Annotated in this window: 52 protein-coding genes (2 of these 52 running past the window's edge); 24 read left to right on the top strand and 28 right to left on the bottom strand. The window is 69.3% G+C overall.

Annotation, left to right across the window (positions count from 1 at the left end; all coding sequences use genetic code 11):
- The 5 genes from AC2YHJ_RS02555 to AC2YHJ_RS02535 all read right to left on the bottom strand — a co-directional run.
- On the bottom strand, window positions 1-186 hold the start of the coding sequence (locus tag AC2YHJ_RS02555) for an EF-hand domain-containing protein (protein ID WP_487393762.1). The gene continues 432 nt to the left of window position 1, outside the view; 186 of the gene's 618 nt are visible here — the first part of the coding sequence; it begins with the start codon at window positions 184-186; its stop codon lies beyond the left edge, outside the window.
- A 115-nt stretch (window positions 187-301) separates the two neighbouring features.
- The gene (locus tag AC2YHJ_RS02550) at window positions 302-1,690 is read right to left on the bottom strand and encodes a M20 family metallopeptidase (protein ID WP_487393761.1); all 1,389 of its coding nucleotides are present in this window, start codon (window positions 1,688-1,690) and stop codon (window positions 302-304) included.
- Between the two features lie 16 nt (window positions 1,691-1,706).
- Window positions 1,707-2,675, bottom strand: a complete 969-nt coding sequence (locus AC2YHJ_RS02545) for a D-2-hydroxyacid dehydrogenase (protein ID WP_487393760.1) — start codon at window positions 2,673-2,675, stop codon at window positions 1,707-1,709.
- Window positions 2,676-2,751: 76 nt separating this feature from the next.
- Entirely contained in the window at window positions 2,752-3,090 is a 339-nt protein-coding gene (locus AC2YHJ_RS02540) for a hypothetical protein (protein WP_487393759.1), read from the bottom strand.
- 50 nt (window positions 3,091-3,140) lie between these two features.
- The gene (locus AC2YHJ_RS02535) at window positions 3,141-4,118 is read right to left on the bottom strand and encodes a LysR family transcriptional regulator (RefSeq protein WP_487393758.1); all 978 of its coding nucleotides are present in this window, start codon (window positions 4,116-4,118) and stop codon (window positions 3,141-3,143) included.
- Between the two features lie 198 nt (window positions 4,119-4,316).
- Between AC2YHJ_RS02535 and AC2YHJ_RS02530 the strand changes: the two genes are divergently transcribed.
- From AC2YHJ_RS02530 to AC2YHJ_RS02520, 3 genes are read left to right on the top strand one after another with little or no spacing between them, the layout of a single operon-like run.
- The gene (locus tag AC2YHJ_RS02530; protein WP_487393756.1) at window positions 4,317-5,483 is read left to right on the top strand and encodes an acyl-CoA dehydrogenase family protein; all 1,167 of its coding nucleotides are present in this window, start codon (window positions 4,317-4,319) and stop codon (window positions 5,481-5,483) included.
- A 2-nt stretch (window positions 5,484-5,485) separates the two neighbouring features.
- The gene (locus tag AC2YHJ_RS02525) at window positions 5,486-6,334 is read left to right on the top strand and encodes an HAD family hydrolase (RefSeq protein ID WP_487393755.1); all 849 of its coding nucleotides are present in this window, start codon (window positions 5,486-5,488) and stop codon (window positions 6,332-6,334) included.
- Entirely contained in the window at window positions 6,331-7,461 is a 1,131-nt protein-coding gene (locus AC2YHJ_RS02520) for a CaiB/BaiF CoA transferase family protein (RefSeq protein WP_487393754.1), read from the top strand. Before AC2YHJ_RS02525 ends, AC2YHJ_RS02520 begins: the two co-directional genes overlap by 4 nt.
- Before the next feature lie 52 nt (window positions 7,462-7,513).
- On the opposite strand, the gene AC2YHJ_RS02515 is transcribed toward AC2YHJ_RS02520, so the two are convergent.
- Both AC2YHJ_RS02515 and AC2YHJ_RS02510 read right to left on the bottom strand, forming a co-directional pair.
- Window positions 7,514-8,320, bottom strand: coding sequence for a lytic transglycosylase domain-containing protein (locus tag AC2YHJ_RS02515; RefSeq protein WP_487393753.1), 807 nt, complete (start codon window positions 8,318-8,320; stop codon window positions 7,514-7,516).
- 276 nt (window positions 8,321-8,596) lie between these two features.
- Complete coding sequence (locus AC2YHJ_RS02510) at window positions 8,597-9,475, bottom strand: N-formylglutamate amidohydrolase (protein ID WP_487393752.1); 879 nt, start codon at window positions 9,473-9,475, stop codon at window positions 8,597-8,599.
- A 101-nt stretch (window positions 9,476-9,576) separates the two neighbouring features.
- On the opposite strand from AC2YHJ_RS02510, the gene AC2YHJ_RS02505 reads away from it, so the two are divergent.
- The 3 genes from AC2YHJ_RS02505 to AC2YHJ_RS02495 all read left to right on the top strand — a co-directional run bounded on the left by AC2YHJ_RS02505 (window position 9,577) and on the right by AC2YHJ_RS02495 (window position 12,927).
- Window positions 9,577-10,629, top strand: a complete 1,053-nt coding sequence (locus AC2YHJ_RS02505; RefSeq protein ID WP_487393751.1) for a flagellar motor protein MotB — start codon at window positions 9,577-9,579, stop codon at window positions 10,627-10,629.
- On the top strand, window positions 10,626-11,492 hold the full coding sequence (motA, locus tag AC2YHJ_RS02500; RefSeq protein ID WP_487393750.1) for a flagellar motor stator protein MotA: 867 nt from the start codon (window positions 10,626-10,628) through the stop codon (window positions 11,490-11,492). Before AC2YHJ_RS02505 ends, motA begins: the two co-directional genes overlap by 4 nt.
- Before the next feature lie 109 nt (window positions 11,493-11,601).
- Complete coding sequence (locus tag AC2YHJ_RS02495) at window positions 11,602-12,927, top strand: serine hydrolase domain-containing protein (protein WP_487393749.1); 1,326 nt, start codon at window positions 11,602-11,604, stop codon at window positions 12,925-12,927.
- A 38-nt stretch (window positions 12,928-12,965) separates the two neighbouring features.
- Here the strand turns inward: AC2YHJ_RS02495 and AC2YHJ_RS02490 are convergent, their stop codons facing one another.
- From AC2YHJ_RS02490 to AC2YHJ_RS02460, 7 genes are all read right to left on the bottom strand, one after another.
- A complete protein-coding gene (locus AC2YHJ_RS02490; protein WP_487393748.1) occupies window positions 12,966-13,718 on the bottom strand; it encodes a bestrophin-like domain in 753 nt (250 codons plus the stop codon).
- 247 nt (window positions 13,719-13,965) lie between these two features.
- Window positions 13,966-15,645 (bottom strand): hydantoinase B/oxoprolinase family protein, encoded by a 1,680-nt coding sequence (locus AC2YHJ_RS02485; RefSeq protein WP_487393747.1) that lies wholly within the window; start codon window positions 15,643-15,645, stop codon window positions 13,966-13,968.
- On the bottom strand, window positions 15,642-17,720 hold the full coding sequence (locus tag AC2YHJ_RS02480; RefSeq protein ID WP_487393746.1) for a hydantoinase/oxoprolinase family protein: 2,079 nt from the start codon (window positions 17,718-17,720) through the stop codon (window positions 15,642-15,644). Before AC2YHJ_RS02480 ends, AC2YHJ_RS02485 begins: the two co-directional genes overlap by 4 nt.
- Window positions 17,721-17,815: 95 nt before the next feature.
- Entirely contained in the window at window positions 17,816-18,613 is a 798-nt protein-coding gene (locus AC2YHJ_RS02475) for a putative hydro-lyase (RefSeq protein ID WP_487393745.1), read from the bottom strand.
- Window positions 18,614-18,699: 86 nt separating this feature from the next.
- Window positions 18,700-19,590 carry a LysR family transcriptional regulator gene (locus tag AC2YHJ_RS02470; protein ID WP_487393743.1) on the bottom strand — a complete coding sequence of 297 codons (891 nt, stop codon included), beginning with the start codon at window positions 19,588-19,590 and terminating at the stop codon, window positions 18,700-18,702.
- Between the two features lie 7 nt (window positions 19,591-19,597).
- Window positions 19,598-20,863 (bottom strand): hydantoinase/carbamoylase family amidase, encoded by a 1,266-nt coding sequence (locus AC2YHJ_RS02465; protein ID WP_487393742.1) that lies wholly within the window; start codon window positions 20,861-20,863, stop codon window positions 19,598-19,600.
- A gap of 58 nt (window positions 20,864-20,921) precedes the next feature.
- The gene (locus tag AC2YHJ_RS02460; RefSeq protein ID WP_487393741.1) at window positions 20,922-21,713 is read right to left on the bottom strand and encodes an SDR family oxidoreductase; all 792 of its coding nucleotides are present in this window, start codon (window positions 21,711-21,713) and stop codon (window positions 20,922-20,924) included.
- Between the two features lie 127 nt (window positions 21,714-21,840).
- Between AC2YHJ_RS02460 and AC2YHJ_RS02455 the strand changes: the two genes are divergently transcribed.
- From AC2YHJ_RS02455 to AC2YHJ_RS02430, 6 genes are all read left to right on the top strand, one after another.
- Window positions 21,841-22,818, top strand: coding sequence for a 2-hydroxyacid dehydrogenase (locus AC2YHJ_RS02455; RefSeq protein WP_487393740.1), 978 nt, complete (start codon window positions 21,841-21,843; stop codon window positions 22,816-22,818).
- 18 nt (window positions 22,819-22,836) lie between these two features.
- Complete coding sequence (locus tag AC2YHJ_RS02450; RefSeq protein ID WP_487393739.1) at window positions 22,837-23,472, top strand: flavin reductase family protein; 636 nt, start codon at window positions 22,837-22,839, stop codon at window positions 23,470-23,472.
- A 300-nt stretch (window positions 23,473-23,772) separates the two neighbouring features.
- Window positions 23,773-24,756, top strand: coding sequence for a Bug family tripartite tricarboxylate transporter substrate binding protein (locus tag AC2YHJ_RS02445; RefSeq protein ID WP_487393738.1), 984 nt, complete (start codon window positions 23,773-23,775; stop codon window positions 24,754-24,756).
- Window positions 24,757-24,818: 62 nt separating this feature from the next.
- On the top strand, window positions 24,819-25,784 hold the full coding sequence (locus AC2YHJ_RS02440) for a Bug family tripartite tricarboxylate transporter substrate binding protein (RefSeq protein ID WP_487393736.1): 966 nt from the start codon (window positions 24,819-24,821) through the stop codon (window positions 25,782-25,784).
- Window positions 25,785-25,795: 11 nt separating this feature from the next.
- Window positions 25,796-27,472, top strand: coding sequence for a thiamine pyrophosphate-dependent enzyme (locus AC2YHJ_RS02435; RefSeq protein WP_487393735.1), 1,677 nt, complete (start codon window positions 25,796-25,798; stop codon window positions 27,470-27,472).
- A 343-nt stretch (window positions 27,473-27,815) separates the two neighbouring features.
- Window positions 27,816-28,553: a TorF family putative porin gene (locus AC2YHJ_RS02430; protein WP_487393733.1), complete on the top strand. Its 738-nt coding sequence runs from the start codon at window positions 27,816-27,818 to the stop codon at window positions 28,551-28,553.
- 172 nt (window positions 28,554-28,725) lie between these two features.
- Here the strand turns inward: AC2YHJ_RS02430 and AC2YHJ_RS02425 are convergent, their stop codons facing one another.
- The 6 genes from AC2YHJ_RS02425 to AC2YHJ_RS02400 all read right to left on the bottom strand — a co-directional run bounded on the left by AC2YHJ_RS02425 (window position 28,726) and on the right by AC2YHJ_RS02400 (window position 34,540).
- Window positions 28,726-30,156, bottom strand: coding sequence for an FAD/NAD(P)-binding protein (locus AC2YHJ_RS02425; protein WP_487393732.1), 1,431 nt, complete (start codon window positions 30,154-30,156; stop codon window positions 28,726-28,728).
- A gap of 53 nt (window positions 30,157-30,209) precedes the next feature.
- Window positions 30,210-30,596 carry an oxalurate catabolism protein HpxZ gene (gene hpxZ, locus AC2YHJ_RS02420; RefSeq protein WP_487393731.1) on the bottom strand — a complete coding sequence of 129 codons (387 nt, stop codon included), beginning with the start codon at window positions 30,594-30,596 and terminating at the stop codon, window positions 30,210-30,212.
- A gap of 5 nt (window positions 30,597-30,601) precedes the next feature.
- Window positions 30,602-32,011, bottom strand: a complete 1,410-nt coding sequence (locus tag AC2YHJ_RS02415; protein WP_487393729.1) for an AtzE family amidohydrolase — start codon at window positions 32,009-32,011, stop codon at window positions 30,602-30,604.
- The gene (locus AC2YHJ_RS02410) at window positions 32,008-32,199 is read right to left on the bottom strand and encodes a DUF4089 domain-containing protein (protein ID WP_487393728.1); all 192 of its coding nucleotides are present in this window, start codon (window positions 32,197-32,199) and stop codon (window positions 32,008-32,010) included. The genes AC2YHJ_RS02415 and AC2YHJ_RS02410 overlap by 4 nt, the downstream gene beginning before the upstream one ends.
- Before the next feature lie 93 nt (window positions 32,200-32,292).
- On the bottom strand, window positions 32,293-33,636 hold the full coding sequence (locus tag AC2YHJ_RS02405) for an NTP/NDP exchange transporter (protein WP_487393727.1): 1,344 nt from the start codon (window positions 33,634-33,636) through the stop codon (window positions 32,293-32,295).
- Window positions 33,626-34,540: an aldo/keto reductase gene (locus AC2YHJ_RS02400; protein ID WP_487393726.1), complete on the bottom strand. Its 915-nt coding sequence runs from the start codon at window positions 34,538-34,540 to the stop codon at window positions 33,626-33,628. The genes AC2YHJ_RS02405 and AC2YHJ_RS02400 overlap by 11 nt, the downstream gene beginning before the upstream one ends.
- Window positions 34,541-34,762: 222 nt before the next feature.
- On the opposite strand from AC2YHJ_RS02400, the gene AC2YHJ_RS02395 reads away from it, so the two are divergent.
- Entirely contained in the window at window positions 34,763-35,728 is a 966-nt protein-coding gene (locus tag AC2YHJ_RS02395) for a Bug family tripartite tricarboxylate transporter substrate binding protein (protein WP_487393724.1), read from the top strand.
- 299 nt (window positions 35,729-36,027) lie between these two features.
- Here the strand turns inward: AC2YHJ_RS02395 and AC2YHJ_RS02390 are convergent, their stop codons facing one another.
- The 3 genes from AC2YHJ_RS02390 to AC2YHJ_RS02380 are packed head-to-tail and all read right to left on the bottom strand — an operon-like array spanning window position 36,028 to window position 38,396.
- Window positions 36,028-37,011 (bottom strand): Bug family tripartite tricarboxylate transporter substrate binding protein, encoded by a 984-nt coding sequence (locus tag AC2YHJ_RS02390; RefSeq protein ID WP_487393723.1) that lies wholly within the window; start codon window positions 37,009-37,011, stop codon window positions 36,028-36,030.
- 24 nt (window positions 37,012-37,035) lie between these two features.
- Window positions 37,036-37,590: a carboxymuconolactone decarboxylase family protein gene (locus AC2YHJ_RS02385; protein WP_487393721.1), complete on the bottom strand. Its 555-nt coding sequence runs from the start codon at window positions 37,588-37,590 to the stop codon at window positions 37,036-37,038.
- A complete protein-coding gene (locus AC2YHJ_RS02380) occupies window positions 37,587-38,396 on the bottom strand; it encodes an SDR family NAD(P)-dependent oxidoreductase (RefSeq protein WP_487393719.1) in 810 nt (269 codons plus the stop codon). The genes AC2YHJ_RS02385 and AC2YHJ_RS02380 overlap by 4 nt, the downstream gene beginning before the upstream one ends.
- A 193-nt stretch (window positions 38,397-38,589) precedes the next feature.
- Here AC2YHJ_RS02380 and AC2YHJ_RS02375 point away from each other — a divergent pair, with 193 nt between their 5' ends.
- Window positions 38,590-39,594, top strand: a complete 1,005-nt coding sequence (locus tag AC2YHJ_RS02375) for a glycosyltransferase family 2 protein (RefSeq protein ID WP_487393718.1) — start codon at window positions 38,590-38,592, stop codon at window positions 39,592-39,594.
- On the opposite strand, the gene AC2YHJ_RS02370 is transcribed toward AC2YHJ_RS02375, so the two are convergent.
- The gene (locus AC2YHJ_RS02370) at window positions 39,513-41,129 is read right to left on the bottom strand and encodes a DUF6311 domain-containing protein (RefSeq protein ID WP_487393717.1); all 1,617 of its coding nucleotides are present in this window, start codon (window positions 41,127-41,129) and stop codon (window positions 39,513-39,515) included. The genes AC2YHJ_RS02375 and AC2YHJ_RS02370 overlap by 82 nt on opposite strands.
- Window positions 41,130-41,504: 375 nt before the next feature.
- Here AC2YHJ_RS02370 and AC2YHJ_RS02365 point away from each other — a divergent pair, with 375 nt between their 5' ends.
- From AC2YHJ_RS02365 to AC2YHJ_RS02325, 9 genes are all read left to right on the top strand, one after another.
- Window positions 41,505-42,194, top strand: coding sequence for a sugar transferase (locus AC2YHJ_RS02365; protein WP_487393715.1), 690 nt, complete (start codon window positions 41,505-41,507; stop codon window positions 42,192-42,194).
- A gap of 28 nt (window positions 42,195-42,222) precedes the next feature.
- A complete protein-coding gene (locus AC2YHJ_RS02360; RefSeq protein WP_487393714.1) occupies window positions 42,223-43,734 on the top strand; it encodes a flippase in 1,512 nt (503 codons plus the stop codon).
- Window positions 43,731-44,807 (top strand): glycosyltransferase family 4 protein, encoded by a 1,077-nt coding sequence (locus AC2YHJ_RS02355; RefSeq protein WP_487393713.1) that lies wholly within the window; start codon window positions 43,731-43,733, stop codon window positions 44,805-44,807. The genes AC2YHJ_RS02360 and AC2YHJ_RS02355 overlap by 4 nt, the downstream gene beginning before the upstream one ends.
- The gene (locus AC2YHJ_RS02350) at window positions 44,804-45,904 is read left to right on the top strand and encodes a glycosyltransferase (RefSeq protein WP_487393712.1); all 1,101 of its coding nucleotides are present in this window, start codon (window positions 44,804-44,806) and stop codon (window positions 45,902-45,904) included. The genes AC2YHJ_RS02355 and AC2YHJ_RS02350 overlap by 4 nt, the downstream gene beginning before the upstream one ends.
- Entirely contained in the window at window positions 45,901-46,776 is an 876-nt protein-coding gene (locus AC2YHJ_RS02345; RefSeq protein ID WP_487393711.1) for a glycosyltransferase family 2 protein, read from the top strand. The genes AC2YHJ_RS02350 and AC2YHJ_RS02345 overlap by 4 nt, the downstream gene beginning before the upstream one ends.
- Window positions 46,776-47,636, top strand: coding sequence for a glycosyltransferase family 2 protein (locus tag AC2YHJ_RS02340; RefSeq protein WP_487393710.1), 861 nt, complete (start codon window positions 46,776-46,778; stop codon window positions 47,634-47,636). The genes AC2YHJ_RS02345 and AC2YHJ_RS02340 overlap by 1 nt, the downstream gene beginning before the upstream one ends.
- An 89-nt stretch (window positions 47,637-47,725) precedes the next feature.
- Entirely contained in the window at window positions 47,726-48,142 is a 417-nt protein-coding gene (locus tag AC2YHJ_RS02335; protein WP_487393709.1) for a Zn-ribbon domain-containing OB-fold protein, read from the top strand.
- A gap of 4 nt (window positions 48,143-48,146) precedes the next feature.
- Window positions 48,147-49,298 carry a thiolase C-terminal domain-containing protein gene (locus AC2YHJ_RS02330; protein ID WP_487393708.1) on the top strand — a complete coding sequence of 384 codons (1,152 nt, stop codon included), beginning with the start codon at window positions 48,147-48,149 and terminating at the stop codon, window positions 49,296-49,298.
- A gap of 72 nt (window positions 49,299-49,370) precedes the next feature.
- Window positions 49,371-50,342 (top strand): tripartite tricarboxylate transporter substrate binding protein, encoded by a 972-nt coding sequence (locus AC2YHJ_RS02325; RefSeq protein ID WP_487393707.1) that lies wholly within the window; start codon window positions 49,371-49,373, stop codon window positions 50,340-50,342.
- Here the strand turns inward: AC2YHJ_RS02325 and AC2YHJ_RS02320 are convergent.
- The gene (locus AC2YHJ_RS02320; RefSeq protein ID WP_487393705.1) at window positions 50,335-51,546 is read right to left on the bottom strand and encodes an LLM class flavin-dependent oxidoreductase; all 1,212 of its coding nucleotides are present in this window, start codon (window positions 51,544-51,546) and stop codon (window positions 50,335-50,337) included. The two genes, AC2YHJ_RS02325 and AC2YHJ_RS02320, sit on opposite strands and share 8 nt — an antisense overlap.
- A gap of 44 nt (window positions 51,547-51,590) precedes the next feature.
- Complete coding sequence (locus AC2YHJ_RS02315; protein ID WP_487393704.1) at window positions 51,591-52,298, bottom strand: NUDIX hydrolase; 708 nt, start codon at window positions 52,296-52,298, stop codon at window positions 51,591-51,593.
- A 96-nt stretch (window positions 52,299-52,394) separates the two neighbouring features.
- Here AC2YHJ_RS02315 and AC2YHJ_RS02310 point away from each other — a divergent pair, with 96 nt between their 5' ends.
- Window positions 52,395-53,936 carry an AMP-binding protein gene (locus AC2YHJ_RS02310; protein WP_487393703.1) on the top strand — a complete coding sequence of 514 codons (1,542 nt, stop codon included), beginning with the start codon at window positions 52,395-52,397 and terminating at the stop codon, window positions 53,934-53,936.
- Here the strand turns inward: AC2YHJ_RS02310 and AC2YHJ_RS02305 are convergent.
- On the bottom strand, window positions 53,923-54,891 hold the full coding sequence (locus tag AC2YHJ_RS02305) for a tripartite tricarboxylate transporter substrate binding protein (RefSeq protein WP_487393702.1): 969 nt from the start codon (window positions 54,889-54,891) through the stop codon (window positions 53,923-53,925). The two genes, AC2YHJ_RS02310 and AC2YHJ_RS02305, sit on opposite strands and share 14 nt — an antisense overlap.
- Window positions 54,892-54,928: 37 nt before the next feature.
- A protein-coding gene (locus tag AC2YHJ_RS02300) for an acyl-CoA dehydrogenase family protein (protein ID WP_487393701.1) crosses the window boundary here: on the bottom strand, window positions 54,929-55,250 show its 3' end. The gene runs 839 nt beyond the window's last position; 322 of the gene's 1,161 nt are visible here — the last part of the coding sequence; its start codon lies off the right edge, out of view; it ends in the stop codon at window positions 54,929-54,931.

Below are 55,250 nucleotides of genomic sequence, written 5' to 3'. Positions count from 1 at the left end.
GGCCTCGCCCATCGCGAAACCGCCATCACCACGACGGCCGTGATGCGGGCCATGGCCAGCCGGGCCACCGTGCCAGCCCGGCCCGCCAGCCGGCGGCGGGCCGCCCGGGGCCGGCTGCGCCACCGCGAGGCCCACGCTGCCCGCCAGAAGCACCGCACCCAGCGCCGCGATCGTCGTCTTCCTCATGGTCTCAGTCCTTTCTTCTGCGGCCTTACGCCGCTGAGAGGAAACTGGCCCCTCCGTGTAACGCTCGCATTGCGGCAGGCGCTTGACAGGGTGAGGAAGCGTAACCCGAACGTGTTCAGGGTGTGCCCGGCTCGCCCAGGTCCCACCACATTCCGGCGAATGCGAGGATGCCTTCGCGTGCCGGGGCGATCAGGAAATGCTCGTCCGGCCCGTGCTGCTTGCAGCCATTGTAGGAATGCGGGACCCAGACCAGCGGGACGTGCAGGTGATCGACGAAGACATCGCCCGGCAATCCGCCCGAGGAATTCGGGATGATCTGCACCTTCTTCCCGAGTGACTTCGCCATCGATGCCTGCGCCCAGCGCACCCAGGGGTGGTCGGGATCGGTGCGGGATGCCGGCATGCGCAGCCCGGCGTTCTCCACCGCGATGTCCTGGAAGCCGTGCGCGTCGAGATGGTCACGCACCGCCTTGCCAAAGGTCGCGGGATCGCTGTCCACGGTGTAGCGGACCTGCATATGCGCGCGCGCCTCCGGGGCGACGGCATTCACCGGGTTCTCCGGCCGGCCAGAGACCATCGCCAGCACGATCAGGCTGTTCCAGCCATAGATCTTCTCGGCGGAGGTCAGTCCAGGTTCGCCCCACCCCTCGTCGATCGTGGCCGCGCCATCGCCGCCGCCGACCGGGCAGCCATCGAGCACCGCGCGCACCGAATTCGACACGGAAGGCGGCAGGATGCCGCGCACCAGTACGCGGCCGTTGCGGTCCATCATGGTGGCGAGCGCATGCGACAGCAGGATCGCCGGGTCGCGCGTCAGCCCGCCCCAATGGCCGGAATGCACGCCGCCCGGACGCAGCTTCAGCGCCAGGTCGAAGTGGAAGGTGCCGCGCGTGCCGGTCGCGATCGTCGGGATGCCGGGTTCGACGCGCGGGCCGTCCGAGGCGATCAGCACGTCGGCCTTCAGTTCCTCGGCATTGGCGGCGATGAAGTCGCGCAGGCCGGTGGAGCCGCGCTCCTCGGCCATCTCCAGCACGACCTTCACGTTGAAGCCGAGCTTGCCGCCGCGCTCCGCGATCACCGCTTCAAGGGCGGCGATGTTCAGTGCGTGCTGGCCCTTGTTGTCGGCGGTGCCGCGGCCGTACCAGCGGTCGCCTTCCTCGATGAGCTTCCAGGGTTCGAGGCCCTTGCGCCACTGGTCTTCCAGCCCGCGCACCGTATCGCCGTGGCCATACAACAGCACCGTCGGGCGCTTCGCGTCCTCGATGCGCACAGCGGTCAGGATCGGACCAAAGCCCGCGCGCGGATTGAGCCGCACCTGCACGGTGAAGCCGAGCCGTTCCAGCCACGGCCGGATGGCGCCGTTCAGGTAGCGGTCGAGATCGGCCTCGCGCCCTTCCTCCTGCGCGGTGGAGGGGATGGCGACGAGGTCCGACAGCAGCGACTTGAAGCCGCCATCGTCGAAGAAGGATGTGGCGCGGGACAGGGCGCCTTCGCGGGTTGCCATGATGCGGTGTCCCTCCTCAGACGATCTGGTTGACCAGCGCGCTCTCGCCGCGCTGCAGGCGGGCGATGTTCTCGACCATGAAGTCGAGGACGTTGTCCTCGTACATATGCGTCTCGCCGCCGGTATGCGGCGTGACCAGCACGTTCGGCATGGCCCAGAGTGGGCTGTCGGCCGGCAGCGGTTCATCCGCCGTCACGTCGAGCGCCGCACCGACGATCTTCCCCGCCTGAAGGGCCGCGATCAGCGCCGGTTCGTCGATGACGCGCCCGCGCGCGACGTTGATGATCTGCGCGGTCGGCTTCAGCGCCGAGAGGGCCGCCGCATCCACCAGCCCGCGCGTCTCATCCGTCAGCGGGCAGGACAGGATCAGGAAATCGGCGCGCGGCAGCAGCGACTTCAGGTCGCGGAAGGAATGCACCTCATCCGCGCCCTCGGGCCCGCCGGCGACGTTCTGCCGCACGCCCACGACCTTCATCCCGAAGGCCTTGCACAGCCGCGCGATGCGCCCGCCGATGCGCCCCAGGCCCACCACGACAGCGGTCTTGCCGAAGGCCTCGTCCTCGCGCTTCGCGAAATCGCCCTGCATGCCGCGCCAGATGCGCTTGGCCTGGTTGTCGCGCGCTTCGGGGATGCGGCGCAGCAAAGCGAGCATCAGCGCGATGGCGTGGTCGGACACCGCATTGGCGTTGATGCCCTGCCCGCTCGCCAGCCGGATGCCAGCCTTCTTCAGCACCTCGCGGTCATACTGGTCGGTGCCGGCGGAGCAGGATTGGATGAAGCGCAGCTTCGGCGCGATCGCCGGGATGTCGTTGCGCCACATGCCGGAGCAGACCAGCACATCGGCCTGCGCCAGGTTGGCGTCGAGTTCCTCGCGCGAGCGCGCCTCGATGAAGCGGATGCCGGTGTTGCGCGGGGTGAAGCGGTCGCCGAAGCGGTAGGCGACATGGGCGAAAAGGACGGTCAGTTGGTCGCGCGGCGGCAGCATCGATCGGGACTCCCGGTTCAGGTCGGGCGCGACCCTGGCCTCGGCCCCGCTGCCGCGCAAGGGGCCGGGGAACGGCTCAGCGGCGGACGGTGCCGGTTGTGCTGCTGGTCGCGGATCCGCCGCCGCCATTGCCGCCGCCACCCGCGCCGCCGGCGAACAGAACCGCCGCGACGGCCGCCGCCGCCATCCCCGCCGCGGCCAGGGCGGACGGGCCGGACAGGGTCTCGCCGCTTGGGGCAACCATGACCATGCGCTGCTGCTGCGGCAGTGGCGCGGGGGCAAGGCGCGGACGCGGTGGCGCCTCCCCGCGCGGGGCGATCACCACCGCGCTGCCCGGCGGCACGACCACGCTGCGCGTCTGCTGCGCCATGGCGACGCTCGGCAGCAGCGCGATCAGAGCAAGAATTCTACTCATGGTAGAATTCTCTAAGACGAATTTCCCCACAGAACAAGATCAGCCAGCACTCAGCCCTGCCGGGAGCCGAGCCGCTGAGGCAGGGCTGCGCCGGATGGGCTGCTCATGCGCCAATCCCCCGCCTTCGCACGCGCCTCCACCTCCTCGGCCAGCAGTGCCAGGACCGCCTCGGTCGCGCGGCCGGGCGGGCGGTCGGGCGGCAGCGCCAGCACGACATGCCGCCGGATCGCCGGCCGCACCAACGGGGCCACCAGCATCCGCCCTTCCTGCTCCTCCCGCCGGATCGCCGAGCGAGGCAGGATCGCGAAGCCAAGCCCGCATTCCACCAGGTCCTTCAGCACCAGGAAGGAATCGGCCTCATGCTTCAGGTTGAGCGTGACACGGGCCCGCCCGGCCGCCGCATCCACGATGGCGCGCAACCCATGCGGGCGGCTTGGCAGCACCAGCGGGTGGTGGGCGGCCGCGGCCAGCGTCACCGGCACCTCCGGCGACAGGCCGCTGCCTGGCGGTCCCGCGAGGACCAGGCCTTCGACGAACAGATCGCGCACCGGCAGGTGGAAGTCGGTCGCCTGCCCATAGAGCAGCGTCGCATCCGTCCCGCCACGCTGCACCCATTCGATCAGGTGGCCGGTATAGCCTTCGACCACGCGCAGCGAGACCTCGGGGTGTCGCTGCGCGACGCGCCGGGACAGCGGCCCGGCCAGCACGGCGGCGACCGTCGGCATCATGCCGAGCGCGACCTGCCCGGCCACGGCGCCGGCCAGCGCGCGGACCTCGGCGATCGCGCCCTCCAGTTGCCGCATGGGGCCACGGACGCGGGCCAGCAGGGCCTCGCCCGCCTCGGTCAACGCCATGCCCCGGCCGTGGCGCGTGAACAGCGCGAGGCCAGCCTCGGTTTCCAGCAGCCGGACCTGGCGCGACAGCGCGGGCTGCGCGATCCGCAGCCGATCGGCGGCCCGGCTGAGGGAACCGGCCTCGGCGATCTCCCGGAAGGTCCGCAATTGCCGCAGATCCATCGCACTACCCATAGCATTCCTTGATGGATGCTATCCGTCATTTCGAATTCAACGAAGGGCGAAGAGGCCCCATAAGGGCGCGATCCGATCCGGGCGAGATGCCGAGGGAGGGACGGCCGTGGCCGGGATGGTGCTGCCACGGCGCGTCGACCCGATGCCTTGCCAGCCCGCCCACCGGGCCGTAATCCCAATGCCAGCGGGAGAGAACCCATGGACACGCAGATGCCAACCGACGCCCATGCCGAGATCCGGGAAGAGGTGCGCAAGCTCTGCACGCGCTTCCCCGGGGAATACTGGCGCGAGCTCGACACCCGCCGTGGCTACCCCACCGAATTCGTCCAGGCGCTGACCGAGGCCGGCTGGCTCTCGGCGCTGATCCCTGAGGAATATGGCGGGTCGGGCCTGCCGCTCTCCGCCGCCGCGGCGATCCTCGAGGAGATCCACGCCTCCGGCTGCAACGCCGCCGCCTGCCATGCGCAGATGTACACGATGGGCACCGTGCTGAAGCACGGCAACGCCGAGCAGAAGCAGAAGTACCTGCCGAAGATCGCGACGGGCGAGCTGCGCCTGCAAGCCTTCGGTGTGACCGAGCCAACCAGCGGCACCGACACCACCGCGCTGCGCACCTTCGCCAAGAAGGAAGGCGACAAGTACATCGTCAACGGCCAGAAGATCTGGACGTCGCGCGCCGAACACTCCGACCTGATGCTGCTACTGGCGCGCACCACGCCGAAGGATCAGGTGAAGAAGAAGACCGACGGGCTGTCGACCTTCCTCGTCGACATGAAGGCAGCCCTTGGCAAGGGCCTGACCATCCGCCCGATCCGCACGATGATGAACCACAATTCGTGCGAGGTCTTCTTCGACAACATGGAAGTGCCGGCAGAGAACCTGGTCGGCCAGGAAGGCAAGGGCTTCCGCTACATCCTCGACGGCATGAACGCGGAGCGCATGCTGATCTCGGCCGAGTGCATCGGCGACGCCAAGTGGTTCATCAACAAGGCGGTGGAATATTCCAAGCAGCGCGTGCTGTTCGGCCATCCGATCGGCAGGAACCAGGGCGTGCAGTTCCCGATCGCCAAGGCCTATGCCGCCATGCGCGCGGCTGAGGCCCTGTTGCAGAAGGGCCTGTCGAAGTTCGAGGCCGGACTGCCCTGCGGCGAGGAAGCCAACATGGGCAAGATGATCTGCGCCGAGGCGTCCTGGATGGCCGCCGAGGCCTGCATCCAAACCCATGGCGGCTTCGGCTTCGCCGAGGAATACGACGTCGAGCGCAAGTATCGCGAGGCGCGGCTGTACCAGGTGGCACCCATCAGCACGAACCTGGTGCTGTCCTACATCGGCGAGCATGTGCTGGGGATGCCGCGGAGCTACTGATCATGCCGCGCGATCCGGTGCCGGTGGCCATCGCCTATGACTTCGATGGCACGCTGGCGCCGGGCAACATGCAGGAGCACGTCTTCCTGCCGAAGCTCGGCGTCGAACCCGCGCAGTTCTGGGCGGAAGCCAATGCGCTCGCCGTGGAGCAGCAGGGCGACCGCATTCTGACCTACATGCACCGCATGCTGGAATGGGCGCGCTTCAAGCACCTGCCGGTGCGCAAGGCGGACTGGATAGCGCAGGGCGCGGGCATCACGCTGTTCCCGGGCGTCGAAAGCTGGTTCGACCGGGTGAACGACGCCGCTGCAAAGCGCGGCATCGCTGTCGAGCACTACGTCATCTCCTCGGGGCTGCGCGAGCTGATCGAGGGGACGTCGATCCGCCGGCACTTCCGCGCCGTCTTCGCCTCGGGCTTCCTGTATGACGGATCGGATGTCGCCATCGCACCAGCGGTCGCGGTGAACTACACGACGAAGACGCAGTATCTCTTCCGCATCAACAAGGATGCGCTCGACCTTGCCGACGACACGGCGGTGAACGCGTACAGCCCGCCCGCGGCGCGGCGCGTGCCCTTCACCAACATGATCTTCATCGGCGACGGCGACACCGACATTCCCTGCTTCCGCACGGTGAAGGAACAGGGCGGCCATTCCATCGCGGTGTATCCGGCGGGTGACGCGCAACGCGCCGAGCGCACGCGCAAGCTGATCACCGAAGGCCGCGTGCATTGCGCCGTCCCCGCTGACTACAGCGCGGGCGGCGAGATCGAGCACCGCGTGCTGTCCATTCTCGACCTTCTCGCCGCGCGCGCCGCGGTCACCGCCCCGATGCCGGAGAATAACGCATGAGCGGATCCCGCCCCCTCGAAGGGCTTCTCGTCGTCGCGATGGACCAGGCGGTGGCCGCGCCCTATTGCGCGTCCCGCCTCGCTGATGCGGGCGCGCGGGTGATCAAGGTCGAACGCCCCGAGGGCGATTTCGCGCGCGGCTACGACAAGGTCGCCAACGGCCAGTCCTCCTATTTCGTCTGGCTGAACCGCGGCAAGGAGAGCATCTGCCTCGACATCAAGACGCCCGATGACAAGGCGCTGCTGGAACGGTTGATCGCCAAGGCCGATGTGTTCATCCAGAACCTCGCCCCCGGGGCGATGAAGCGCGCGGGCTTCGGGTCGGAGGATCTGCGAAAGCGGCACCCCCGCCTGATCACCGTCGATATCTCGGGCTACGGCGAGGAAGGCGAATACGCGTCGATGAAGGCGTATGACCTGCTGGTGCAGGCGGAATCGGGCCTTGCCTACATCACCGGCAGGGCGGAAGGGCCGGGGCGCGTCGGTGTGTCGGCCTGCGACATCGCCTGCGGCATGCACGCCTATACCGCGGTGCTGGAGGCGCTGCTGTCGCGTGCCATCACCGGCCAGGGCAAGGGCATCGCCGTCTCGCTCTTCGACGGCATGGCGGATTGGATGACGGTGCCGCTGCTGCAATACGAAGGCACGGGAAAGAACCCGCCGCGCATCGGCCTCGCGCATCCTTCGATCTGCCCCTACGGCGCTTTCCAGACCAAGGACGGGCAGGACGTGCTGATCGCCATCCAGAACGAGCGCGAATGGGCGTCCTTCTGCGCGCATTTCATGGATGAGCCCGACCTGCCGCAGAAGCCCGGCTTCACCGTGAACAACGACCGCGTGGCGCATCGCCCGATGGTGGATGCGCATATCGCAGCGATGTTCGCGACGCTGACGCGGGAGGAATGCGCGGCGAAGCTGCGGCGCGCCAACACCGCCTATGGCTTCGTCAATGATTGCGGTGGACTGCAGAAACACCCGGCACTGCAGCGCGTGCCGGTGCAGACGGAAAAGGGCCCGGTGATGATCGCGCTGCCGCCGGCCAAGCTGTCGGATGGCGTGCGGCCCTTCGGGGCCGTGCCCGCGCTCGGCCAGCACAGCGCGGCGATCCGGGCGGAGTTCGCGGCGTAGGGGCGGGTGATCGGAGACGGTCGCGCGCCCTCTCCGCTCTCGTGTCCCCTGCTCACGTCGGCCGCCTGAAGAACATCATCGGCGAGGCGCGGGTCGGCGCCGCCTGCGCGGGCCGTCCGACCATCATGATCGGCGCCGCGCGATAGGCGTCGAGCCCCCGCCCCGCCACGCCGGCCGCGAGCGGGATGACCTGCGCCCGGTCCGCCCGGTTGGCGAGACCTGGCGGTCCGGCCGCACCGGGGGCGAAGCGCGCCAGCAACGCCGCCTCGGCAGCCGGGTCGCCGGGCGGCCGTCCCTGTTCGCGGGCCCAGGCGGAGAGCACGCGCGCCCGGTAGGGCTCGGCCCGTTCCGGGGTCTGGGAGTGGTAGTGGCCGGCGGCACGCGCCCAATCGCCGCCGGCGGCGCGTAGCTCGGACAGGAACTGCGCCGCATAGCGGGCATTCGCCAGCGGGTCGAAGGCCTGTTCCAGCCCGGCAAAGGCGCTGGGGTGGTGGTGCAGGTTCACCTGCATGCAGCCGATGTCGATGAGGCGGACGCCGCGGGCCTGGAGTTGCCGCACCTCGGCAATCGCTGCCTCCCGCGTCGGGAAGAACATGCCGCGCCCCTCGGCATTGATGGTCCAGGGCCAGGGCGCAGACAGGCCGGTGGTGGGGTCGCGCCGGCCGGACTCCACGCGGCCGATCGCCTGCAGCAGGCCGGGCGGGATGCTCCTTTCGCGTTCCGCGGTCGAGATCGCCGCCCGGCAGGCGGCGCCGGGGTCGGGTGGCGGGGCGGTCTGGGCGTGGGCGGCGGCGGCGAAACCCGCCAGGGCGACCAGTGCACCGTACAGATTCGGCGGGAAGGCCGTGCGTCTCGACATAACGACGCATGCGCAAGGCCCATGCCACGCAACTATTATGCGCGGTCATGCTGCGCCGCGTCATTTTTGCTGCACTGCAAAAATCCCCTTGCGGAGGGCAGCGAAGGCCCCTAAGTTCCGTCCTGCAGCGAGTTGGCATCGCCACTCGCTGTCTTTCTTGGACGTTTCCTCCCTAAACTTGGCGGTGCCTTCGGGCACCGCCTTTCTTTTTTTGGGACGTTTGGAAGAAATAATTCTCCTAATGGAGAAATTCCTTCCCAGAAATGCTGCAGCGCATCACGCGCGCAGGAAGGTCCAATCCGTCTCCGCGAGATGCCCGATCAGGCCGCTGAGGTTCCGCGCCAGCGGCACCAGGCCAGGGCCACGCTCGATCCGCGCCTCATCCATGTAGAGCGCACGGGCGATCTCGATCTGCAGGGCGTGCGTCGCCTCCCGCGGACGGCCGTAATGGCGGGTGACATAGCCGCCCGCATACGGATCGTTCCGGCGCACGCGATAGCCCAGGCCGACCAGGATTTCCTCGACCAGCCGGGTGGCACGCGGGGCGCAGGCGGTGCCGTGGGCGTCGCCGAGCACCATGTCCGGCGGATTGCCGGCCTGCGCCGGATGCGCCGGCATGGAATGGCAATCGACCAGCAGGCAGAAGCCGAAGCGGGCGCGGGTCTCGGCGATCAGCTTCGCCAGGGCGGCGTGATAGGGTTCCCAGCAGCTGCGGATGCGTGCCTCGGCCTCGGAAAAGGCCAAGCGGCGGCGATAGACGGTCTCCCCGGTCGCGACGATGCGCGCGATGGTGCCGAGCCCGGCCCCGACCCGCGGGCTCGATGTATTCACCCAGGGCGGCAGCGGGCCGTCGAACATCCCCGGATCGAGCTCCCAGGGCTCGCGGTTCACGTCGCACCACACGCGCGGGAAGGTCGCGGCCAGCAGCGGCGCGCCGTGGGGCGGGGCGGCGGCGAACAATTCGTCCACGAAGGAATCCTCGCTCCGCCGCAGGGCGAGCGGGGCGAGCCGCGCCTCCGCCACGAGCTCCGCCGGATAGGCCTGGCCGGAATGCGGGGAGGCGAAGACGACCGGCATGGTCTGCCGCGCCGGGCGGTAGATGACGTAGGGCGCGGTCTCGGCGGGCCCTGGAAGGTTCTGGGCGGGAAGGTCCATGTGCAACCGACCAAACCATAGCCCCCGGCGCATGTCACGCGAGAGCCGCATTTTCCCTGGATTAGCGAATTCGTCAGCATCCCTCGCGCAGTGTGGCGCCGATGTCCGGCAAGGCAAAAGGTCCGCGGGGCGGCGGCACCATCGTCATCAGGCGCGAGGAAGGCGGCGAGGCCGGCCACCATGGCGGCGCCTGGAAGGTCGCCTATGCCGATTTCGTCACGGCGATGATGGCCTTCTTCCTGCTGATGTGGCTGCTCAATGCCACCACCGAGGAACAACGCCGGGGCCTCGCCGACTATTTCGCGCCAACCAATCTGTTGGCGCGCTCCGTGTCCGGCTCCGGCCAACCCTTCGGCGGGCGCACGCCGAATGATGAGGGCAATGTCACATCGACCAGCGGCGTGACCACCATCCAGCCCGGCCGCCTGCCCGCGGTGATGGACATTGAGGAAGACGACACCGACACGCCGGCGCGGCCGATGCCCCGGCGCGACGGCCCGCCGGGGCCGGAGGACGCCGAGGCACCACGCCTGGCCGTCGCCAGCCCGCCCGGCGCCCATGCCGGGCCGGAAGCCCCACGCGGCGGCCCGGCCGAGGCCCCCGCCACCGAGGCGCGGCCCGAGGCGATCGGCGAGGCGGAGCTGCGCCGCGAGCTCGCCCGACGCGAGCGCGCATCCTTCGAGCAGGCCGCCGCGCAGATCCGCGAGACGGTGGCGGCCGACCCGGCGCTGGCCGATCTCGCGCGGCAGATGCTGGTGGAGCAGACGTCGGAGGGGCTGCGCATCCAGCTGATCGATGCGGAACGCCAGCCGATGTTCGCCCTCGGCGGCAGCGCGCCGAACGACCGCGCGCGGGCGCTGCTGGCGCGCGTCGCGCAGGCCGCGTCCCGGCTGCCCAACCCGATCGCCATCGCCGGGCATACCGATGCGACGCCGTTCCGCGGCGGCGGCGACCGCAGCAACTGGGACCTGTCGGCCGAGCGGGCCAATGTCACCCGCCGGCTGCTGACGGAGGCTGGCCTGCCGGAGGGCCGCATCCGCAGCGTCAGCGGGCATGCCGATCGCGACCTGCTGCAACCCGATGCACCTGCCGCCGCGGCCAATCGCCGCGTCTCCATCACCGTGCTGCGCCAGGTTCCGGACGCCGCGCCATGATCTCGCTCGCCGGTCTCGGCTTCCTGCTTGCCTGCGTGTTCGGCGGCTACATCGCCGCCGGCGGCAAGATGGACATCATCCTCAAGGCGCTGCCCTTCGAATTCGCCATCATCGGTGGTGCCGCGGTGGGCACGCTGGTCATGGCGAACAGCGTGTCCGGCCTCAAGCATGTCGGCGGTGGCTTCGGGAAGCTGCTGAAGGGCGCGAAATATTCGCGGCGGGACTACATGGACCTGCTGTCCCTGCTCTACTACCTGGTGCGCCTCGCCCAGACCAAGGGGCCGATGGCGCTGGAGCCGCATATCGAGAAGCCCGAGGAAAGTGCCGCCTTCGCGAAGTTCCCGCGCATCGCGGCGGACCACCATGTGGTCCACCTGATCTGCGACTACCTGCGCATGGTCGGCATGAATGCCGACGACCCGCACCAGATCGAGGATGTGATGGCGAGGGAGCTCAAGAAGATCAAGGAGGAGGAGATGCACCCCTCCCACGCCATGCAGGCGATGGCGGATGCACTGCCCGCGCTTGGCATCGTCGCGGCGGTGATGGGCGTGATCAAGACCATGGGGTCGATCAGCGAGCCGCCGGCGGTGCTCGGCAAGATGATCGGCGGCGCGTTGGTCGGCACCTTCCTCGGCGTGCTGCTGGCCTATGGGCTGATGGGGCCCTTCGCCGCGCGGCTGAAGGGCGTGGTCGATGAGGAAAGCAAGTTCCTCGAGGTGATCCGCGCCGTACTGGTGGCGCATCTGCACGGCAATGCGCCGCAGGTGGCGGTGGAGACGGGGCGCAAGATGGTGCCATCCGGGCACATGCCGTCTTTCCAGGAACTGGAGCAGGCGCTGCAGGAGTTGCAGATCGCCTGAGCCGCGGCGCGTGTGGTTCTCGGCATCAGACAACCCGGGGTTGCGCATTGCCGGGCGATCGGTAGCCTTCGTGCCGCAGGCGGAATACCGCCGCATACCGGAGGAAACGATGTCAGGTTCGATCCCATCCCGCCGTGCGGCGCTCGCCGCCGGGCTTTCCCTGGCTGCCCTCGCAACACCTGCCGCCGCGCAGCCGGCCGGGCGCGTCCCCGCGCCGGCGTCGCGGCCGCCCGCCGGCCCGGATCTGGTGCGCGGCTTCTCCCGCGCGCGGCTCGCCGGCTTCCGGGAGGCGCTGCTCGCCGAGGGCGAACGCGGCTCCTATCCCGGCTGCGTCGCCGCCATCAGCCGCAACGGCGAGATCGTGCATTTCGAGGCCTATGGCCATCTCGACGCCGCACGCAGCAAGCCGATGACGCGGGATGCGATCTTCCTGCAGGCGTCGATGACCAAGCCGATCACCTCGGTCGGCGCGATGATGCTGGTCGAGCAGGGACGGATGAAGCTGTCCGACCCCGTCGCGATGTTCCTGCCGGAACTGGCCAATGTGAAGGTGGAGATGCGCCGCGACGGCCAGCCGGTCGAGGACGTGGCCCCCGCCCGTCCGATGCGGGTGCAGGACCTGCTCCGGCACTCGGCGGGCTTCGTCTATCCGGACAGCGCGACATCGCCGCGCATGAAGGAGATGTATGAGAGCCAGAACATCACCGCCTCCACCGGCGCGATCACCGGGGATGAGATGCTGCGCCGGCTCGGCACCATTCCCCTCGCCCACCAGCCGGGCACGATGTTCCACTACTCGATCGCGACCGACGTGCTGGGGCTGGTGGTGGAGCGCGTCTCGGGCCAGCGGCTCGATCGCTTCTTCGTGGAGCGCATCACCGGTCCGCTCGGCATGCGCGACACCGCCTGGTTCGTGGAACCCGGCAAGCGCGTGCGGCTGGCCGAGGCGCTCGACAGCGACCCGCTGAAGGCCAACATGTGGCGGAACTACCGCATCCTCGAGGACGAGGCCGGGCGGTCATACTTCAAGGGCGGCGCGGGGCTGGTCTCGACGGCGGGGGACTACATCCGCTTCGCGACGATGCTCGCCAATGGTGGTGTGTTCGAGGGGCGGCGCTACCTCGCCGCGCCCATCGTCAGCTTCATGATGTCGAACCACATCCAGGGCATGGGCGGCTCGCCGGAGGCCTCGACCGGGCCGGGCTACGGCTTCGGCCTCGGCTTCGGCGTGCGGTTGCAGGACGGGCTCGCGGTCGCGCCCGGCAGCACGGGCGATGCGATGTGGGCGGGCGCCTGGGGCACGTCCTTCACCGTCGACCGGGCGGAAGGGCTCGCGGCGGTGCTGATGGCGCAGGGCCCGTCGCGCCGCGGCCAGACGCGGATGCTGTTCAAGAACCTGGTCTATGGCGCGATGGTGGAGAGCCAGCGGCGGTAGCCACATCAGCCCTGCTGGCGGCCCCGCCGGCAGGATTCTCAGATGCGCCCGAGGTGCCGCAGGGCGAATTGCAGTGGCGTATCGGAGATGCGCAACAGCCCGGTGCGCGGGTGCTCAAGTTCGATGATCAGGAAGATCGCACCCCCCACCGCAAGCGCGCCAGCGAACAGGGCGAGGACGATCATCGTGTTGGCGCGCACGAACAGACCCATGGCGAGGAACAGCAGCGCGAGCCAGGAGACCAGGACGCCGAGGAAGGGCCACTGCACTTCATCCGTCACGTCGCGCACCATCAGCAGGGCGCGCGACTGCACCAGGCGCTGCGCCATGTCGAGCGCACGGGCCTGGGCGGCCGACTGCGCTGCATTGGCTGGCTGCAATCCGGCGATGGCGGCGAAGAATGCGTCGAAGCGCGTCGCATCGATCACCGGGCCGCCGCGATCGGACTCGATGACATGGGCTGCGATCGCCTCCTCGACCATCTCCTTGAGGCGCGCGCGCGCATCCTCGGCACCTGGCCCCGCGCGAGCGAGCGAGATGTCGAGCACGATAAGGTCTGCCGCAAGTTCGGACACGCTGTTGGTCTGCGCCTGGAAATGGCTGCTCGCCTGGGCGATCAGCAGACCGAGCACGAGCGTCGCCATGGAGGCGATGAGCGCCTGGACGAGGCGCACCATGTCCTTCGTCTCAGTGCTGCGATGGGGTTCGGGCAGCAGGCGGTGCATCCCCAGCCCGGCGATCCCGGCGAGGAAGGTCAGCAGGAAGACGCCGAAGCCGATCATCGCGGTCATGCAGCAAGGGCCCTCCCACCCACGCGATGCGCGTGCCGGCGCAGCGCCGAATCACCCGGGCGGCGATTCTATCAGGTGCAGGATACGCGGACTGGACGCCGCGTCAGCTACGGCAGCGCGCGATCGCGTGGAATCGCTGCGCGGTTCCGCCGGCCGGGCATGAGTTGCCCGGGTCAGGGACCGATATCCGATCAGGCGCTTCCACCTGATCGGATCTTGGCTTGGCGGCCGAGATGCGGGAACCGCATCACTCCGCGGCGGGCTTCACCCCGTAGACCGACCGCGCCGCCTCGGGGCTGACCAGCCCGTCCTCCACATCCCGTGCCACCAGCACGGGGTCACGCTCCTTGGGATCCCCCATGCCACCACCACCGGGCAGCCTCAGCAGCAGCCGCCGACCCTTGGGGATGATCTGGAAGCCCTTGGTGCGCAGCACGGTGCCATTGGCGTCGTTCATGCCAACCCAGCCGGTCGCCCCCTCCCCGCCGCCGTCGCGGCCCTTCGGCGCATTGGCGACGCGGTCGAAGATGGCGTTCACCGCGAATTCGGCATCGCCCTTCGCGCCGATCTCCATCACCTGGCCGAAGCCGCCGCGGGTGCGCCCGGCGCCGGCCGAATCCGGGCGGAGCTGCTTCTGCCAGAAGATCACCGGCGCGACATTCTCGGTCGCCTCCACCGGCATGGTGCGCACGCCGGACGGGAAGGCCGTGCCGTCGAGACCGTCCTTGCCCGGACGCGCGCCGGTGCCGCCGGAGTTGAAGGTGATGATCTCGAAGTCTTCGGTCTCCGCCGCCTGGCCCGAGACCTGCGAGCCACCGCGCAGCGGCGGGTTCCACAGCGCCGAGGACCCTTCGGCATTCACCCGCCCCGGCACCGCCTGGTGCAGGCAGCCCATCATCAGGTCCGGCAGCAGCTGCCCCACGATGTGGCGCACCGACACGGGATAGGGGTGCGGCGCGTTCAGGATGCAGCCTTCCGGGATGATCATGTGGAAGGGCGACAGCGAGGCCCAGTTGTTCGGGATCTCGGGCGCAACCACGCATTTGATGCCGAAGCAGGAATAGGCGCGGCAATAGGCCGGCGGCACGTTGATGCCGCGGTTCGACAGGCCGGAGGTGCCGGCGAAGTCCACCTCGATCCTGTCGGCATGCACCGTCATCGCGGCCTGCAGCGTGACCGGCGCCTCGTACCCGTCGGACTTGATCGAGCCGCTGTAGGTACCGCGCGGCAGCTTCGCGATCTCGGCCAGCGTCGCGCGCAGGCTGGCGTCGAAGATGTACTGCCCGAGGTCGTCGAGCGAGGACATGTCGTATTCGTCCATCATCTCGACCAGCCGCTTCGCACCCGCATCGTTGCAGGCGCAGAGGCTGTAGATGTCGCCTTCCAGCTCCACCGGCGTGCGCGATCCGGCGCGGATGAAGTCGAAGAAGGTCTCGTTCGGGACGTTGCGGTCGAAGCACTTCACGATGGGGATGTAGAGGCCTTCCTCGAAGACGCTCCGTCCCTCCGGCCCCATGCCGAGACCGCCGATGTCGATGATATGCGCGGTGTTCGCGAACAGCCCGACGATCTTCCCCTTGCGGAAGGCCGGCGTGACGACCGTGAGGTCGTGCAGGTGGCCGGTGCCGAGCCAGGGGTCGTTGGTGATGTAGTGGTCACCGGGTTGCATGCCGTGCGCGGGGAACTTGTTCAGGAAGTGCGCGACGCTCTCCATCATGGAGTTCACATGCCCCGGCGTGCCGGTCACCGCCTGGGCGAGCATGCGCCCCTGCAGGTCGAAGACGCCGGCCGAAAGGTCGCCCGCCTCGCGCACCGTGGTGCTGAAGGCGGTGCGGATCATGGTCTGGGCCTGTTCCTCGACCACGGCGACCAGGCGGTTCCACTGGATCTGCCGCTGGATCTGCGCCAGCGCACCGGTTTCCTTCATCGTGCGATCTCCTGCGACAGTTCCAGGTATCCAAGGCCGTCCATGCGGCAATTCCAGCCAGGGCCGATCAGCGTGCTGGTCTCGGCCTCGGCGACGATCGCCGGGCCGTGGATGGCGGCACCCGGGACGAAGCCGTCCCGATCATAGACCGGCCATTCCGCGACTTCACCGGTCGCGGTGTCGCGCACCGTGTGGTGGCGGACCGCTTTCGGGGCCGGCGCGGCATGCACGGGCGCGGCCGGCTCCACCGCGGCCTCGACCGTGCGGACGGTGACGGCGAAGGACAGGATCTCCACATCTGAGCCCGGCACCGGGCGGTCGTAGAAGCGGGTGTACTCCGCGTCGTAATGGGCGCGGATCTCGGCGACATCGGCCTGCGTCAATGCACGCGGCGGCAAGGCAACGGCGATCTCATGCCCCTGGCCGACATAGCGCATATAGGCGATGCGGGTTTCCTCGGTCGGCGCCGCGAAGGCACCGTTCGCGACCACGCCCGTCGCTTCCGCCGACATGGACGACAGCAACCCGTTCACCGCCGCGACGTCGAAGGTCGCGAAGCGCTGATACAGCGACTTCACCACCTCATAGGCCACCGGCGCGCGCAGGAAGCCGATGGCGGAACCGACGCCGGCACCGGAAGGCACCAGCATCCGCTTCACGCCGATCTTCTCGGCGACGCGGTATCCATGCACCGGCCCACCGCCACCGAAGGCGATGATGACGCGGCCCTCATAGCCCTTGCCGCTTTCGATGGCATGGACACGGGCGGCGTTCGCCATGTTCTCGTCCACCATCTCGACCACGCCGAGTGCCGCCATGTCGGCGGACACGCCGAGCTTGCCGCCGACATGTTCGGCGAGTGCCTGGCGCGACTGCACCGGATGCAGCCGCAGGGACCCGCCGGCGAACAGGTCCGGTTCGTACCGGCCGAGCGCAAGGTTCGCATCGGTCACCGCCGGATGCGTGCCGCCGCGGCCGTAGCAGGCCGGGCCGGGGTCGGCGCCGGCAGATTCTGGCCCGACCTGAATGCGGCCCATGGAATCCACCTGGGCGATCGAACCGCCGCCGGCGCCGATCTCCACCATCTCGATGACGGGGATGCGCAGCGGCAGGCCGGAGCCCTTCTTGAAGCGGCCGACGCGCGCGACCTCGAAGGTGCGCGACGCCTGCGGCTGGAATTCGTCGATCAGGCAGACCTTCGCGGTGGTGCCGCCCATGTCGAAGGACAGCACCTTGTCGAAGCCACGCTGCTTGGCGACGAAGGCGGAGAAGATCGCCCCGCCCGCCGGGCCGGATTCCACCAGGCGGATCGGGAAGCGCGCCGCCGTCTCGATGGTGGTCAGCCCGCCGCCGGACAGCATCAGGAACAGCGGGCACGCAACACCCGCCGCGCGAAGCCCGACTTCCAGCCGGCCGAGATAGGAGGCCATCAGCGGCTGCACATAGGCATTCGCGGCGGTGGTGCTGAACCGCTCCCACTCCCGCATCTCGGGCGAGACTTCCGACGACAGCGAGACGGACATTCCCGGCCACATCTCGCGCACGATCTCGGCGGCGCGCCGTTCATGCACGGGGTTCACGAAGGCATGGAGGAAGCCGATGGCGAGGCTCTCGATCCCCTCGCCCTTCAGGAATTCGACCTGCTGGCGCAGCGCCGCCTCATCCAGCGGCACCAGCACCTTGCCGGTATTGTCCAGCCGCTCCGGCACCGTCACGCGCCAGCGGCGGCGCACCAGCGGCTGCGGCAGGTCGATGTTGAGGTCGTACTGATCGTAGCGGGCCTCGTTGGCGAGCGCGAGGACGTCGCGGAAGCCCTCGGTCGTCAGCAGCGCGGTCTTGGCACCCTTGCGCTCGATCAGCGCATTGGTCGCGAGCGTCGTGCCGTGGATGACGAGGTCGAGATCGGCAGCCGCCAGGTTCGCCTTGGCGAGCACCTGGGTGACGCCTTCCAGCACGCCCTTCTCGGGCGCGGCGGGGGTGGTCAGGACCTTTGCGGTCCAGCGCTCGTCACCCTTCTCGATGGCGAGGTCGGTGAAGGTGCCGCCGATGTCGACGGCTAGGCGTGCTTTGGCCATGTCGGGTGTCATGCTGTCCTGGGAAGGAGAAATCGCTCGGCGCGGATAGGCATACTGCGCGCCATGCGCGTATGCATACCGCGCGCCAGAAGGGTTCAGAAGACCGCGAGGCGGGAATTCAGCAGGTCGGTCACCAGCATGCAGCCAGGCGCATGGGTGATGCAGAAGGGTGGCTTCGTCGCTGCGACAACGGCCTGTGGCGTGACCCCACAGGCCCAGAACAGCGGTAACTCATCCTCGGCTACGGACACCACTCCGCCGGCATCGACGCGGCCGAGATCGCTGATGCCGATCATCTCCGGCCTGCCGATATGCACCGGTGCGCCATGCACCGACGGGAAGCGCGAGGTGATCTGGATGGCGCGGATTGCGTCAGCTGGCTTGAACGGCCGCATGGACACGACCAGCGGGCCATGGAACGGCCCGGACGGAACCGTGGGGACGTTGGTGTAGTAGACGGGCACCGCCTTGCCCTCGTCGAAATGGCGCAGCGGCAGGCCGTCCGCCAGCAGCGCCTCCTCGAAGGAATGCGAGCAGCCGAGCAGGAAGGCCACCAGGTCGTCGCGCCAGAGATGCGTGATGTCGTGCACTTCCTCGACCATCACGCCGTCGCGCCAGACGCGGTAGGTGCCGATGTCGGTGCGGATGTCGATATCCTTCCCGAGCGTCGGCAGCGACGGATCGCCGGGCTCTGACGTCGCGAGCAACGGGCAGGGCTTGGGGTTCAGGGCGCAGAAGCGCTGGAAGTCGGCCGCGAGGTCGCGTGGCAGGATGGCGAGGTTGGCCTGGACGTAGCCCGGGGCCATGCCCTGGGTCGGACGCGTCCATTCGCCACGGCGGATGCGCTGGCGGACGGACCAGCCGGTTTCGTGCGGCGCGGCGTTGTGGTCCATGCGGGGCCTCCTCGGTCGTGGTGGCATTCCAGCCCCTCACGCCCCGGCTGTCGAACGCCGAATTTGGATCGGGGTGATCGAAAAAATCATTCGGTCGCGTCGGCCAGCCCCCGTGCCAGCGCCGCGATGGTGGCCGCGACATGGCTGTCCGGCTTGCGTAAGTAGCTGACATGGAAGCCGATTTCCGGCAGGGCGACATCCGCGACCTCAACCCGTCGCAGCGCACCCGATGCCAATTCGCGATCGGCCGCGATCACCTGCATGACGCTGATGCAGACCCCCGCGCGCGCCAGTTCGGCCATGGTCGCGATCGAGGTGCTGCCCCACAGCCGCACCCCCTGCGCGCCCGCTTCCTCGAACAGCCGCCGCAGCGTCGCCGAGATCTCCGTGTCGTGGGAGAAGGAGAGGATCGGCCAGCGCGACAGTTCCGCAAGGCGCAGCGGCCGGTCCGGCAGGCCAAGGCCCGGGCTGGCCAGCCAGCCGAGCGGGTAGGAGCACAGCGGCTCATTCACCGCCCGCGGGTCGTCCACGGTGCCGGCCAGCATCGCGATGTCGATATGCCCCGCGGCGAGGCTGGTCCGCAGCGTCGGCGTGATGTCCACGACCATGTCGAGCACGATGCCCGGATGCGCCGCGCCGATGCGCTGCACCAGCCGCGGCAGCAGCGTATGCGCCAGCGTCTCCGAGATACCGATGCGCAGCAGCCCGCGCATCGCGGCCGGGTCGGCGATGGCGCGCAGCATGTCCTCGCGCAGATCGACCATCTGCTCGGCATAGCGCAGCAGGGCGGTGCCCTCGGCGGTCAGCGTCACGCGCCGTTCGCCGCGCTGGAAGATGCGGATGCCGAGTTCCTGCTCAAGCTGCGCGATGCGGGCGGAGATCGCCGATTGCGTCGTGTTCAGCCTCGCCGCGGCGGCGCGGAAGCCACCCAGGCGGACCACCCAGATGACGGTCTCGAGCGATCGGAGGTCGCGCATGCGCCCCCTACTGCGCGGCCTCCGCCGCCCAGCGCTGCACCACGGCGCAGGCGGCGGCGAAATCCTCCATGCGCATCGCTTCCTTCGGGTTGTGGCTGCCGTTCTGGTTGCGCACGAACAGCATGGCGGCGGGGATCTTCGCCTCGGCGAACGCAGCCGCGTCATGGCCACCGCCCGACGCCATCTCCCGATGCGGAATGCCGAGTCCGACGGCGGCGCGCGTCAGCCCCGCACGGATGCCTTCATCCATCGGGCTGGCGCGGCTGCCGGTCTCGGGGCCGCAATCGAAGCGCACGCCGCGGCGCGCCTCGATCTCCTCCATGAAGCGGTGCAGCGCCTCGAACATCAGGTCGCAGGCATGCGGGGAGACGCTGCGCACATCCAGCTGGAAGGTCGCCTCGCCGGCGATCTTGGTGAAGCCGGCCTCGGCCGTGGTCGCCATGGTGCAGAAGGTGCAGACCAGCACATGGCCCATGGATTCGAGCCGGCACCATTCCTCATCCATGCGGTGGGCGAGTTCGGCCAGTGCGGCCGCCGCATCGCGCCGATATTTCCGCGGCGTGCCGCCGGAGTGGTTGTATTCGCCGAGCACCCGCGCCTGGCGCAGCCGCCGGCTGCCGGGAATGCCGGTGACGACGCCGACCGGGATCTCCTCCGCATCCAGGACCGGCCCCTGCTCGATATGCAGTTCGAGATAGCCTGCGACATTGTGCGGGCCGATCGCGTGTTCCCCGCGTGCCACCGCGTCCGGGTCGAAACCTTCGTCCTTCATGTGATCGGCAAGGCTGCGCCCGGTATCCTGCCGCGCGATCGCGAGGCCATCGGGCTTGAGCAAGCCCAGCGCCATGCGGCTGCCGGGATAGGAGACGGGGAACCAGGCGCCGGCTTCCTCCGCGCGGATCGCCATGACCGTGATGTCGCGACCCGGCACGAAGCCGGCGTGTTTCATGCCGGCGACCGCCGCCATGCCGGCCAGTACGCCCGCCGCGCCATCGTAGTTCCCGCCCTGTCGGACGGAATCGAGATGACTGCCGATGATGATGCGCTTCGCCGCGCGATCAGCACCCGGCAGCGTCATGTAGAGATTGCCCGCGACATCGGCGCTGGCCTCCAGCCCGATGCGTTCCGCCGCCGCACGCACCAGCGCATGCGCCATGCGTTCGCCGGGGCCATAGGCTTCGCGCGTCACCCCTTCCCCATCCGCGCTGCCCGCGCGCAGCCCGGCGAAGAGTTCCGCCGCGAGGTCGATATCGGGGGTGAGGTTCGGCAGCATCGCATTCAACCTTCGCAGGATGGCCGGGCGCCGCGAGTGCGCCCGGCCGATCAGTGATTCAGAGCATGCTGCGGACGCGGCCGCCATCGACGCGGACCATCGATCCGGTGATGTAGGCACCGGTCTTGCCCGCGAGGAAGGCGCCCATCGGGCCGTATTCATGCGGCTCGCCGACGCGCCCGGCGGGCACTTCCTTGCCGGCGCGCGCGACCTCCTCCTCGACGGTGATGCCCGCCTTCGCGGCGCGCGCCGTCGCACCCTGCAGGATGCGGTCGGTGCGGATCGAGCCCGGCGCCAGGATGTTCATCGTCACGCCGTCCGCCGCCACCTCGGCCGCGAGCGTCTTCAGCCAGGCCCAGATCGAGGCGCGCAGCGTGTTGGACAGCGCGAGCGTCGGGATCGGGTGCTGCATGCCCGAGGATCCCACCACGATCACCCGCCCGAACTTCTGCGCGCGCATCGCGGGCATCAGCCGCATGGTGATGCGGATGGGGGAGACGACGATGTTCTGGAACCACTTCACCAGGTCCGCCTCCTTCATGTCGGAGGCGGTGCAGAAGGGCGGGCCGCCATGGTTCAGCACCAGGATGTCCACCCCGCCCATCGCGGCCACGGCGGCGTCGGCGAGTTTGTCCATCTCCTCGCCGCTCGACACATCCGCCTGCACCACGGTCACGGATGGCGCGCCAAGCGCCTTGAGGTCGGCGGCCGCCTTGTCCATCGCAGCGACGTCGCGGCCGCTGATGGTCAGCACCGTGCCTTCGGCCGCCAGCGCATCGGCGATCGAACGCCCGAGGCCCTTCGCACCACCCATGACCAGGGCGCGCTTGCCCTTCAGACCGAGATCCATCGTCGAAATCCTTCGTTTCCTGCCAACAAACCGGGGCGGACCCTGCATCCTCCCCCGCCCCCTGGCAAGACGGGCCGCCCCGCGTCATGGTGCGCGCCCACCGATCAATTCGTGCAGGAAGCGTTCCATGGCCAAGCCCGTCATCCTCGTCACCCGCAAGCTGCCGGACGGCATCGAGGCGCGGCTCACCTCCCTGTTCGATGCGCGGCTGAACACGGCGGATGCGCCCTGGTTCCGCGACGGCGCGGAGATCGCCAGGCGCGCAACCGAGGCCGGCGCGGCCGGCGTGCTCTGCGCCGCCGGCGATCCCATGAATGCGCAGACGATCGGCGCCCTGCCCGACAGCGTGAAGATCGTCACCACCTTCAGCGTCGGCGTGGACCACATCGCGCTCGATGCCGCGAAGGCGCGCGGCATCGCCGTGACGCACACGCCCGAGGTGCTGTCCTTCGCCACCGCCGAGACCGCCTTCACCCTGATGCTGATGGCCGCCCGCCGCGCCGGCGAAGGCGAGCGCCTGGTGCGCGCCGGCCAATGGGAAGGCTGGGCGCCGACCCAGCTCATGGGCGTCACGCTGCAGGGCAAGACGCTCGGCGTGCTCGGCTTCGGGCGCATCGGGCGGGAGCTCGCCGACATGGCGCGCGGCATGCAGATGAAGATCCACTACCACGACGTTCAGCGCCTGCCCGAGGCGCTGGAGAAGGGCGCGAGTTTCCATCCGGATGAGGACAGCTTCCTCGGCGCCATCGACGTCATCTCGATGCATGTCCCCGGCGGCGAGGGCACGCGCAAATGGCTGAACGCCACGCGCCTGGCGAAGATGAAGAAGGGTGCCATCGTCATCAACACCGGCCGCGGTCCCTCGGTGGATGATGAGGCGCTGGTCGCGGCACTGTCCTCCGGCCACATCCGCGCCGCCGGCCTCGATGTCTACACCGCAGAGCCGAAGGTGCATCCGGGCTACATGACGCTCGAGAACGTCGCCCTGCTGCCCCATCTGGGGTCCGCCACGATCGAGACGCGCGACGCCATGGGCAATCGCTGCATCGAGAACCTTGAGGCTTTGCTCCTCAAGGGCCAGAACCCGCCGCACCGCGCCGCCTGAACCAAGGATTCCCGGTCAATGCTGTTCGATTTCTCCAAGATCCCCCACGACCAGGCCTACAAGCTCTGCGTCGCCTCCATCGTGCCGCGGCCGGTCGCCTGGGTGGTCAGCCAGGATCGCGCCGGGCAGGTGAATGCCGCCCCCTATTCCTTCTTCAACGTCTTCTCGGACAACCCTGTGGTCGTCGCCATCGGCTGCTCGCCGCGCGCGCCGGGCACGCCCAAGGACACGCTCGCCAATATCGAGGCGACCGGGCAGTTCGTGGTGAACCTCGTCTCCTCCGCGAACGCGGACCAGATGAACATCACGGCGGTCGACTTCCCGAGCGGCGTGAACGAGATCGCCGAAGCCGGGCTGACCACCACGGCGTCGTCCATGGTGCGCGTGCCGCGCATCACCGAAAGCCCGGTCGCGCTGGAATGCGAGATCCTGCAATTCGTGCCGACCAACGGCCACACCATCGTGCTCGGCCGCGTGGTGGCGATGCACATCCAGGATGATTGCGTGCTGGATGCGGCGAAGTACTACGTCGATACGCCGAAGCTCGATCTCGTCGGCCGCATGCATGGCCGCGGCTGGTATGCGCGCACGACTGATCGCGTCGAGATCCCGCGCATCCCGCTCGCCGATTGGGAAGCGCGCAAGAAGGCGTAATCCCAATGGCCCATTCCATGGGCCATTGGAGTCTTCGTTTTGCCTCAGGCGCCGGCACACGCATCCGCGTGCTCGGCTTGCGCGCCCTGCACTGGCGCATTGGCGACCGCTGGTGGTCTGGGCGCGGTCGCGCTGTGCGCTCGCGGCCCGATGCCGGGGCATCGGGCCGATCATCACCCACAGCGGTTGGAAGACGATCGCCGCCCACTGGACACTGCTTCGGCTGGCCGTCAGTTTGACGGCCAAGCGCGACGGGCCCGCCCGCCGGGGGCGAGGGCCGCGCAACCGAGGACGTGTCCAATGATGATCCCACGCCCGACGCGGCGGGCCGTGCTGGCCCTGGCCGCCACCGCCTTCCTGCCGATGCCCGCCTTGGCGCAGGCCTTCCCCGACCGTCCCCTGCGCCTCGTCATCCCCTGGCCGCCGGGTGGCACCAACGACATCGTCGGGCGGCTCGTCGCCGATGGCATGGCGCATCGCCTCGGCCAGCCTGTGGTGATCGAGAATCGCGGTGGCGCCGGCGGCGCGCTGGGCGCGGAGGTCGTCGCGAAATCGACGCCCGATGGCTACACGCTGCTGCTCGGCGGGTCGGGCAGCCTCACGATCAACCAGCTTGTGCGCAAGCGCCTGCCCTATGATCCCGCCACCGCCTTCGCGCCGATCGGCATGATTGGCAGCGGGGCGAATGTCATCATCGTGCATCCGTCCGTCCGCGCGACCAACCTGCGCGAGTTGCAGGCCGTCGCGCGCGGGGCGAACCCGCCGCTCAACTACGCCTCCCCCGGCGTGGGCAGCACGGGCCACGCGGCCGGCGCGCTCATCACCCAGGTGCTGGGCGTGGAGATGGAACACGTCCCCTATCGTGGCACCGGCCCGGCGATGAACGACGTGGTCGCCGGGCGGATCCAGGTCTTCACCAACGCGCTCGCGCCGATGCAGCCGCAGATCCAGGCGGGCACGGTGCGTGCGCTCGCCATCGCGGGCACGCGGCGCAACGCCGCGCTGCCGGACCTGCCGACCACCGGGGAGGCCGGCTTCCCCGACATCCAGGCGGCGACGTGGTACGCGCTGCTGACCACCGGCGGCACACCGCCCGACCGCGTGCAGCGCCTGTTCGCCGCGCTGAACGAGACGGTCAACAATGCCGAGACCCGCCGCAAGCTCGAGGATGGCGGTCTCGACGTCGAACCGAGCGACAGTCCCGCCGCCTTTGCCCGCTTCGTGTCGGAGGATGCGGCGCGCTGGGAACCCGTCGTGCGCCGCGCGGGTGTCAGCGTGGAGTGACCCGCCCTTGCGGCGCCGGCCCGATGCGGCAGGATGCGCGGCAGGGAACAAGGAACGGGTCCATGATCGCACGACGCCAATTGGGGCTGGCCGTCTTGCCACTGCTCGTGCGGCCGGCCCTCGCGCAGGGCCAGGCTTGGCCGGTGCGGCCGATCCGTCTCATTGTGCCCTTCGCGCCCGGTGGTACGACCGATGTGGTCGGGCGCATCGTCGCCGAGAAGCTCGGTGCGCGGCTTGGCCAGCCTGTCGTCGTGGAAAACCGTGCGGGCGCGGGCGCGACGATCGGCGCGCAGCAGGTCGCGCGGGCGGAGCCGGACGGGCTGACGCTACTTGTCTCCTCCTCCACCTCGCACGGCGTCTCGCCGGCGCTCTATCCCAACATCCCCTACGACGCGCTGCGCGACTTCACCCATGTCGGGATGATCGCGCGCTCGCCTTCGGTCCTGCTGGTGAATCCGAATAGCCCGATGCGAACGCTGGCCGATTTCGCCACCGCCGCGCGCGCGGCTGGTGAGGTGCGCTTCGCCGTCGCGGGCATCGGCACTTCCTCCCATCTCGCGGGCGTCAGGCTCGCCATGGCGCTCGGCGTGCGGACCGAAAGCATCCCCTATCGCGGCGCCGGCCCGGCGCTGACCGACCTAATCGGCGGCGTGGTGCCGGCGATGCTCGACAGCCTGCCCTCGGCGGGGCCGCATGTGCGCGCGGGCGCGCTGCGGGCCCTTGCCGTCAGCGGCGCCGAACGCGCCGAGGGCTTCGCCGATTTGCCGACGCTGCGCGAGGGTGGGCTCGACGTCGTCTCCTATGCCTGGTTCGGCATCTCCGGTCCGGCCGGGCTGCCGGCGCCGATCGTCCAGCGTCTTTCCCCCGAACTGCGCGCCGTGCTGACCGATCCACCAACGCGCGCGCGACTGGAAGAACTCGGCGGCGCGCCACCCGACACCACGCCCGAGACCTACACCGCCTTCATCCGCGACGAACTCGCGGCCTTCGCGCCGCTGGTTCGCGCCGCCGGCCTTCAACCGCAGTAAGGAAGCACCCCATGACCCGTACCGTCGGCCGCATCCTGGCCGAAAGCCTCGCCGCGCATGATGTGGACATCATCTATTGCGTGCCGGGCGAATCCTATCTCGGCCTGACCGATGCGCTGACGGAAGTGCCATCCATCCGCCTGGTGGTCTGCCGCCACGAAGGTGGCGCCGGCTTCATGGCCGCGGCGGATGGACGCATGCGCGACGGCCGCGCGGGTGTCGCGCTCGTCTCGCGCGGGCCCGGCGTGACGAATGCGATGATCTCGCTGCACACCGCCTATCACGACGCGACACCGCTGGTGATGCTGATCGGCCATGTGGAACGCAAGGATATCGGCCGCCTCGCGCTGCAGGAACAGAACTACTCGCGCCTGCTGTCGGACGTGACCAAGGGTGTCTTCGAGGTGATCCAGCCGATCCAGGCGAGCGAGGTGATCGCGCGCGCCTTCCACCTCGCGCAATCCGGCACGCCCGGCCCGGTCGCGGTGATCCTGCCCGAGGACATCTTCGACCTGCCCGCCGAAGGCCCGGTGGTGCAGCCGTCGCCCGTCGCCAAACCCGGGCCGCGCAGCGAGGACCTCGACCAGCTCGCCGAGCTGCTGGCCAATGCCGAACGCCCGCTGGTGCTGGTGGGCGGCGCCATGGCATCGGGCGGCGAGCAGGCGCTGGCGGATCTCAACCGGCTTGCGGAAGCCTGGACGCTGCCGATCAGCCCGACGCATCGCCGCCCGCATCTGTTCGATGCGCATCATCCGAACTATGGCGGCTACATGGGCATCCGCGTGCCCAAGCCGCTGCTGGACGAGATGAAGAAGTCCGACCTGATGATCTGCCTGGGCGAGCGCCTGTCGGATTCGATCAGCCAGTCCTACACCTTCCCCGCCGCGCCACAGCCGCAGTTGCCGCTGGTCCAGGTGTGGCCTGACGCGAATGAGATCGGCCGCGTCTGGCGCGTGGACCTGCCCATCGCGGCCGACCCGCATGCGGTGATCCGCGGCCTTCTCGCGCGCAACGCGCCCGAGGCCAGCGAGGGCCGCAAGGCCTGGGTGAAGGGCCTCAACACGATCCATCGCGGGCTGCTCGCGCCCGAATGGGACAAGATGGAGGACGGGGTGAATTTCGGCGCCGTCTGCGCCGCGATGTCGCGCCATATCCCGGCCGATGCGGCGGTGACGTCGGATGCCGGGAATTTCTCCTCCTTCCTGCATCGCTACTTCCCGTTCCGGCAGTCCCACATGTTCCTTGCCTCAAATGTGGGCGCCATGGGCTCGGCGGTGCCAATGGCCGTGGCGGCGGCGCTGCGCCGGCCGGGCAAGCGCGCCGTGGCCTTCGTCGGTGACGGCGGGATCCTCATGACAGGGAATGAACTTGCCACCGCCATGCGCGAAGGCGTGGCGCCGGTCATCATCCTGTCGAACAATGCCGGCTACGGCACGATCGGCATGCATCATGAAGGCCGCTATCCCGGCCGTCCGTATGACCAGGCCATCCGGCTCGTGAACCCGGATTTCATCGCCTGGGCAAAGTCCTTCGGCGCCGCCGCCTTCGACGTGCAGACCGAGGAGGAGATCGAACCCACCCTGGCCCAGGCCTTCGCCGTGACGGACCGGCCGGTCGTGGTGCATGTGAAATCGTCGGCGGTGCAGGCCTCGGCCTGGCGGAAGCGGACCATGCCCCTGCCGGCCTGAGCGCGACGCGCTGACCATCCTTTCGAGGGCGGCCCGGAGCACCGGGCCGCCCTTCGCATTTTTACGCTGTCCTTGCGGCCACCGCGCCCTTCGCCGATGGAGCCCTTACGGCCCGCCGCACCATGCTGCGGCCATGGCCGAGACGGATCCGATCCCTACCGCATGCCGTCCGGCCAACAGGCGTGGCCCTGCCCCATGTGGCAGCGCTGCAACTCCACCCGCATCGAATGATCGACACCGCCCGGCGCGGCACGAGGCTTGCTGATCCCTCACCCGCACGGGTGCCTCGCGGCGCCGGTCAATGGCCGCCGCGGCGGCAAGAGAGACAAGGAACGGAAGGTTCATGTTCAGGAAGATCGCCACCTTGGCCCTGGGGCTTGGCCTGCTGGCCAGCCCGGCCGTCGCGCAGGTGGACCTCGGCAGCGGCTTCTCCATCACCGGCACCGCGACCGGTACCAGCGACTACGTGTTCCGCAACATCAGCCAGACGCGCGGCCGCCCGGCCGTCCAGGGCAGCCTTGAACTGTCGCATGAGAGCGGCTTCTACGTCGGCGCCTTCGCGAGCAACGTCGCCTTCCCCAACACCAATGCGCGGCAGGAAGTCGATGCGATCGCGGGCTTCCGCTACACGGTGGATGGCTTCACGGCCGATATCGGCGGCGTCTACTACAGTTACCCGGGCTATTCCGCGCAGCCGGGCCAGTACGACCTGGCCTTCGGCGAGGCGATCCTGAAGCTGAAGTATGAGCTGGAGCCGGTCACCTTCGTCGGCACCGCCGCCTGGTCGCCGGACTTCTTCGGGTCGTCCGGCAATGGCTATTGGCTCGAGACCGGGATCGACTGGAAGACGCCCGTGCTCGACATCGTGCTGTCGGGGCGCATCGGCTACCAGTGGATCGAGAACAACGCCCGCTTCGGCGCGCCGGACTACCTCGCCTACAGCATCTACGCGACGATCCCGATCCATTGGGGCTTCTCGGCCGCGGTGGGCTTCTACGGCACCAACATCAGCCAGTCGGAATGCGGCGGGCTGAAGGTCTGCGATAACCGCTTCATCGCTTCGGTGAGCTGGACCTTCTGATCGCGGCTTGGCCGCGATCAGAAGGGATTGCTTGACCCTCAGACGGCGGGCGCCGGCCATCCGGCCGGCTTGCCTTCGCGCCTTGCGCTGGTGCTCTGAGCATCACTGACGGCCTGGGCGCGGTCGCGCTTTGCGCTCGCGGCCCGAGGCGGAAGCCTCGGGCCGATTGCCGTTATCCAAGGACGAGCCGGCCCTCCTCCAGGATCACCTGCGGCACGTCATAGGCTTCGAGTGCCGCACGCAGCCGCGGCAGGTCGGCCTCGAACAGCCCCCGTGTGATGCCGGCCGCGAGGCGCGGCGCGGCGATCGACATGGCATTGATCGAACTACCGGACGGGCCGAAGGACATGCTGGCGCCGATGCCGAACAGGTGGATGTCGCGGATCCAGGGCGTCTCGCCCGGCCGCTTCTCCAGCAGCGCGAAATCCGGCCCCAGATAGGGAAAGGCGCCGAGACGCGCATTCGCCTCCTCGGCCGGCGGCGTGTAGCGGTCGGACCAGACGGCGACATTCCCTGCGCAACCCGCGAGCATCGGCACCGCAGCCGCATCCATCTGCACACCCGTCCCGCAGATGGCGAAATCCGCGCTGAAATCCCCGCGCCCCGTCGCCAGCACGACACGCCCTCCCTCGGCCCGCGCACCGGTCCAGGGCCGGCCGATATGCATGGTGAAGCCCGGATGCGCATTGGCGCGGTCGTAGGTGTCCTGCGCGAAGCCCTCCCGCATGCCGAGGATCTTCGCCATGAAGCGCCAGCGCCATTCATCCGGCATGTCGCCGAGGTGGCGCAGGAATCCGGCGAAGGTCAGCCAGCGATAAGGTTGCACGATCATCGGCTCGGCCCTGCGGCAGAACAGGTGGACTTCGGCCGCGCCGGCCTCCAGCGCCACCGCCGCATTGTCGAAGGCGGAGGCCCCGGCGCCGAGCACCGCCACGACCTTGCCGCGCAGCACGGGGAAGTCGATCTCCTCCCAAGCATGGGCACGCAGGTGCTTCGGCAGCGCCGCGACGAAATCCGGCATCCAGGGGCCGCCCAGCCCTTCCTGCCCGGTCGCCAGCACCACCTTGCGCGCCAGCATAGGCCCGTCGCTCGTCTGAACCGACAGGCAGGGCACCCCGTCATCGGTGCGCGCCGGGTCGATCCGCCCGGCGACCACACGATTGCGCACCGGCACGCCCGTGACGCGGCGGAACCACACGAGATAGTCGTTCCACAACTCCTTCGGGATCAGCCGCATCGCGGCGAAATCCGCTTCACCCCACTGCGCCTCGTGCCAGGCCTGGTAGGTCAGCGCAGCCGTCCGCAGATCCGGCCCGGTCTGGTCCTTCGGTGAGCGCAGCGCGTGCATCCGCGCATAGGTCACCCAGGGGCCTTCGCGTCCGGCCTCGGCACGGTCGATCACCAGGATGTTGTCCACCTTGTCGCGCTTCAGCGCGAAGGCGACGGCCAACCCGCACTGCCCGCCGCCGATGATCAGGCAATCCAGCACCGCGCGCCCACCGGACGTCTTGGGCTCCAGCCAGGGCGCGCGGGGATGAGCGATGAGGTCGAGATCGCGGACGATATCGGCCTCGAGTTCGAGGAGCGTACGGGGGGTCGGCATGGTGTTCCAGGTCAGGTCGGGCGCGACGCCGCGCTCGATTCAACGGCAATCGATCACGAAACAGGCGGATCGATGAGGCTCACATGGGCGGCGACCACGCGCCAGCCTTGCGGAAAGCGCACCCAGGATTGCTGCTGCCGGCCGATCTTGCTGCTGCCGACGCGCTGGAAGGTGATGGAGGTGGTGGCGAAATCCCGCCCATAGGTGGTGATGGAGGTGCGCAGCACCGCCCGCTGCAGCCCGACCGGGGACCGTGCTGCGCGGAAGGCGGCGATCTCCGCCGCGCCGAACAGGTTCTCCCCCCCGCCGAAGCGGACGGTGCCGGGGCTATCCCAGAACAACGCATCGAGCACCGGCACGTCATTGGTCACCAGCGCGGTCTCGTAGCGGGCGAAGACCGCCTCGACCTCCGCCTTCACCTCGGGGATGTCGATGTCCATGGGCCTCAGCCTCCGAAAGCGGCGACGGGGGCGCGGGCGGTGCCCTCGCGCTCCAGGTGACGGGCGACGCGCAGCGCAAGGTCCTCCCGCCAGGCCGGCGCGATCACCTGCACCGCAAGCGGCAACCGCTGCCCCGCCGGCCACAGCGGCACCGCGACCACCGGCAGGCCGATGAAGGAGATCGGCTGAGTATAGACGCCGATATTCGGCCGCAACGGCAGGTCCACTCCATCCAGCGTGACGGTCTGGGTGCCGAGCGGCGGTGCCGACATCGGCGTCGCGGGCGCGAGCAGGATGTCGTGGTCGCGGAACAGCGCCCCGGCCTGCTCGGCGAACCAGCGGCGGAAACGCTGCGCCGTCTGCACCCAGCTCGCCGGCAGCAGCGCCCCGGCGATCAGACGGTCGCGCACCGCGGGGTCGAAATCGGCCGGGCGCTCGCGCAGACGCGGCAGATGCAGTTCGGCGGCCTCGGCCATGGTGATGAGAAAGGCCGCACCACGGGCACGCTCGGCCTCGGCCAGTTCCGCTTCGACCGTGACGCCGAGCGCGGCGCAGGCCAGGTCCAGCGCCGCGTCGCTTTCCGCCATGCGGCTGCGCGCGAACCAGCCGCCCAGGCGGGCGATGCGCAGCCCGGCGATGCCGCCCTCAAAGCCGCTGCCGATCGGTTCTGCCGCGCGCACTGTGCAGCCGGGATCGACCGGATCCGGTCCCTGCATCACGTCATAGGACGCCGCGAGGTCCCGCACCGACCGCGCCAATGGCCCGACATGGTCGAGCGCCGCGACGAAGGGGAAGGAATGCCCGCGCGACAGCCGCCCATAGGTCGGCTTCAGCCCGAAGGTGCCGCAGAAAGAAGACGGCACGCGGATCGACCCGTTGGTGTCCGACCCCAGCGCGATGGTCGCCATCCCGCCCGCCACCGCGCCGCCCGACCCGCCGGAGGACCCGCCCGTCATCCGCGTCACGTCATGCGGATTGCGCGATGGCCCGTCATGCGCGTTCTCACCGGTGAAGTCATAGGCGTATTCGCCCATGTTCAGCCCGCCCAGCAGCAGCGCGCCGGCGGCTTCCATCCGCGTCACCAGCGTCGCGTCGGCGCCGGCCGGCGGATGGTCGCGATTGATGCGCGACCCGGCGCGCGTCACCAGCCCGGCGATGTCGAACAGGTTCTTCACCGCGAAGGGTGCGCCGGCGAGCGGCGGCAGCGCATCCCCGCGCGCCCGCGCCGCATCCAGCGCGGCGGCACCGGCCCGCGCGCGGTCCGCGGTGACATCGGTGAAGGCGTTCAGCACCGGGTTGCGCGCGGCGATGCGCGCGATGGCGGCCTCGGCGATCTCGGCGGCACTCACCGCGCCGCCCCGGAAGGCCGCGGCGATGCCGACAGCGTCGCGGTCGAGCAGGGCATCGAGACTCATCGGCCAGGCTCGAAGACCGGGGCGGGTTCGACCGTGTCGGGCAGCGGAAAGCGCTGGAGATTCGCCGCGATCCCCGCCGCGACACGGAGATTCGCTGCCACCGCCACCCGCCAGGCGGGATCGAGCGGGATGCCTGTGGCCGGCAGCAGCGCGGCCATCAGGGCGTCGGGGTCGAGGGGCGTAGTCATGACGGGCGGCACCTCAAGGCCATTGATGCCGGGGGCGATGCAATCGTCATGCAAGGCCGGGAGCGGCCGATGCCGCTCCCGGCCAGCGCAGAGTCAGTTCCCCGGTGCAGGCACGGCGACGGCCCGGATCGCCGCGGCTTCCTGTTTCTGCTGCTGCCGGCCGAGCCAGAAGCTGAGCACCGCCCAGGCCGCACAGATCGGCACGGCGGCGGCTGCGATGCCGGTCAAGGACAGCCCCAGCGCGATCAACCCCGCATAGGACCAGGCCGCCACCTGGTCGCCCCCGCGATAGACCACGGTGTCGATGAAGTTCTTGGCCTTGTAGCGGTCCTCGCGCGGGACGGCGGTGAACAGCACCTCCCGCGTCGGCCGCGCCAGGGCAAAGTTGCTGACCCGGCGCGCCACCTGCACCACCACGAAGACCGCGACCGTCGGCCAGGTGGCGAGTGCCGCGAAGCCGAAGACGCTGAAGGTGGGCAGGATGGCGAGCATCACCGCGACGCCGAGCCAGGCCGTCAGTCGCCCCGTCAGGAACAGCTGGAAGCCCAGCGTCAGCACGTTCACCCAGAAATCGATATCGGCGAAGAAGGCGGTACGCGCCGCGCGCGATGGGAAGTTCGCCTCGGCGATGCTGGCCTGCTGGAAGTAGAGCACCGTGGAGGTAATCGAATACAGCAGGATGAAGCCGGCGATGCCGAGCAGATAGGGCGAGCGCAGCGTATGCGTCATGCCCGCGAAGATGCCGCCACCGAGCGGGCGGTGCGGGTCGTCCCCCTGCACGGAATGGCTGAAGGCGTCCGAGATCCCCGACAGCCGCCGCACCGCGAAGACCGCGACCTCCAGCAGCAGGATCGACGCCAGCAGCAGCCAGTTCTGCCCGACATGCTCGACGAAGCCCGAGGTCAGCGCCGAGCCCGCGATGCCGCCGAGCGTGGCACCCGCGGCGAGGAAGCCGAACAGCCTCTTGCCCTGTTCCGCGTCGAACACGTCGACGATGAAAGACCAGAAGACAGACACGACGAACAGGTTGAAGACCGAGACCCAGATGAAGAAGGCGCGCCCGATCCAGACATGCTGCTCGGGCGTGGCCACCATCAGCAGGACCATGAAGACCAGCAGGTTCAGCATGAAGAAGCGGTAGGAGATGGCAATGAAGGTCTCGCGCGGCCAACGTCGCACCGCGTAGGCAAACAGCGGGTTGACCGCGAGCATCGCCAGCAGCGTGCCGGTGAACAGCCAGGGCAGGTTGCGCACCCCGCCCGCGACGCCCAGTTCGTCCCGTATGGGACGAAGCACGTAATAGGCCAGGAACAGTGCGAAGACGTAGAGCCAGGACCAGGCCAGCGCTCGTGCCTCGCCGGGCCGGATGTCGATCACCCGCTGCAGAAGCCGATGCGCGACCCCGCCCGCCTGTCCGGCGGCGAGGTCAGAGGCCATCGATGAACTGCTCCATCCGCCGGCGCATCGCGGCATCGGGCATGCGGCCCTGCGCGGCCTTGAGGTTGTCGTCCACATACCGCGCCTGCGCCATGCCCGGCACCGCGCAAGTCACGGCAGGGTGGGAGACGAGGTACTTCAGCATGAACTGCGCCCAGGTCGTCACGTCGATCTCGGCGGCCCAGGCGGGCAGGCTCTTGCCTTCCGTCGCGCGGAACACGCTGCCGCGGCCGAAGGGCAGGTTGATGAACACCGCCATGCCGCGTTCCGCCGCCAGCGGGATGATGCGTTCCGCGGAATTGCGGTTGTCGAGCGCATAGTCGATCTGGATGGAATCCAGCGTCTCGCGCCGCATCATCTGCTCGAAGGCTTCGTATTGCCGATCGAAGGAAGTGGTCGCACCCACATAGCGGATGCGCCCCGCCTGCTTCAGTTCGCGCAGATAGGCGAGTTGGTTGGTGATGTCGCGCATGTTGTGCACGGCCAGCAGGTCGATCTTGTCCGTGCGCAGTTTCTCGAAGGCCTGGGCGATCTGCGCACGGCCCTGTTCAGGCGTGTCCACGCCGACCTTGGTGCAGACGAACAGGTCCCGGCGGATGTTCAGGTCGGCCATGATGCGGCCCATGATCGCTTCCGCATTGCCATAGGACGGCGCGGTATCGACCACCGTGCCGCCGAGCGCATGGAAGCGCGCGAAGGTTTCGCGCAGCGGCGCGATGTCGGCTTCGGTGTCCGCTTCCTCATACCGCCGCGCCGAACCGAGGCCGATGATCGGGATCATCTCCCCCGAGCTTGGAATGGGCTTCTTCAGCAGCGGCGCGGCCTGCGCCGCGGCCGGCCTTGCGGCAAGCCCGGCGGCGGCAGCGGTGAAGCCAAGAAGCAGGGTCCGGCGGCATGGGGTCATGATCTCGTCCTTCGAGCGGGGCGTTCATGGGGGAGTCGCAGGATGTGCGGTACGGCGCGCTGGCAAGGGCGGGCTTGCGCTTGGTCCGCAATACTGACGGAGGCGTTACCCCTGGCAAGGGCGGCAAATGTATCAGCCCGCAACAATCCACACCGCTCCTTCGTGTTGCTCCGTCGCTTGCCGCGCGGCTAGCCTTCAGCCCATCAAAGGGGAGGACAAGGAATGCAGCGCAGGACCATCCTGCACTTGGCGGCGGGCGTCGCATTGGCGCGACCGGCCCTGGCCCAGGGCACATGGCCCGACCGGCCGATCCGCTGGATCGTCCCCTTCCCGCCCGGTGGCTCCACCGATCTCTGGGCACGACTGATCGCCGAACCCATGGCCGCCGAACTCGGCCAGCCCATCGTCATCGACAATCGTGGCGGCGCCGGCGGGTTGATCGGCACCGAGGCTGCGGCTCGCGCCACACCCGACGGCTACACCATGCTGTTCACCATCACGACGCATGTGACCTCGCCGGTGGTGCTGCGGCGCTTCCCCTATGACCCCGTCACCGACTTCGCCCCGATCGGGAAACTCGGCGTGACGCCGCTGGTCCTCTGCGCCTCACCATCCACCCAGGGCAATACGCTCGCCGAATTCGTCGCTTGGGCGCGCGGCAAGGACCTGTCCTTCGGCTCCTATGCGCCGGGATCATCGGGGCATGCCTATGGGCAAATGTTCTCCGACGAGGCGCGGCTGAACATGACCCATGTCGCCTATCGCGGCGAAGGGCCGATGCTGCAGGACATGCTCGCGGGCAACGTCGCCTGCGCCTTCCATTCCATGGCGGCGAGCGGCGGGGCAATCCGCTCCGGGCGCATCCGGCCGATCGGGCTGTCGGGGCGCCTGCCGCTGCCATCCCTGCCGCAGGTGCCGCTGATGGAAGCGGCGGGATTCTCGAACCGCTTCGCCTTCTCGGGCTTCATCGGGCTGCTCGCACCGGTGCGGGTGCCGCAGCCGATCCTGGACCGCGCGGCCGGGCTGTTCCGCAAGGTCATGGACAACCCGGACACGCAACGCCGGCTGCTCGAGATCGATACCATCCCCGCCTATCTCGGCCCGGCGGAATTCCGCGAGGACATCGCCCGCTGCCTGCGCGAATGGCAGGCGATCGCGACGGAACTGAACCTCAGCGTGCAGGGGTGAAAGCACTGGAGGGGCGTTGCCCCTCCAGACCACCCCACCAAAGGGCAGTGCCCTTTGGAATGCCATCGGCCGCCCTCGCAGGGGGACAGTGCTGGATTTTGACCGATGTTCCTGGTATGTTTCCACGATCGAGGGGCGCAATGCGCCTGCGTCGCGGGGTCGGCTTAAAGCGATAAAATCGTAAAAACCTAAAGCGCCCGCAACCGCAGGTTGCCAGTGCCAGGTGACGGTTTCCAAAGGCCCCGGGCCTTTGGTGGGGTGAGGTCCGGAGAGGGGCAAGGCCCTTCTCCGCGCGCCCTTCAGCCCGCCGTGATGTTCGCCGTCCGCGCGATCTGCCGCCAGCTCTCCGTCTCCCGCGTCACTCGCTCGGCAAGCGCCTCGGCGGTGCTCGGCGCCACCAGCGCGCCGGCGGCGAAGGCGCGGTCGCGGATGGCCTGGTCGGCCAGCACCTCCCGCAGCTTCTCCGACAGCATCGCGACCTGCGCGGCCGGCACGCCGCGCGGCGCGAAGACCGCGAACCAGACGTTCAGCCCGAGATCAGGCATGCCCTGCTCGGCAGCCGAAGGCACGTCCGGCAGCCCCGGATGCCGCTCGTTCGACGACACGCAAAGCGCGCGCAACTGCCCATCGCGCACCAACGGCGTCAGCGGCGGCGGCGAGTTCATGTAGAACTGGATGCGCCCGGCGATCAGGTCTCGGATCGTCTCCCCGGTGCCGCGATAGGGCACGTGCACCAGGTCGATCCCCGCCCGGTGCTTGAGGTATTCCGTGCCCATGTGGTGCATCGAACCGCTGCCGGCCGAGGCGTAGTTCATCTGCCCGGGGCGCTGCTTCGCGAGCGTGATGAACTCCTGCAGGTTGCGCGCCGGCACCGACGGATGCGTGACGAAAAGCTGCGGCGTATCGGTGATCTGCCCGACCGCCTGGAAGTCGCGGGTCGGTTGGATCTCGCCGATGCCGCCGATCGCCGGGCGCGCTGTCATGGTCGCGCAATAGCCGCAGAGCAGTGTCGTGGCGTCCGCCGGCGCGCGCAGCACGGACATCAGCCCGACAACGTCGTTCCCGCCCGGCCGGTTCTCGACGACCATGGTGGCGCCGAGGGCGCGGCCGAAGGGTTCCGCGACCAGGCGGGCGGAAAAGTCGGTCCCCCCACCCGCCGGCGAGGGCACGACGAGCGTGATGGTCTTGCCGGCGAGGCTGCCTTGCGTCCAGGCGATGCCAGGTGCGGCCAGCGTGGCAATCCCGGCGCCGAGCAAGGCACGGCGCGATGTGTTGATGGTCATGGTTGTTTCCTCCCGGGCTTCTTGTCAGGTCGCTTCGGGGAAAGGCTTGGGGTCCGGCACCGCCACCTCCCCGACATTCAGGATGAAGGACAGCAGCGTGTAGTAGCCCAGCACGGCCAGCAACTCGACGAGCCGCGCCTCGCCCAGTGCGTCGCGTCCGGCGGCAAATTCGGCATCGTCCAGCCGGCCGCGATCGAGCACGGCGCGCGACAGGCGCCAGACCAGCTGTTCCGCCACATCGGCGAAGCCCGGATCGCCGCCCTGGCGCAGCCGTTCCAGCGCCGCCGGATCGACGCCCGCCTTCACCGCGATGGGATGGTGCGCGAACCATTCGAACTGCGCCGACCAGCGGCGGGAGACGGTGAGGATCGCGATCTCCCGCAGCCGGTCGTCCAACTGGCCGGAAAAGCGCAGCCCGGCGCCGAGCCGCTGCGCCGCATCGGCGACGGCGGGGGCGCGCAGCAGCACGTTGAACGGCCCGACGACGCCGCCGCGCGGGCCGGATGCGATGGCGTCGAAGACAGCACGCTGGGCGTCGTCCAGCGCCTCGCGCGGGATGGGTGGAAAGCGCGTGCTCATGCGGCCCCCGGCATCATGGCGGACATGCCGCCATCGACGATGATCTCGGTGCCGGTGATGTAGGCCGCCTCGTCCGAGGCCAGGAACAGTACCGCATGCGCCACGTCCCAGCCGGTGCCCATCTTGCCGGTCGGCACCTGCGCGTCGCGCTTCGCGATCAGCGTCGCGGCGTCATTGGCGCCGAGCTGGCGCAGCAGACGGCTTTCCACCAGCGGCGTGTTCATCAGCCCGGGGATCACGGTGTTGCAGCGGACGCCGTGGCGCGCCTGGTCCATCGCGACCGACTTCGTCAGGCCGATGACGCCCATCTTGGACGCGGAATAGGCGATGTGCGGCCGGTCGCCGCTCATGCGCAGGGCGGCGATGGAGGCGATGTTGACGATCGCCGCCGTCTTCTGCGCGCGCAGATGGGGCAGCGCGTGCTTGCAGCCGAGGAAGACGCTGCGGAGATTGATGTCGAACTGGCGGTCCCAGACTTCCTCGGCCATGGATTCGGCGCTGCCGGGATGCGACCCGCCGACATTGTTCACGAGAATGTCCAACCGGCCGAAGGCGGCGACGGCGGCGTCGATGGACGCCTTCACCGCATCGCTGACGGTCACGTCGGCGGTGTGGGCCAGGGCGCGGCCGCCTTCATCGGTGATGATGCCGACCGTCTCGGCCACCGCCTCGGGGTTGTTGTCGATGCAGAACACCGCGGCACCCTGGCGCGCGAGCAGCACCGCCGTCGCCTTGCCATTGCCCCAGCCGGGGCCGACCGAGCCGGCGCCCGTCACGATGGCGGCCTTGCCTGTGAGATCGAGCACGTTTCCTCCTGATCCTGTTGCGTTGTTGCCGGTGGGGATACGCCGGTTCGCGGGGGTTGGCGAAGGCCCGGCCCACGCATGGCCGCCATGACCCGTAGGCCGCGCGTTCACACTGCCTTGATTCGGCCCGATGGTTGCTGTTCCTCATGCAGCAGGAGTGGCGCTGCCACCCGCCCGCCGCCCGGAATGCCCCATGACCAGCCCCGCGCTCTCCGTCGTCGTCCCCGCCTATAACGAGCAGGAGGTCCTGCCCGAATTCCATCGTCGCCTGGCCGCCGCGCTCGAACGCATCGGGCTGGCATGGGAGGTCGTCTATGTGAATGACGGGTCGCGTGACACGACGCTGTCGGTCATGACCGGCTTGCAGGTGGCCGATCCGCGCGTCGCGGTGGTCAACCTGTCGCGCAACTTCGGCAAGGAGATCGCGCTGACCGCGGGGCTCGACCATGCGCGCGGCGCCGATGCGGTGGTCGTCATCGATGCCGACCTGCAGGACCCGCCCGAGGTCATTCCCGCTTTGGTCGCCACCTGGCGGGAGGGCTTCGACGTCGTCTACGCCCAGCGCAACACGCGCGAAGGCGAGACTTGGGTGAAGAAGGCGACCGCGGCCGGCTTCTACCGCGTGATGCAGCGCCTGGGCGGCAAGGTGCAGCTGCCGCCTGACACCGGCGATTTCCGCCTGCTGTCGCGCCGCGCCCTGGATGCCCTGCTGAAGCTGCGCGAACAGCACCGCTTCATGAAGGGGCTGTTCGCCTGGATCGGCTTCCCAGCCAAGGCGGTGCGCTACGACCGCGCGCCGCGCGCGGCGGGGACGACCAAGTGGAACTACTGGAAGCTGTGGAACTTCTCGCTGGAGGGGATCACCTCCTTCACCGTGGCACCACTGAAGGTCGCGACCTATGTCGGGCTGCTGACCGCGATCGGCGCGGTGATCTACCTGGCGCAGCTGTTGGTCCGCACCTTCTTCTTCGGCAACCCGGTCGCCGGTTACCCCAGCCTGCTCGCGGTCGTGCTGTTCCTCGGCGGGGTGCAGATGATGATGCTCGGCATCATCGGGGAGTATCTTGGACGCATCTTCAACGAGACGAAGCAGCGCCCGCTCTATTTCACCGAACGCTACCTGCCGAGCCGGCAGGCGAGCAGCTCACCCACCGGCGTGCAGACCGAGGCCACGCCCGGCATCACTGCCAACGCCTGATCCCGCGCGCCGGGCAGGATGATGCGCAGCTCGCCGGGCGACAGCGGTGCTGCGATAGCCGCCGCATCGTCGCAGCGCGGGCGTTCGCCGCGCCAGCGCGCGACGTACATCGTGTTGGCCGGCACCGGGTGCTCGGCCGCCAGGCTCAACACCTGCAACTGCCGCGCATGATCGCCGAGCGTGTCGGGTTTCGGCACGCAGGGCCAGGTCGGCAGCAGGGTCAGGCGATCGGCCTCCGCCAGCAGGCGGCGCAGCGAAGGGGCATCGACGGTCCACGGCTCGCGCGTCTGCGCCCAGGCGCGGATGGCCGCGCGGTTCGGCTCCGCATCGATGAATTGCAGCAGGCCAAGCGCGAGCACGATGGCCGGGCCGATGCGCGGCAGCCGCGCCAGCAGCGCGACGGTGCCGACCAACAGCGCCGTGCCGACCGGCCAGAAAAAGCGGCCCGAGGCGCGGAACTGCTCAAGGAAGCCCGGCGCCGGTCCGAGGTCGAGCACCACCGCCCGCCCCGCCCCCACCCGGAAGGAGATGGCGAGCAGCACCAGCCCCAGCAGCACCAGCGCCAGCCCGGCATGCCGGCGCGCCATGCGCAGCAGGTCGCGCGGCGCCAGCAGCAGCGCCGCCACCAGGCCCGCCAACAAGCCGAAGCCGAGCCAGTTGTAGCCTTCCCAGCCGCCATGGCCGGTCGCGTCGATCTCCCGCGCCGCGAGGCCGCCGAGCAGCCAGGAGCGATAGGGCCAGACCGGCGACAGCAGGTTCAATGCGAAGTCGCCATACCCGCCATCCCCCTGCGCGCCGAGATAGCCGAACGCGGCCATGGTCGCGCCGACCGCACCGGTGCAGGCGGCCACGCCGATGCCCGCACCGATCCATCCGCGATCCCCGCGCAGCAGCAACGTCGCCGGCACCGCGGCGAGCAGCGCGAGCACCATCGCCGCGAGATAGGGATGCACCAACAGCGTTCCGACCGCTGCGGCGATCGCCGCGACCCACAGCCCGACGGACTGCCGGCGTGCGAGCCGCAGATACAGCCCGAGCGCGACCAGCAATGTGAAATGCCCGGTCAGCGCGGCATGGCCATAGCGATTGATGAAGGCCGGCATGGCCGAGGCCGCCAGCGCCACGCCGATGGCCGGGACAAGCCGCCTCTCCCCTGCCCCGCGCAGGCACCACACCGCGGCGACCGGCTGCATCAGCCAGGCGATGCCGTACCACAGGCCGATGCCGTGAAAGCCATCCGGCAGCAGCCCGCGCAGCGCCTTCAGCGGCAGGGCGAGAATCGGGATGCCGTCGGCGAAGGCAAGGTTCAGCCCCTGCGGCGCCAGCAGGTTGCCGAGGTGCAGCGGCGGCCAGCGCCAGGCATCGCCGATGAAGTAGCGCTGCGCGACGGCGTGCTGCGCAGCATCGCCCTGCGGCGCCCAGGGACCGCCCGCCTGCGGCAGCAGGAAATCGACGGGAAAGCCGGTCAGCACCAGCGCCGTGCCCAGCAGCAGGGCGAAGCCATAGGCGAGGACGGTCTCGAGACGGTCGGACAACGGCGTCACTCCATGGCCTGGGCCAACGGCGATGCCCCATTTCGGCCTTGCGCCGCCAGGGGGTGAAGACACCGTCGGGCCAATATATGGTGGCTCGCGCGGAAGCCCGGCACTTCCCGTGGGATTCACCGCCGTCTAAGGCCGCGCAGCAGGCGGCGCAAGGCGTCGAAAAATTCGCACAGGACATGCTGCGCCGCCACAATCCCGCCGCAAGCAGGTCCCAAATCGGACAGCGCCAAGGAACACATTCGGGGTCAACCGAAGGCCGGGATCGTCCATCCCCCATGAATGCGGGAAGGGCAGCCAGGTCCAAGGACCCACTTGGCCGTCGCCGGCCCCCGCCGGCGATGGACACCCAGAAGGCCGTTGACACCTATGTCCAGCGTTCCGGTTGGTCCCCTCCCCCCGCAAGGCGCCGTTGCCGGTGCCCTTGGCGGCTATCGCGCCGCCCGGTTCACCCCGATGGCAAAGCGCGCGATGGACATCGCCATCGCCGCCGCCGCCCTGATCGTGGCCGCGCCTTTCTTCCTTGTCGTGTCCCTGATGGTGCGCGCCGATGGTGGCCCCGCCTTCTACGCGCATCCGCGCGTCGGCCGCGGCGGGCGCATCTTCGGCTGCCTCAAGTTCCGCTCCATGGTGGTGGACAGCCAGGCGCGGCTCGATGCGCTGCTGGCCGCCGATCCGGCCGCCCGTGCCGAATGGGACGCCACGCGCAAGCTGAAGAACGACCCGCGCATCACCCGCGTCGGCCGCTTCCTGCGCGCCACCTCGCTCGACGAGCTGCCGCAGCTGATCAACGTGCTGCGCGGCGACATGGCGATCGTCGGCCCCCGCCCGGTCACGCTCACCGAGCTCGACTGCTACTACGGCGCGGCCGCGGCCCATTACCTGACGGTCCGCCCGGGCATCACCGGCCTGTGGCAGGTGTCGGGCCGGTCCGAGACCTCCTACGACCAGCGCGTGGCGCTCGATGTCGCCTATGTCTCGCAGCCCTCGCTGCTGGCCGACATGCGCATCCTGATCAAGACCCCGGTGGCGGTGCTGTCCCGCCGCGGCGCACACTGAGCCGCAAGGCTAACCAGGGTCCCATCCGATGACTGCTACGGCGTCCGAGGGCCCGGAAGACCGGGCCGGCGGACGCCGGCTTGTTTCCGGGGTGGTGTGGAACGCGCTCGGGCGCGGCATCCCGCTGGTCATCGCCCTCGTCATCACCCCGGTCCTGGTGCACCTGCTGGGCACCGACCGCTGGGGGCTGTTCACCCTCGCACTCGCCATGGTCGGCATCTTCGGGGTGTTCGACCTCGGCCTCGGCATGGCGCTGACGCGCGCGGTGTCGGAGGCGATCGGCGAGGGGCGCGGGCGCGACGCACCGGCGCTGGTGGGTGCGACGATCTACGCCCTGCTCGGCCTGTCGGCGGTGATGGCGGGGCTCGCCTATGCCTTCATGCCGGTGCTGATCCGGCACGTGCTGATCGTCCCGCCGGGGCTGGAGGCCGAGGCGCTGGCCGCCTTCCGCGTGCTGGCGCTGGCTGCGCCGCTGGTAGTGCTGAATGCGGCGCTGTGGGGCGTGCTGGCGGCCTGGCAGCGCTTCCGCGCGGCAAACATCGTCAACATGCCGGTCAGCGTCTTCTACTACCTCGGTCCCGTGCTGGCGCTGCTGGCCTGGGACAGCCTGGTGGGGGTGATGGTCGCGCTGGTGCTGGTGCGGCTGGTCAGCGGCATCGCCTATGCGGTGCTGGCCTGGCGCGACGTGCCGGCACTGGGGCTGACGCGCCCGCGTTTCGCCCTGCTGAAGCCGCTGCTGCGCCAGGGCGGATGGATGAGCCTGTCCGGCGCGCTGACCCAGATGCTTCTGTATGCGGATCGCTTCCTGATCGGCGCGCTGATCGGGCTGACGGCGGTGGCCTTCTATGCGACACCGCTCGACCTCGTCATGCGCATGTGGATCCTGCCCGTGGCGGTGGCGCAGGCGCTGCTGCCGGCCATCGCATCGTCCTACCGCACCGCGCCGGAGCGCACGGCGCTGCTGCTGCGACGTGGCGCGCTGATCGTCGCGGGGCTGGTGCTGCCGGCCTGCCTGGTGCTGGTCGCATTGGCGCATTGGCTGCTGTGGCTATGGCTCGGGACGGCATTCGCGGATGGCGGCGGGACTGTGCTGCGGATTCTCGGCGTCGGGATCTTCTTCTCCTGCCTCGCCTTCGTGCCCGGCGTGCTGCTGGATGCGATCGGGCGGCCCGAGGTAACGGCGACCTTCTCCCTGGTGCAGGCGGCCGTGTTCCTGCCGTTGGGTGCTGCGCTGCTGCTGATGATCGGAATCGAGGGCGCGGCCATCGCCTGGGCGGCCCGCGCGGCGACGGATTGCGCGGGGCGCTTCCTGCTGGCCGCGCGCTTCTATCCGCCGGCGGCCGAGGCCGGGCGCGCGCTGCTGCCGCTGCTGGCGGCGTCCGGCGCCGGGTTGGCGCTGATGGTGGCAGCGCCTGGCATCGTTCTGCCGGCGCTGCTGGGTGCGGCGACGCTGGCGGTCGTGGTCGTGCTGGGCTGGCGCGTCGCGCCGCAGGATGACCGCGCGGCGCTGCTGCGCCGGGTCGGACTGGCGCGCGCATGAGCGGCATCGCGATCAACGGCCGCTACCTGACCCAGGGCATGACCGGCGTGCAGCGTTTCGCGACCGAGATCGTCGCGGCCGCGGATGCGCTGGCCCTCGCCGGGGAATGGCCAGCGGCGCGGGTGCTGCATCCGCCGGGCGCGCGAGATGCCGGGTTGCGTGCGTTCACCGCCAAAGCGGTCGGCTCGCGATCCGGCCAGCGTTGGGAACAGATCGACCTGCCGCGCGCGCGGGGCGGCGATGTTCTGGTGAATCTCGGCAATACCGCGCCGCTCTTCGCCGGCGCCCGGCAGGCCGTGGTGATCCACGATGCCGGTGCCTTCGACACGCCGGAGTCCTACTCATTCGCATTCCGCACCTGGTACCGGCTGTTGCAGAAGCGGTTGGCGCGCAGCGGGGCGAAGATGCTGACGGTTTCGGAGTTCTCGCGCGCGCGGATCGCTTCGGCGGTCGGCGTGACGGAGGCATCCATTGGCGTGCTGCCGGAAGGCGGCGAGCATGTGCTGCGCATCCCCGCCGACACCACGGTACTGGCCCGGCACGGGCTGGAACCCGCGCGCTACGCGCTGGTGGTGGGCAATCCGGCAGCGCACAAGAATCTGTCAGCCCTGACGGCGGCGGCCGATGCGCTGGGGCGGCATGGGCTGGTGCTGGCCGTGGCGGGTGCCGCCGATCCGGCCGTGTTCCGCGCAGGCGGCGGCGTGGCGGCCGAGGCAGCGCGCGTGCTCGGCCGCGTCTCGGATGCCGAGTTGCGCGCGCTGTACGAGAACGCGCTCTGCCTGATCTTCCCCTCCCGCTACGAAGGCTTCGGCCTGCCGCCGCTGGAGGCCATGACCTGCGGCTGCCCCGTCATCGCCGCCCATGCCGGCGCGGTGCCGGAAGTCTGTGGCCCGGCCGCGCTGTGGTTCGACCCGGCGCAGCCGGCGACGCTGCGGGAGGCGCTGCTGCGCCTGATCGAGGAGGACGGGCTGCGCGAGGGCATGCGTCGCGCCGGGCTGGAGCGTGCGCGGGATTTCACCTGGGAGAAGGCCGCGCGCGAACTGCTCGCGCAGCTTCGGGAGTGCGGCGCATGAAGGTCGCCATCGTACATGAGTGGCTGGATTCCTTCGCGGGCTCCGAGCGCGTGGTGGAACAGCTGCTGGCCGAATGGCCGGAAGCGGATCTCTTCGTCCTGTGCGACTTCATGGCGGAGGAGGAGCGCGGCTTCCTGCTCGGCAAGACGCCGCGGGTGAGCTTCATCCAGCGCATGCCCTTCGCGCGGAAGCACTTCCGCAAGTATCTCGGCCTGATGCCGATCGCCATCGAGCAGTTCGATCTCTCGGGCTATGACGTGGTGCTGTCGTCGTCGCATGCCGTGGCGAAGGGCGTCATCACGGGGCCCGGGCAGGTCCATGTTTCCTACGTCCACAGCCCGATGCGCTACGCCTGGGACCTGCAGCACCAGTACCTCCGCGAGGCGGGCATGGAGCGCGGGCTGAAGGGTGCCTATACGCGCTGGCTGCTGCACCGGCTGCGCATCTGGGACCGCGCCAGCGCCCTGGGCCCGGACGTGATCTGCGCGAATTCCACCTACATCGCCGAACGCATCCGCAAGACCTGGCGGCGCGAGAGCATCGTCGTGCATCCGCCCGTCGATGTGGACCGCTTCGCTTTGCGCGAGGAGAAGGAAGGCTTCTACCTCACTGCTTCCCGCATGGTGCCCTACAAGCGCATCGAGATCATTGCCGAGGCCTTCCGCCGCATGCCGGATCGGCGCCTCATCATCGTCGGCGACGGCGCCAATGAGGCGCGCGTGCGCGAAGCCGCCGGCGGTGTGCCGAACATCGAATTCCGCGGCCGCGTCGGCACGGCGGAGCTGGTGACGCTGACTCAGGCCGCACGCGCCGCCGTCTTCGCGGCGGAGGAAGATTTCGGCATCGCCACCGTCGAAGCCCAGGCCTGCGGTACGCCTGTGATCGCCTTCGGGAAGGGCGGCGCCTGCGACATCGTGGTGGACGGGCGGACAGGCGTCTTCTTCCCCGAGCAGACGGCGGAGGCGATCATCACCGCCGTCGAGCGCTTCGAGACACTATCCTTCGCCCCGGCCGATTGCCGCGCCAATGCGGAACGCTTCAGCCATGGTGCCTTCCGCGCGGCGATGCGGCGCGTGGTGGATGGGGCGCTGCGATGAGGTTCTCGCTGGTCGTCGCGACGCTGGGGCGCGATGCGGATGTCGCGGCGCTGCTCGACAGCCTCCTCGCGCAGGGGCGGGCCGATTTCGAGGTCATCATCGTCGATCAGAACGACGATGACCGGCTCGGCCCGGTCGAGGCCGCCTATGCGCCCCGCGTCGCGCTGCGGCGGCTGCGGTCCTCGGTGCGCAATGCCAATCACGCGCGCAACCTCGGCCTGCGCCATGCGCGCGGGGCGATCGTGACCTACCCCGACGATGACTGCCTGTATCCACCGGGTGTGCTCGATCGTGTCGATGCGGCCTTCGCGGGCGATGCCGCCCTGCATGTGCTGACCGGGCCGGCGGCCTCGCCGGCCGGCGGGCTGGGATCCGGGCGCTGGCGGACGGAGAGCGGTCCGATCGACCTCGTCACCGTCTGGACCAGCGTGATCGAGTTCAACATCTTCCTTCGCCGCGAGACGGCGCTCGCGCTGGGCGGCTTCGACGAGGGCATGGGACCGGGCAGCCCCTTCGGTTCGGCCGAGGGCAATGACCTCGTCTGCCGCGCCATGGCGCGCGGGCTGCGGGCGCAATACGACGCCGATCTGCGCATCATCCATCCTGACAAACGGCTGTCCGATGTCGCGGTGGAGCGCGCGGAACGCTACGGGCGCGGCCTCGGCTTCGCGTTGCGGCGCAACGGCGCGCCGCTGTCGGCGCGCATGACCTTCCTTGTCCGCCCGCTCGGCGGCGCCGCGGCCAGCCTGCTGCGCGGCCGGATGCATAATGCCGGATATTACTGGATGACCTTCCGCGGCCGGCTCGCAGGCATGCGTGCCCCTGACGCTCGCAAGCCCGCCGCCATCGCGCCACTGACGGAGGCCGGCTGATGCGCATCGCCATCGGCATCGCCACGCGCGGCCGCCCGGCGATCCTGGCCGGCGTGCTCGCCGACCTGCAGCGCCAGACGCGGCAACCGGACCGCATCATCGTCTGCCACGTCACGCCCGAGGACGTGACGGGCTGCACCGGCGCCGAGTTCATCACCGCGCCGGCCGGCCTTCCGAAGCAGCGCAATGCGATCCTGGATGCCGCGACGGATTGCGACCTCGTGCTGTTCCTCGACGACGACTTCCTCTGCGCGCCGGACTACCTGGCAGTCACCGAGGCAGCCTTCGTCACGCATCCGGAGATGGTGGTCGCGACCGGCACCGTGGTCGCCGATGGCGCGAACGGGCCGGGCTATTCGCTGGATGAAGGCGCGGCCCTGCTCACCGCCGACATCCCGCCCGCCGACGCGACCGCCACTGCGCTGCATTTCAACGGTTATGGCTGCAACATGACCTTCCGCATGGCGACCGTGCGCGCGTACGGCATCCGCGTGGATGAACGCCTGCCGCTCTACGCATGGTACGAGGATATCGACGTGACGCGCCGGCTCGGCGAGCACGGCACCATCCTGCGCCTCGCCGGCGCGCGGGGCGTGCATCTGGGGTCGAAGTCAGGCCGGGTGAAGCAGTTGCGGCTGGGCTACTCGCAGGTGGTCAACCCGGTCTATCTCGCGCGCAAGGGGTCCTTTCCCTGGAGCCATGCCATTCCGAGCGCGGCGCGGCATTGCCTCGCGAACCTCGTCCGATCACTGAAGCCTGAACCCTGGGCGGATCGCTGGGGGCGGTTCCAGGGCAACATGATCGGGCTTTGGGACCTACTCCGCGGGCGCGCGACGCCGGAGCGCATCCTGGACCTGTAGCCGCCCGACCGGGCGGTCGGGCCACCCCCTTTCCCCGCGCGCGCAACCGGGCGAACATGCTGTCCATCCAAGCAGGAGGAAGCGACAGCATGACGCTCGAACCAGGCCGCCCACGGCCGGAACCCACACCCGAGACCAAGCATTTCTGGGACGGTGCGAAAGGCGGCAAGCTGCTGCTGCAGCGTTGCGGCGACACCGGCAAGGCGTATTTCCCGCCCCGCCCCTTCAGCCCCTATACCGGCACGCGCAACGTCGAGGTCTTCGAGGCCTCCGGCCGCGGCACGCTGCATTCCTACGTGATCCATCACCGGCCCGTGCCGGGCTTCAAGCCGCCCTACGCCATCGCGGTGGTCGAGCTCGAAGAAGGCCCGCGCATGATGACGAACATCATCGACTGCCCGCAGACGCCCGAGGCGCTGGTGCTCGACATGAAGCTGGAAGTCGCCTTCGTGCCGATGGACGACAGCATCACCCTTCCCCTGTTCCGCCCGGCGAAGGGAGCCTGACGCCATGACGATCAAGCCAGGTGAGATCGCCATCGTCGGCGCCGCAGAATCGACGCGCATCGGCACCGTGCCCGAGATGTCGCAGATCATGCTGCATGCGGATGCGGCGCTGAACGCGATGGCGGATGCGGGGCTGAAGCCGTCGGACATCGACGGCGTGGCCTGCGTCGGTCCCATGATGCCGCAGCAGATCGCCCACTACCTCGGCATCACGCCGAAATGGGTGGACGGCACCGGCGTCGGCGGCTGTTCCTTCATGCTGCATGTCCGCCACGCCGCGGCGGCCATCCATGCGGGCTATGCCAAGACCATCCTCATCACCCATGGCGAGAGCGGCAAGTCGCGCATCAACGCGACCCCGCGCCCGCCCGAGCCGCAGAGCCTGAACGGCCAGTTCGAGGCGCCCTTCGGCCCGATGGGTCCGCCCACGCTCTTCCCCATCCCCGTGCTGCGCTACATGAAGACCTTCGGCGTCACGCATGAGCAGATGGCGCAGGTCGCGGTCGTGCAGCGTGAATGGGCGGGGAAGAACCCGCGCGCCGCCTTCAAGGACCCGATCACCGTCGCCGACGTGCTGAACAGCAAGATGATCGCCTACCCGTTCCGGCTGCTGCAGTGCTGCCTGGTGACGGATGGCGGCGGCGCGCTGATCCTGACCTCCGCGGACCGCGCGAAGGATTTCCCGCAGAAGCCGGTCTACATCCTCGGCAGCGGTGAATCGGTCGAGACCACCATGGTCAGCCAGATGCAGGACTTCACGTCCTCCCGCGCCTTCCGCGTGGCGGGGCCGGAAGCATTCCGCATGGCCGGCATCAAGCACGACGACGTCGATCACCTGATGATCTACGACGCTTTCGCGCATCTGCCGATGTACGGCCTGGAGGACCTCGGCTTCGTCAAGCGCGGCGAGGCCAAGGACTTCATCTGGGAAGGCAACACCCGCCCCGGTGGGAAGCTGCCGCTCAACACCAATGGCGGCGGCCTGTCCTACACCCACACCGGCATGTACGGCATGTTCGCCCTGCAGGAGAGCGTGCGCCAGGTGCGTGGCATCGCCCCCGCCCAGGTGCCGGATGTGAAGATCAGCGTGGCGCATGGCGTGGGCGGGATGTTCTCCGCCTCCGGCACCGTCGTGCTGTCCAACCAGAAGCCCTGACCTGACGTTCCGGCCCCGCGGCAACGACCGCGGGGCCGGCACCAACAAGCAATCGATCGGGAGGATTCATCCATGACTGTCACGACGTCCCGTCGTGCCTTGCTCGCGGCTGGCGGCATGCTGCTCGCGGCACCTGCCGTGGCGCAGGCCGGCTTTCCCAACCGCCCCATCCGGCTGATCGTGCCCTGGCCGCCGGGCGGTTCGACCGACGGGCAACTTCGCGCGCTCGCCGAGGTTGCTTCGCGGATCATCGGCCAGCCGGTGATGATCGAGAATCGCGGCGGTGCCTCCGGCACGCTCGGTGCGCAGATGATGGCCGCCGAGGCGCGTGGCGATGGCTACATGGTCGGCCAGTTGCCGATCACCGCCTTCCGCTTTCCGATGATGACGTCGCGCCCGACCTGGGACTCGATGCGGGACTTCACCTACATCATCCACCTGACGGGCTACCTGTTCGGCGTGGTCGTGAAGGCCGACAGCCCCTGGCAGACCTGGCAGCAATTCCTCGACCACGCCAAGGCCAATCCGGGCAAGATCGCCTACGGCTCGCCGGGTGTCGGCAGCACATTGCACATCACCATGGAACGCATCGCCGCCGAGCGCGGCATCGAGTTCCTGCACGTCCCCTTCCGCGGCGGCTCCGACAATGCGCAGTCGCTGCTGAGCGGGCAGACGCAGGCGATGGCGGATTCCACATCCTGGGCGCCGCTGGTCGATGGCGGCCAGTTCCGCCTGCTGGTCACCTGGGGCGCGGAACGTGCCAAGCGCTACCCCAACGTGCCGACGCTGAAGGAGACAGGGACGGATATCGTCTCGGCGTCGCCCTATGGCGTGGCCGGGCCGAAGAACATCGACCCGGGGATCGTCCGTGTGCTGCACGACGCCTTCAAGCAGGCGCTGTACGATCCGGCGCATCGTGCCGTGCTGGAACGCTTCGATATGCCGCTGATCTACCTGAACAGCGACGACTATCGCGCCGCGGTCCAGAAGGTGATCGAGGAGGAAGGCGTCGTGATCCGCCGCCTCAACCTGACGATCAACTAGAGACCTTCGGCAGGTCGACCTTCCCGGTGTGGAGCTGCAGGCGGGAGAAGTCCGGCGCCTCCTGCCCCGCATCGCGGAAGGCCTGCTTCAGCGCGGCGATGTTCGGCGCCAAGATGCTTTCGCGGTTCGCGCTGACCCAGTCGCGCGATTTCTGCGGCATGGCGAGCGACCCCTGGAAGCGCGGCATCACCCAGCGGGCGAAAAGCTCGAAGGACCGCCACGTCGCCTCGCGATCCGCCCATTCATGGGCGCGGAACAGGATCCCGCCGGTGCCGCCATCGGTGTAGGACAGCAGCCGCTCGATCCCCGCCGCCACCGTCTCCGGCGAACCGACCAGCGTCGAGCCCTGCGCCAGGCCATCGCGCAGAGGGTCCTCGGATCGCATCGGCGGGCGGCCCAGCGTCTCGGAGAAATAGGTCAGCGTCTCCTGCGCTTCGCCGTGGCGCACATCGGCCAGCGCGCGCTCGTCATCCTCGGCGACGTGCAGGTTCACCACGAGGCGCCAGTTGCGCCGGTCCATGGTCTTGCCGTGCTTCGCCGCCTCGGCTTCCGCCATGCGCCACTGCTCGGCCAGCATCTTCGGCCCGCCATGCAGCCCCGCACCCAGCGAGAGCAGCCCGACGCCATGCTTGCCCGCCGCCAGCGCGCCGGACGGCGTGGTGGAGGACGCGACCGAGATCGGGAAGCAGGGCTCGGAATAGGGCGCCAGATGCAGCCGCGCATCGCGCAGCGTGAACCAGTCGGTCTCCATTGTGACCGGCTCCTCGCAGGCGAGGAGCTTCATGATCGCGGTCAGCGATTCATCCATCCGCCGCCGCTGATGCGACGGGTCGATCCCCATCATGTACGCGTCGGACACCAGGGCGCCCGGCCCGCAGCCGAGGATGATCCGCCCCTTCGTCATGTGGTCGAGTTGCACGAAGCGCTGCGCGACCAGCAGCGGGTGGTGATAGGGAAGGCTGGTCACACCGGTGGCCAGCGTGATGTTCTTCGTGCGTTCCGCGACCGCGCCGATGATGATCTCGGGGCTGGCGATGGTCTCCCAGCCGGCGGAATGGTGCTCGCCGATCCAGGCCTCGTCATAGCCGAGCTCATCCAGCCACTCGATCAGCTTCATGTCGCGCTCGATCGCGAGCGTCGGGTTGTCGCCAACCCGGTGGAAGGGCGCGAGGAAGATGCCGAAGCACAGGCGTCGCGGGGCCATGGACAATTCCCTTGTCGTTGCGTGGGTCAGGAGGCCCGACGCCGTCACATCGACGGCGGGTCGCCGGCGAGGAAATCCTCCCCGCCGTAATCGGCCTCGATCGGAATGCGAAGGTAGCGGCCTTCCGGCGTGTCGCGCTGGATCGGCTGCACCGTGACGACCGGCTTCGCGCGGGCGGCGGCGAAAGCCTCGGCGACGGAGTTGGTGCGCGCCAGCTTGTTCAGGTTCATCCGCGTCGGGAAGACGATCTTCTTGGTGCCGGCCTCCGCTTCGGCCAGCGCATCGGTCGGGCGGATCCAAACGCTGTCCACCGCCTCATGCCCATCATGCAGCGCGTCCTGGTCGGCCGGCGCGGCGGCGAGGAAGAAATGCGTGTCGAAGCGCTTCGGCACCGGGATCGGTGTGATCCAATGCGCGAAATGCGCGAGGCATGCGCAGTCCGGCACCAGGCCGCGGTCCGCGAGCATCGCGGCGAACTCACCCTCCGCCGCCGGCGGCGTGCCAGGCGTCGCGAGCAGGATGCCGCATTCCTCCCAGGTTTCGCGGATGGCAGCCACGCGGAAGGCTGCGTCGGCGTCGCCGCCGGCCAGCACGGCATCGGAGGCTTCGACCCGTCCACCGGGAAAGACGAGCGCGCCGGAGGCGAAGTCGATCTGGTGGTGACGGACCACCATGAAGACCTCAAGCCCGCCTGGCCCGTCGCGCAGCAGCAGGACGGTGGACGCGGGACGGGCTGGGACGGGGCTGGACATGGACACATTGCAGCGCGCCCGCGCCCCAGGGGCAAGGCGCGTTGACGCGGCGCCGGGGGCACAGCAGGCTTGCGCCGAAAACAAGGGAGTGGGCGGATGGCGCAGATCGAGCGCTGGGCACGGGAATTCCCAGGCAAGGTCGCGGCCCATTTCCCCGACCTCGGCACCAGCATCACCTATGGCGAGCTCGATACGCGAGCGAACCGCATCGCGCAGTGGCTGATCGGCATCGGCCTGCAGCCGGGCGAAGGCATCGCCATGCTGATGGACAACCGGCCGGAGTTCATCGAACTCGTCTACGCCTGCCGCCGCGCCGGGCTGTACTACACGCCGCTGTCGGTGCATCTGCGGCCGCAGGAAGTCGCCTATATGCTGACCGATGCGGCGGCGAAGGCGATCGTCGTCTCGCCCGGGCTGGCGGAGCTCGCGACGGCGCTGCTGCGCGAGGGCGCGGTGGGCAGCGTGCCGCGCTTCGCCGTTGGCGATGGTCTCGACGGCTATGACAGCTTCGAGGCCGGTGTCGGGCGCTATCCCGGACCGGCGGAATTGCCGCGGCGGCCCGTTGGGCGGGAGTTCCTCTATTCCTCCGGTACCACGGGGCTGCCCAAGGGCATCAAGCGTCCGATGCTGCCCTGGGAGAACCGCGACGCGCCGGATTGGGACATGACCTGGAAGTCGCTCTACGGCTTCGACACGGACACGGTCTACCTGTCGCCCGCGCCGCTCTATCACGCGGCGCCCCATGGCTATGCGATCCGCCGCACGATCGGGGAAGGCGGCACCTCGGTGGTGATGGCGAAGTTCGACCCGCTGCGCGCGCTGGAATTGATCGAACGGTACCGCGTCACCCACAGCCAATGGGTGCCGACCATGTTCGTGCGGCTGCTCGCGCAGCCCGAGGATGCGCGGCGGCGCTTCGACCTGTCATCGCATCGCTGCGCGATCCATGCCGCGGCCCCCTGCCCCGTCGCGGTCAAGCAGCGGATGATGGAATGGTGGGGGCCGATCCTGTGGGAATACTACGCGGGCTCGGAAGGCGTCGGCACCACTGTCGCCTCCCCACAGGATTGGATGGCGCGGCCGGGTACGGTCGGGCGGCCGGTGAACGGCGTGACGCTGCATATCTGCGACGATGACGGCAATGAGTTGCCGATGGGCGAGACGGGGCGCATCTGCTTCGAGGGTGCGCCGCGCTTCGCCTATCACAATGCGCCGGACAAGACAGAAGCAGCCTACAACGCGAAGGGCTGGGCGAGCCTCGGCGACCTGGGGCGCGTCGATGAGGATGGCTGGCTGTTCCTGTCGGATCGCCGCGCCGACCTGATCCTGTCCGGCGGCGTGAACCTCTATCCGGCCGAGATCGAGGCCGTGCTCGCGCGCCACCCGGCGGTGGCGGAGGTCGCGGTGGTCGGCATCCCGAACGAGGATTTCGGCGAACAGGTCCACGCCGTCATCGTCCCGCGCGATCCACGCGCGGATGAAGCCGCCTTGCGGGCGGAACTTGATGCGCTGTGTCGCGAGCACCTCGCCGGCCCGAAGCGCCCGCGATCCTGGGAATTCGCCGAGGAACTCCCACGCAGCGAGGCCGGCAAGCTGCTGCGCAGGATCCTGAAGGAACGCTACCTCACCCCGTCCTGAGCCCGAGCCGTTCCACGCGCTGGCGCTCCATCTCGTAGACTTCGAGCATGTTGCGCCCATAATCCTCGGCATTGAGGTATTCGACCGGCTGATCCAGCCGCCGCAGTACCGCAAGATGCGACGGATCGTAGAGCGCGGCCTTGAATCCATCATGCAGCGCAGCCCGGATCGCGGGGTCGAGACCCGGCGGCCCGGCAAGGCCATAGGGTGAGGTCACCACCATGTCGCGATAGCCGAGTTCGATCAGCGTCGGCACGGTGGGCCAGCGCGGCGATCGTTCGCGTATCCAGACATTGAGCATGCGCAGCCGGCCCTCATCGACCAGTTGCCCGATGCCGGAACCCGCCGCCTGCGCCTCGATATGCCCGCCCATGAGTTGAGGCGCGGCCTCGGATTCGCCGCGGAAGGGGACGTGGATCACCTCGATGTTCTCACGCGCGGCGAGATCGACCATCGTCAGATGCGGCGTGCCATTCGCGCCGGTATTGCCGATGCGGATCTGCCCCGGCCGGCGCCGCGCATCCGCCACCAGATCCTGCCAGGTCATGTAGGGGCTGTTGGCCGAGACCAGCACGCCGAACAGGTAGCCCGTCAGGTGGATGATCGGCGTGAAATCCTTGGTCACGTCATAGGGCATGCGCTGCATATGCGGCAGGCGCAGCACCGGCAGCGTGATCTGCGCGACCAGATACCCATCCGGCCGCGCCCGCGCGACCGCCGCGGCGCCGAGCGTGCTGCCCGCGCCGGGCCGGTTCTCGACCAGCACGGTCTGGCCGAAATGGCGTGTCGCCGCCTCGGCGAGGGCGCGCATCTGCACATCGGTCGCCCCGCCCGGCGTGAACGGCACCAGGATGGTGATCGGGCGGCTGGGGAAGCGTTCCTGTGCCGCGGCGCCGCGCACGACCGGCGCGGCCAACGCGGCCCCAATGGCGCTTCGGCGGGTGATCATCGTCATTGCTGTTCGTCCTCCCGGTCGCATTGCAAGCCGTGCGTCACAGCGTGCGCGCGATGATTTCCTTCATGATCTCCGAACTGCCACCATAGATCCGCCCGACCCGCGCATCGGCCCAGGCGCGGCCGATCTCGTAATCGGCCATGTAGCCATTGCCGCCATGCATCTGCAGGCAGTCGTCCAGCAGGCGGTTCTGCATCTCGGTGCCGAGCAACTTGGCCTGCGCGGCAAGTTCGATCGAGAGCCCCCCATTCATGTGAAGTGCCAGGCAATGATCGGCGAAGACGCGGAACATGGTGGCATTGGCGCGCAGTTCCGCCAGCTTGAAGCGGTTGTGCTGGAAGTCGAAGACTGTCTGGCCG

It is taken from the genome of Roseomonas sp. SRI_022 (assembly GCF_057586215.1).
This window is presented reverse-complemented; position numbering and strand designations above follow the sequence as displayed.

Excerpts from the sequence above, each read along its gene's own strand:
- AC2YHJ_RS02465 (WP_487393742.1), bottom strand. The coding sequence starts at position 20,863 with ATGCTGCCGAACCTCACCCCCGATATCGACCTCGCGGCGGAACTCTTC.
- AC2YHJ_RS02470 (WP_487393743.1), bottom strand. The coding sequence starts at position 19,590 with ATGCGCGACCTCCGATCGCTCGAGACCGTCATCTGGGTGGTCCGCCTG.
- AC2YHJ_RS02315 (WP_487393704.1), bottom strand. The coding sequence starts at position 52,298 with ATGTCCAGCCCCGTCCCAGCCCGTCCCGCGTCCACCGTCCTGCTGCTG.
- AC2YHJ_RS02350 (WP_487393712.1), top strand. The coding sequence starts at position 44,804 with ATGAAGGTCGCCATCGTACATGAGTGGCTGGATTCCTTCGCGGGCTCC.
- AC2YHJ_RS02510 (WP_487393752.1), bottom strand. The coding sequence starts at position 9,475 with ATGGACCTTCCCGCCCAGAACCTTCCAGGGCCCGCCGAGACCGCGCCC.
- AC2YHJ_RS02405 (WP_487393727.1), bottom strand. The coding sequence starts at position 33,636 with ATGGCCTCTGACCTCGCCGCCGGACAGGCGGGCGGGGTCGCGCATCGG.
- AC2YHJ_RS02375 (WP_487393718.1), top strand. The coding sequence starts at position 38,590 with ATGACCAGCCCCGCGCTCTCCGTCGTCGTCCCCGCCTATAACGAGCAG.
- AC2YHJ_RS02320 (WP_487393705.1), bottom strand. The coding sequence starts at position 51,546 with ATGGCCCCGCGACGCCTGTGCTTCGGCATCTTCCTCGCGCCCTTCCAC.
- AC2YHJ_RS02515 (WP_487393753.1), bottom strand. The coding sequence starts at position 8,320 with ATGTCGAGACGCACGGCCTTCCCGCCGAATCTGTACGGTGCACTGGTC.
- AC2YHJ_RS02550 (WP_487393761.1), bottom strand. The coding sequence starts at position 1,690 with ATGGCAACCCGCGAAGGCGCCCTGTCCCGCGCCACATCCTTCTTCGAC.
- AC2YHJ_RS02520 (WP_487393754.1), top strand. The coding sequence starts at position 6,331 with ATGAGCGGATCCCGCCCCCTCGAAGGGCTTCTCGTCGTCGCGATGGAC.
- AC2YHJ_RS02525 (WP_487393755.1), top strand. The coding sequence starts at position 5,486 with ATGCCGCGCGATCCGGTGCCGGTGGCCATCGCCTATGACTTCGATGGC.
- AC2YHJ_RS02415 (WP_487393729.1), bottom strand. The coding sequence starts at position 32,011 with ATGAGTCTCGATGCCCTGCTCGACCGCGACGCTGTCGGCATCGCCGCG.
- AC2YHJ_RS02365 (WP_487393715.1), top strand. The coding sequence starts at position 41,505 with ATGTCCAGCGTTCCGGTTGGTCCCCTCCCCCCGCAAGGCGCCGTTGCC.
- AC2YHJ_RS02535 (WP_487393758.1), bottom strand. The coding sequence starts at position 4,118 with ATGGGTAGTGCGATGGATCTGCGGCAATTGCGGACCTTCCGGGAGATC.
- AC2YHJ_RS02480 (WP_487393746.1), bottom strand. The coding sequence starts at position 17,720 with ATGGCCAAAGCACGCCTAGCCGTCGACATCGGCGGCACCTTCACCGAC.
- AC2YHJ_RS02545 (WP_487393760.1), bottom strand. The coding sequence starts at position 2,675 with ATGCTGCCGCCGCGCGACCAACTGACCGTCCTTTTCGCCCATGTCGCC.
- AC2YHJ_RS02455 (WP_487393740.1), top strand. The coding sequence starts at position 21,841 with ATGGCCAAGCCCGTCATCCTCGTCACCCGCAAGCTGCCGGACGGCATC.
- AC2YHJ_RS02340 (WP_487393710.1), top strand. The coding sequence starts at position 46,776 with ATGCGCATCGCCATCGGCATCGCCACGCGCGGCCGCCCGGCGATCCTG.
- AC2YHJ_RS02425 (WP_487393732.1), bottom strand. The coding sequence starts at position 30,156 with ATGCCGACCCCCCGTACGCTCCTCGAACTCGAGGCCGATATCGTCCGC.
- AC2YHJ_RS02305 (WP_487393702.1), bottom strand. The coding sequence starts at position 54,891 with ATGACGATGATCACCCGCCGAAGCGCCATTGGGGCCGCGTTGGCCGCG.
- AC2YHJ_RS02325 (WP_487393707.1), top strand. The coding sequence starts at position 49,371 with ATGACTGTCACGACGTCCCGTCGTGCCTTGCTCGCGGCTGGCGGCATG.
- AC2YHJ_RS02355 (WP_487393713.1), top strand. The coding sequence starts at position 43,731 with ATGAGCGGCATCGCGATCAACGGCCGCTACCTGACCCAGGGCATGACC.
- AC2YHJ_RS02430 (WP_487393733.1), top strand. The coding sequence starts at position 27,816 with ATGTTCAGGAAGATCGCCACCTTGGCCCTGGGGCTTGGCCTGCTGGCC.
- AC2YHJ_RS02495 (WP_487393749.1), top strand. The coding sequence starts at position 11,602 with ATGTCAGGTTCGATCCCATCCCGCCGTGCGGCGCTCGCCGCCGGGCTT.
- AC2YHJ_RS02330 (WP_487393708.1), top strand. The coding sequence starts at position 48,147 with ATGACGATCAAGCCAGGTGAGATCGCCATCGTCGGCGCCGCAGAATCG.
- AC2YHJ_RS02445 (WP_487393738.1), top strand. The coding sequence starts at position 23,773 with ATGATGATCCCACGCCCGACGCGGCGGGCCGTGCTGGCCCTGGCCGCC.
- AC2YHJ_RS02335 (WP_487393709.1), top strand. The coding sequence starts at position 47,726 with ATGACGCTCGAACCAGGCCGCCCACGGCCGGAACCCACACCCGAGACC.
- AC2YHJ_RS02540 (WP_487393759.1), bottom strand. The coding sequence starts at position 3,090 with ATGAGTAGAATTCTTGCTCTGATCGCGCTGCTGCCGAGCGTCGCCATG.
- AC2YHJ_RS02475 (WP_487393745.1), bottom strand. The coding sequence starts at position 18,613 with ATGGACCACAACGCCGCGCCGCACGAAACCGGCTGGTCCGTCCGCCAG.
- AC2YHJ_RS02400 (WP_487393726.1), bottom strand. The coding sequence starts at position 34,540 with ATGACCCCATGCCGCCGGACCCTGCTTCTTGGCTTCACCGCTGCCGCC.
- AC2YHJ_RS02490 (WP_487393748.1), bottom strand. The coding sequence starts at position 13,718 with ATGACCGCGATGATCGGCTTCGGCGTCTTCCTGCTGACCTTCCTCGCC.
- AC2YHJ_RS02530 (WP_487393756.1), top strand. The coding sequence starts at position 4,317 with ATGGACACGCAGATGCCAACCGACGCCCATGCCGAGATCCGGGAAGAG.
- AC2YHJ_RS02410 (WP_487393728.1), bottom strand. The coding sequence starts at position 32,199 with ATGACTACGCCCCTCGACCCCGACGCCCTGATGGCCGCGCTGCTGCCG.
- AC2YHJ_RS02390 (WP_487393723.1), bottom strand. The coding sequence starts at position 37,011 with ATGACCATCAACACATCGCGCCGTGCCTTGCTCGGCGCCGGGATTGCC.
- AC2YHJ_RS02310 (WP_487393703.1), top strand. The coding sequence starts at position 52,395 with ATGGCGCAGATCGAGCGCTGGGCACGGGAATTCCCAGGCAAGGTCGCG.
- motA (WP_487393750.1), top strand. The coding sequence starts at position 10,626 with ATGATCTCGCTCGCCGGTCTCGGCTTCCTGCTTGCCTGCGTGTTCGGC.
- AC2YHJ_RS02385 (WP_487393721.1), bottom strand. The coding sequence starts at position 37,590 with ATGAGCACGCGCTTTCCACCCATCCCGCGCGAGGCGCTGGACGACGCC.
- AC2YHJ_RS02460 (WP_487393741.1), bottom strand. The coding sequence starts at position 21,713 with ATGGATCTCGGTCTGAAGGGCAAGCGCGCCCTGGTCATGGGTGGTGCG.
- AC2YHJ_RS02395 (WP_487393724.1), top strand. The coding sequence starts at position 34,763 with ATGCAGCGCAGGACCATCCTGCACTTGGCGGCGGGCGTCGCATTGGCG.
- AC2YHJ_RS02450 (WP_487393739.1), top strand. The coding sequence starts at position 22,837 with ATGCTGTTCGATTTCTCCAAGATCCCCCACGACCAGGCCTACAAGCTC.
- AC2YHJ_RS02485 (WP_487393747.1), bottom strand. The coding sequence starts at position 15,645 with ATGAAGGAAACCGGTGCGCTGGCGCAGATCCAGCGGCAGATCCAGTGG.
- AC2YHJ_RS02345 (WP_487393711.1), top strand. The coding sequence starts at position 45,901 with ATGAGGTTCTCGCTGGTCGTCGCGACGCTGGGGCGCGATGCGGATGTC.
- hpxZ (WP_487393731.1), bottom strand. The coding sequence starts at position 30,596 with ATGGACATCGACATCCCCGAGGTGAAGGCGGAGGTCGAGGCGGTCTTC.
- AC2YHJ_RS02435 (WP_487393735.1), top strand. The coding sequence starts at position 25,796 with ATGACCCGTACCGTCGGCCGCATCCTGGCCGAAAGCCTCGCCGCGCAT.
- AC2YHJ_RS02505 (WP_487393751.1), top strand. The coding sequence starts at position 9,577 with ATGTCCGGCAAGGCAAAAGGTCCGCGGGGCGGCGGCACCATCGTCATC.
- AC2YHJ_RS02360 (WP_487393714.1), top strand. The coding sequence starts at position 42,223 with ATGACTGCTACGGCGTCCGAGGGCCCGGAAGACCGGGCCGGCGGACGC.
- AC2YHJ_RS02440 (WP_487393736.1), top strand. The coding sequence starts at position 24,819 with ATGATCGCACGACGCCAATTGGGGCTGGCCGTCTTGCCACTGCTCGTG.